Source organism: Allobosea sp. NPDC055594, assembly GCF_053618995.1.
This window is the reverse complement of sequence record NZ_JBSHIO010000009.1, coordinates 112,903-168,557: the sequence shown is the minus strand read 5'-3', so window position 1 is coordinate 168,557 and position 55,655 is coordinate 112,903. Positions and strand designations below refer to the sequence as shown.

At 66.5% G+C, this 55,655-nt stretch carries 55 protein-coding genes and 1 pseudogene (3 of these 56 cut by a window edge); 20 read left to right on the top strand and 36 right to left on the bottom strand.

The features are described 5' to 3' along the window. Positions 1-1,516: the 5' portion of an asparagine synthase (glutamine-hydrolyzing) gene (gene asnB, locus ACWGRX_RS18995; protein ID WP_452118810.1), read on the bottom strand. 422 nt of this gene lie to the left of the window's left edge; 1,516 of the gene's 1,938 nt are visible here — the first part of the coding sequence; the start codon lies at positions 1,514-1,516; its stop codon lies off the left edge, out of view. A gap of 334 nt (positions 1,517-1,850) precedes the next feature. Here asnB and ACWGRX_RS18990 point away from each other — a divergent pair, with 334 nt between their 5' ends. From ACWGRX_RS18990 to ACWGRX_RS18960, 7 genes and pseudogenes are all read left to right on the top strand, one after another. Further along, complete coding sequence (locus ACWGRX_RS18990) at positions 1,851-3,353, top strand: GumC family protein (protein WP_452118809.1); 1,503 nt, start codon at positions 1,851-1,853, stop codon at positions 3,351-3,353. 14 nt (positions 3,354-3,367) lie between these two features. Then, entirely contained in the window at positions 3,368-4,702 is a 1,335-nt protein-coding gene (locus tag ACWGRX_RS18985) for an O-antigen ligase family protein (protein ID WP_452118808.1), read from the top strand. 1 nt (position 4,703) lies between these two features. Next, entirely contained in the window at positions 4,704-5,465 is a 762-nt protein-coding gene (locus ACWGRX_RS18980) for a polysaccharide deacetylase family protein (protein WP_452118828.1), read from the top strand. A gap of 10 nt (positions 5,466-5,475) precedes the next feature. Further along, positions 5,476-6,717: a glycosyltransferase family 4 protein gene (locus tag ACWGRX_RS18975; protein WP_452118807.1), complete on the top strand. Its 1,242-nt coding sequence runs from the start codon at positions 5,476-5,478 to the stop codon at positions 6,715-6,717. 267 nt (positions 6,718-6,984) lie between these two features. Further along, positions 6,985-8,142, top strand: a complete 1,158-nt coding sequence (locus ACWGRX_RS18970; RefSeq protein WP_452118827.1) for a glycosyltransferase family 4 protein — start codon at positions 6,985-6,987, stop codon at positions 8,140-8,142. Positions 8,143-8,313: 171 nt separating this feature from the next. Continuing rightward, on the top strand, positions 8,314-8,682 hold the full coding sequence (locus ACWGRX_RS18965; protein WP_452118806.1) for a VanZ family protein: 369 nt from the start codon (positions 8,314-8,316) through the stop codon (positions 8,680-8,682). A gap of 107 nt (positions 8,683-8,789) precedes the next feature. Beyond that, a pseudogene (locus ACWGRX_RS18960) lies at positions 8,790-8,986 on the top strand (DUF6494 family protein). Between the two features lie 29 nt (positions 8,987-9,015). Here ACWGRX_RS18960 and groL read toward each other — a convergent pair. The 8 genes from groL to ACWGRX_RS18920 form a co-directional block, all read right to left on the bottom strand. Next, the gene (gene groL / locus ACWGRX_RS18955; protein WP_452118805.1) at positions 9,016-10,638 is read right to left on the bottom strand and encodes a chaperonin GroEL; all 1,623 of its coding nucleotides are present in this window, start codon (positions 10,636-10,638) and stop codon (positions 9,016-9,018) included. A 52-nt stretch (positions 10,639-10,690) separates the two neighbouring features. Further along, positions 10,691-11,047, bottom strand: a complete 357-nt coding sequence (locus tag ACWGRX_RS18950) for a cytochrome C oxidase subunit IV family protein (RefSeq protein ID WP_452118804.1) — start codon at positions 11,045-11,047, stop codon at positions 10,691-10,693. A gap of 11 nt (positions 11,048-11,058) precedes the next feature. Beyond that, complete coding sequence (locus tag ACWGRX_RS18945) at positions 11,059-11,781, bottom strand: heme-copper oxidase subunit III family protein (RefSeq protein WP_452118803.1); 723 nt, start codon at positions 11,779-11,781, stop codon at positions 11,059-11,061. Between the two features lie 111 nt (positions 11,782-11,892). Then, a complete protein-coding gene (locus tag ACWGRX_RS18940; RefSeq protein ID WP_452118802.1) occupies positions 11,893-12,615 on the bottom strand; it encodes a cytochrome c oxidase subunit 3 in 723 nt (240 codons plus the stop codon). 10 nt (positions 12,616-12,625) lie between these two features. Next, a complete protein-coding gene (locus tag ACWGRX_RS18935; RefSeq protein ID WP_452118801.1) occupies positions 12,626-14,386 on the bottom strand; it encodes a cbb3-type cytochrome c oxidase subunit I in 1,761 nt (586 codons plus the stop codon). A gap of 62 nt (positions 14,387-14,448) precedes the next feature. After that, positions 14,449-15,264: a cytochrome c oxidase subunit II gene (locus ACWGRX_RS18930; RefSeq protein ID WP_452118800.1), complete on the bottom strand. Its 816-nt coding sequence runs from the start codon at positions 15,262-15,264 to the stop codon at positions 14,449-14,451. A gap of 655 nt (positions 15,265-15,919) precedes the next feature. After that, the gene (locus tag ACWGRX_RS18925) at positions 15,920-16,786 is read right to left on the bottom strand and encodes an NAD(P)-dependent oxidoreductase (protein ID WP_452118799.1); all 867 of its coding nucleotides are present in this window, start codon (positions 16,784-16,786) and stop codon (positions 15,920-15,922) included. A 77-nt stretch (positions 16,787-16,863) separates the two neighbouring features. Continuing rightward, a complete protein-coding gene (locus tag ACWGRX_RS18920) occupies positions 16,864-17,766 on the bottom strand; it encodes a ketopantoate reductase family protein (protein ID WP_452118798.1) in 903 nt (300 codons plus the stop codon). 305 nt (positions 17,767-18,071) lie between these two features. On the opposite strand from ACWGRX_RS18920, the gene ACWGRX_RS18915 reads away from it, so the two are divergent. Further along, positions 18,072-19,181, top strand: a complete 1,110-nt coding sequence (locus ACWGRX_RS18915; RefSeq protein WP_452118797.1) for a PLP-dependent cysteine synthase family protein — start codon at positions 18,072-18,074, stop codon at positions 19,179-19,181. 49 nt (positions 19,182-19,230) lie between these two features. On the opposite strand, the gene ACWGRX_RS18910 is transcribed toward ACWGRX_RS18915, so the two are convergent. The 12 genes from ACWGRX_RS18910 to ACWGRX_RS18855 form a co-directional block, all read right to left on the bottom strand. Beyond that, on the bottom strand, positions 19,231-20,661 hold the full coding sequence (locus ACWGRX_RS18910) for a TRAP transporter large permease (RefSeq protein ID WP_291635116.1): 1,431 nt from the start codon (positions 20,659-20,661) through the stop codon (positions 19,231-19,233). Then, complete coding sequence (locus ACWGRX_RS18905) at positions 20,658-21,230, bottom strand: TRAP transporter small permease subunit (protein ID WP_452118826.1); 573 nt, start codon at positions 21,228-21,230, stop codon at positions 20,658-20,660. The genes ACWGRX_RS18910 and ACWGRX_RS18905 overlap by 4 nt, the downstream gene beginning before the upstream one ends. 137 nt (positions 21,231-21,367) lie before the next feature. After that, positions 21,368-22,114, bottom strand: coding sequence for a response regulator (locus tag ACWGRX_RS18900; RefSeq protein ID WP_452118796.1), 747 nt, complete (start codon positions 22,112-22,114; stop codon positions 21,368-21,370). Then, positions 22,107-23,636, bottom strand: a complete 1,530-nt coding sequence (locus ACWGRX_RS18895; protein WP_452118795.1) for a sensor histidine kinase — start codon at positions 23,634-23,636, stop codon at positions 22,107-22,109. The genes ACWGRX_RS18900 and ACWGRX_RS18895 overlap by 8 nt, the downstream gene beginning before the upstream one ends. A 122-nt stretch (positions 23,637-23,758) precedes the next feature. Further along, on the bottom strand, positions 23,759-24,487 hold the full coding sequence (locus tag ACWGRX_RS18890; RefSeq protein WP_452118825.1) for an amino acid ABC transporter ATP-binding protein: 729 nt from the start codon (positions 24,485-24,487) through the stop codon (positions 23,759-23,761). A 136-nt stretch (positions 24,488-24,623) separates the two neighbouring features. Then, on the bottom strand, positions 24,624-25,445 hold the full coding sequence (locus tag ACWGRX_RS18885) for a transporter substrate-binding domain-containing protein (RefSeq protein WP_452118794.1): 822 nt from the start codon (positions 25,443-25,445) through the stop codon (positions 24,624-24,626). Positions 25,446-25,495: 50 nt separating this feature from the next. Beyond that, complete coding sequence (locus tag ACWGRX_RS18880; RefSeq protein ID WP_291647693.1) at positions 25,496-26,146, bottom strand: amino acid ABC transporter permease; 651 nt, start codon at positions 26,144-26,146, stop codon at positions 25,496-25,498. Positions 26,147-26,156: 10 nt separating this feature from the next. Continuing rightward, a complete protein-coding gene (locus ACWGRX_RS18875; protein ID WP_452118793.1) occupies positions 26,157-26,825 on the bottom strand; it encodes an amino acid ABC transporter permease in 669 nt (222 codons plus the stop codon). Between the two features lie 117 nt (positions 26,826-26,942). After that, the gene (locus ACWGRX_RS18870; RefSeq protein WP_452118792.1) at positions 26,943-27,707 is read right to left on the bottom strand and encodes a 3-ketoacyl-ACP reductase; all 765 of its coding nucleotides are present in this window, start codon (positions 27,705-27,707) and stop codon (positions 26,943-26,945) included. Between the two features lies 1 nt (position 27,708). Next, positions 27,709-28,482, bottom strand: a complete 774-nt coding sequence (locus tag ACWGRX_RS18865) for an enoyl-CoA hydratase/isomerase family protein (RefSeq protein ID WP_452118791.1) — start codon at positions 28,480-28,482, stop codon at positions 27,709-27,711. Next, the gene (locus tag ACWGRX_RS18860) at positions 28,479-30,071 is read right to left on the bottom strand and encodes an acyl CoA:acetate/3-ketoacid CoA transferase (RefSeq protein WP_452118790.1); all 1,593 of its coding nucleotides are present in this window, start codon (positions 30,069-30,071) and stop codon (positions 28,479-28,481) included. Before ACWGRX_RS18860 ends, ACWGRX_RS18865 begins: the two co-directional genes overlap by 4 nt. 28 nt (positions 30,072-30,099) lie before the next feature. Further along, positions 30,100-31,200: a LacI family DNA-binding transcriptional regulator gene (locus ACWGRX_RS18855; RefSeq protein WP_452118789.1), complete on the bottom strand. Its 1,101-nt coding sequence runs from the start codon at positions 31,198-31,200 to the stop codon at positions 30,100-30,102. A 109-nt stretch (positions 31,201-31,309) separates the two neighbouring features. Here ACWGRX_RS18855 and ACWGRX_RS18850 point away from each other — a divergent pair, with 109 nt between their 5' ends. Both ACWGRX_RS18850 and ACWGRX_RS18845 read left to right on the top strand, forming a co-directional pair. After that, complete coding sequence (locus ACWGRX_RS18850; protein ID WP_452118788.1) at positions 31,310-32,473, top strand: dihydrodipicolinate synthase family protein; 1,164 nt, start codon at positions 31,310-31,312, stop codon at positions 32,471-32,473. A 17-nt stretch (positions 32,474-32,490) separates the two neighbouring features. Then, a complete protein-coding gene (locus ACWGRX_RS18845; RefSeq protein WP_452118787.1) occupies positions 32,491-33,654 on the top strand; it encodes an acyl-CoA dehydrogenase family protein in 1,164 nt (387 codons plus the stop codon). Between the two features lie 81 nt (positions 33,655-33,735). Here the strand turns inward: ACWGRX_RS18845 and ACWGRX_RS18840 are convergent, their stop codons facing one another. After that, complete coding sequence (locus ACWGRX_RS18840; RefSeq protein ID WP_452118786.1) at positions 33,736-34,521, bottom strand: hypothetical protein; 786 nt, start codon at positions 34,519-34,521, stop codon at positions 33,736-33,738. 234 nt (positions 34,522-34,755) lie between these two features. Here ACWGRX_RS18840 and ACWGRX_RS18835 point away from each other — a divergent pair, with 234 nt between their 5' ends. Beyond that, on the top strand, positions 34,756-35,943 hold the full coding sequence (locus ACWGRX_RS18835) for a helix-turn-helix transcriptional regulator (protein ID WP_452118785.1): 1,188 nt from the start codon (positions 34,756-34,758) through the stop codon (positions 35,941-35,943). A gap of 24 nt (positions 35,944-35,967) precedes the next feature. On the opposite strand, the gene mnhG is transcribed toward ACWGRX_RS18835, so the two are convergent. The 6 genes from mnhG to ACWGRX_RS18805 are packed head-to-tail and all read right to left on the bottom strand — an operon-like array spanning position 35,968 to position 41,974. Next, on the bottom strand, positions 35,968-36,324 hold the full coding sequence (gene mnhG, locus ACWGRX_RS18830) for a monovalent cation/H(+) antiporter subunit G (protein WP_291647677.1): 357 nt from the start codon (positions 36,322-36,324) through the stop codon (positions 35,968-35,970). Beyond that, the gene (locus ACWGRX_RS18825; protein ID WP_291635146.1) at positions 36,321-36,602 is read right to left on the bottom strand and encodes a K+/H+ antiporter subunit F; all 282 of its coding nucleotides are present in this window, start codon (positions 36,600-36,602) and stop codon (positions 36,321-36,323) included. The genes mnhG and ACWGRX_RS18825 overlap by 4 nt, the downstream gene beginning before the upstream one ends. After that, positions 36,599-37,084 (bottom strand): Na+/H+ antiporter subunit E, encoded by a 486-nt coding sequence (locus ACWGRX_RS18820; protein ID WP_452118784.1) that lies wholly within the window; start codon positions 37,082-37,084, stop codon positions 36,599-36,601. The genes ACWGRX_RS18825 and ACWGRX_RS18820 overlap by 4 nt, the downstream gene beginning before the upstream one ends. After that, complete coding sequence (locus tag ACWGRX_RS18815; protein ID WP_452118783.1) at positions 37,081-38,712, bottom strand: monovalent cation/H+ antiporter subunit D; 1,632 nt, start codon at positions 38,710-38,712, stop codon at positions 37,081-37,083. The genes ACWGRX_RS18820 and ACWGRX_RS18815 overlap by 4 nt, the downstream gene beginning before the upstream one ends. Then, the gene (locus ACWGRX_RS18810) at positions 38,709-39,053 is read right to left on the bottom strand and encodes a Na+/H+ antiporter subunit C (protein ID WP_066475707.1); all 345 of its coding nucleotides are present in this window, start codon (positions 39,051-39,053) and stop codon (positions 38,709-38,711) included. Before ACWGRX_RS18810 ends, ACWGRX_RS18815 begins: the two co-directional genes overlap by 4 nt. Beyond that, positions 39,053-41,974: a monovalent cation/H+ antiporter subunit A gene (locus ACWGRX_RS18805; protein WP_452118782.1), complete on the bottom strand. Its 2,922-nt coding sequence runs from the start codon at positions 41,972-41,974 to the stop codon at positions 39,053-39,055. Before ACWGRX_RS18805 ends, ACWGRX_RS18810 begins: the two co-directional genes overlap by 1 nt. A gap of 104 nt (positions 41,975-42,078) precedes the next feature. Here ACWGRX_RS18805 and ACWGRX_RS18800 point away from each other — a divergent pair, with 104 nt between their 5' ends. Continuing rightward, positions 42,079-42,324 carry a helix-turn-helix transcriptional regulator gene (locus tag ACWGRX_RS18800; RefSeq protein WP_291635157.1) on the top strand — a complete coding sequence of 82 codons (246 nt, stop codon included), beginning with the start codon at positions 42,079-42,081 and terminating at the stop codon, positions 42,322-42,324. Between the two features lie 114 nt (positions 42,325-42,438). Here ACWGRX_RS18800 and ACWGRX_RS18795 read toward each other — a convergent pair whose 3' ends face one another. The 7 genes from ACWGRX_RS18795 to ACWGRX_RS18765 form a co-directional block, all read right to left on the bottom strand. After that, complete coding sequence (locus ACWGRX_RS18795; protein ID WP_291635159.1) at positions 42,439-42,849, bottom strand: GreA/GreB family elongation factor; 411 nt, start codon at positions 42,847-42,849, stop codon at positions 42,439-42,441. Between the two features lie 107 nt (positions 42,850-42,956). Then, positions 42,957-43,085, bottom strand: a complete 129-nt coding sequence (locus ACWGRX_RS18790; RefSeq protein ID WP_291635160.1) for a hypothetical protein — start codon at positions 43,083-43,085, stop codon at positions 42,957-42,959. A 623-nt stretch (positions 43,086-43,708) separates the two neighbouring features. Further along, on the bottom strand, positions 43,709-45,001 hold the full coding sequence (locus ACWGRX_RS18785; RefSeq protein WP_452118781.1) for a saccharopine dehydrogenase family protein: 1,293 nt from the start codon (positions 44,999-45,001) through the stop codon (positions 43,709-43,711). A 53-nt stretch (positions 45,002-45,054) separates the two neighbouring features. Beyond that, positions 45,055-46,152, bottom strand: coding sequence for a carboxynorspermidine decarboxylase (locus ACWGRX_RS18780; protein WP_452118780.1), 1,098 nt, complete (start codon positions 46,150-46,152; stop codon positions 45,055-45,057). A 191-nt stretch (positions 46,153-46,343) separates the two neighbouring features. Then, on the bottom strand, positions 46,344-46,679 hold the full coding sequence (locus ACWGRX_RS18775) for a hypothetical protein (protein ID WP_452118779.1): 336 nt from the start codon (positions 46,677-46,679) through the stop codon (positions 46,344-46,346). A gap of 137 nt (positions 46,680-46,816) precedes the next feature. Continuing rightward, the gene (locus ACWGRX_RS18770; RefSeq protein ID WP_452118778.1) at positions 46,817-47,344 is read right to left on the bottom strand and encodes an NUDIX hydrolase; all 528 of its coding nucleotides are present in this window, start codon (positions 47,342-47,344) and stop codon (positions 46,817-46,819) included. Between the two features lie 110 nt (positions 47,345-47,454). Continuing rightward, on the bottom strand, positions 47,455-47,937 hold the full coding sequence (locus ACWGRX_RS18765) for a PTS sugar transporter subunit IIA (RefSeq protein ID WP_452118777.1): 483 nt from the start codon (positions 47,935-47,937) through the stop codon (positions 47,455-47,457). A 629-nt stretch (positions 47,938-48,566) separates the two neighbouring features. Between ACWGRX_RS18765 and ccoN the strand changes: the two genes are divergently transcribed. The 8 genes from ccoN to ccoS form a co-directional block, all read left to right on the top strand. After that, positions 48,567-50,213: a cytochrome-c oxidase, cbb3-type subunit I gene (ccoN, locus tag ACWGRX_RS18760; RefSeq protein WP_291647664.1), complete on the top strand. Its 1,647-nt coding sequence runs from the start codon at positions 48,567-48,569 to the stop codon at positions 50,211-50,213. A 4-nt stretch (positions 50,214-50,217) separates the two neighbouring features. Beyond that, the gene (ccoO, locus tag ACWGRX_RS18755) at positions 50,218-51,015 is read left to right on the top strand and encodes a cytochrome-c oxidase, cbb3-type subunit II (protein WP_452118776.1); all 798 of its coding nucleotides are present in this window, start codon (positions 50,218-50,220) and stop codon (positions 51,013-51,015) included. Beyond that, the gene (locus tag ACWGRX_RS18750) at positions 51,012-51,182 is read left to right on the top strand and encodes a cbb3-type cytochrome c oxidase subunit 3 (RefSeq protein ID WP_291635172.1); all 171 of its coding nucleotides are present in this window, start codon (positions 51,012-51,014) and stop codon (positions 51,180-51,182) included. The genes ccoO and ACWGRX_RS18750 overlap by 4 nt, the downstream gene beginning before the upstream one ends. Continuing rightward, positions 51,173-52,045, top strand: coding sequence for a cytochrome-c oxidase, cbb3-type subunit III (ccoP, locus tag ACWGRX_RS18745; RefSeq protein ID WP_452118775.1), 873 nt, complete (start codon positions 51,173-51,175; stop codon positions 52,043-52,045). Before ACWGRX_RS18750 ends, ccoP begins: the two co-directional genes overlap by 10 nt. Beyond that, positions 52,042-52,260, top strand: a complete 219-nt coding sequence (locus tag ACWGRX_RS18740; protein WP_291635176.1) for a hypothetical protein — start codon at positions 52,042-52,044, stop codon at positions 52,258-52,260. Before ccoP ends, ACWGRX_RS18740 begins: the two co-directional genes overlap by 4 nt. Positions 52,261-52,321: 61 nt before the next feature. Then, complete coding sequence (locus ACWGRX_RS18735; protein WP_291635178.1) at positions 52,322-53,119, top strand: DUF2189 domain-containing protein; 798 nt, start codon at positions 52,322-52,324, stop codon at positions 53,117-53,119. A 53-nt stretch (positions 53,120-53,172) separates the two neighbouring features. After that, positions 53,173-55,449 carry a heavy metal translocating P-type ATPase gene (locus ACWGRX_RS18730; protein WP_452118774.1) on the top strand — a complete coding sequence of 759 codons (2,277 nt, stop codon included), beginning with the start codon at positions 53,173-53,175 and terminating at the stop codon, positions 55,447-55,449. Continuing rightward, a protein-coding gene (ccoS, locus tag ACWGRX_RS18725) for a cbb3-type cytochrome oxidase assembly protein CcoS (RefSeq protein WP_452118773.1) crosses the window boundary here: on the top strand, positions 55,446-55,655 show its 5' portion. 45 nt of this gene lie beyond the right edge of the window; only the first 210 of its 255 coding nucleotides appear in the window; its start codon is at positions 55,446-55,448; the stop codon falls past the right edge of the window. Before ACWGRX_RS18730 ends, ccoS begins: the two co-directional genes overlap by 4 nt. Beyond that, positions 55,654-55,655: a 2-nt sliver of a hypothetical protein gene (locus ACWGRX_RS18720; protein WP_452118772.1), read on the bottom strand. Its footprint extends 463 nt past the window's final position; a 2-nt sliver of its 465-nt coding sequence is all that appears in the window; its start codon lies off the right edge, out of view — the gene reads right to left on this strand; only part of the stop codon is in view: it crosses the right edge, with 2 bases visible at positions 55,654-55,655. The genes ccoS and ACWGRX_RS18720 overlap by 47 nt on opposite strands.

The window sequence follows — 55,655 nt, the reverse complement described above, 5'->3', positions numbered from 1 at the left end:
TCGCCATCCGGTCGCCCTGGCTGGAGAGGATGTAGCCGGGCAGCAGGAAACGGGCTTCGAGATATTGGGCCTGATGCAGCGGGTGCCAGCGCGGGAACGCCTCCGGCAGACGCGAGGCCATCTCCTCGGCCGCGTCGTAATTCCCGAGGCTGGCGCGCAGATCGCCCGAGAAGAAGAGCTTCGTCGCCGCCGTGCCGTCGAGGCGCGGCCGGTGCGAATAGAGTGGATCGTCGAGGGAATGGCTGTTCGCGCCGAAGAAGGAGGCGAGATACTCCGCCGATTGCTGCCGCAGCCCGGGCAGGTAAGGGTAGAGCTTGCGGAACAGATGCGGCCTGATGCGCGAGCCGGGCTGGCGCGCGCAGAAGCGGCGAACCCGGTTCTCCTTGAAGATGTCGTAGCCGGCAAAGACCTCGTCCGCGCCCTCGCCGGTCAGCACCACCTTGAGGCCGGCCTCGCGCACCAGCCCCGAGAGCTTGAACAGCGGGGCGGGCGCCGTCCGGATGATCGGCCGCTCGGTGAAGCGGATCACCTCGGGGAAGACGGCGGCGATGTCGCCCTCGCGGCAGGCGACCGCGCTGTGCTGCGTGCCGAGTGCGCGCGCCATCTCCAGTTGGAATTCGCTCTCGTCATGCTCGGCGCTGTCGAAGGTGACGGAGAAGGTCCTGAGACCGCCCGGAACCATGCGGGCGGCAAGCGCGGAGGTGATCGAGGAATCGAGCCCGCCCGAGAGATAGGAGCCGACCGGCACGTCGGCACGCATGCGGACGCGCGTCGCCTCGGTCAGCAGGGCACGCAGTTCCTCGGCGGCTTCGCGTTCGTCCCTGTGCCGGGAAGGGGTGTCGTGGTCGGGATAGTCCAGGCTCCAATAGGGCCGGGTCGAGATGCCGCCGTCCTGGACGATCATCAGGTTCGCCGGTTCGAGCTCGCAGATGTCGCGGAAGGCCGTCCGGGGTGCGATCGGCGCCCAGAGCGTGAAGATCTGGTCGAGGGCAACCGGGTCGATCTGCGCGCTCACCCCCGGCACCTGGAGCAGCGCCTTGACCTCGGAGGCGAAATAGAAGCGGTCGCCCTGGCGCGTGTAGAACAGCGGCCGCACGCCCATGCGATCGCGGGCGAGGAACATGCGCCGCCGGCGCGCATCCCAGATCGCGAAGGCGAAATCGCCGTTGAGGAGCGAGAGGCAGTCCTCTCCCATCTCGTCATAGAGATGCAGGATCACTTCGGTGTCGCTCGCGGTCCGGAAGCGGCGGCCCCTGGCCTGCAGCTCCTCGCGCAGCTCGACATAGTTGAAGATCTCGCCGTTGAAGGCGATCGTCAGCGCGCCGCTCGCGTCCGACATCGGCTGCTGGCCGTCGCCGAGGCCGACGATCGAGAGCCGGGCATGGCCGAGGCCAACTTCCGGTCCGGTGAAGAAGCCCTGCTCGTCGGGACCGCGATGTGCGATCGCAGCCGTCATCCGTTCAAGGAGCGCTCTCCCATCCCGGACGGCGCCGAAATAGCCAACAAAGCCACACATGCGGAGACATATCCGAAAGTTCAGTCGGTTCTTCGCGAGTTATAGCCAGTCGCAGAGGCACAGACGTTAACGGCCCCGGATATCCGCGCGCATGGTAAACACCAGTCTAGCGGAAAGTAGTGCGGCGCAGCTGGCGCGCGAGCGGTGAAATCGAGCCCTGAACAATCGCGATTGCCGCTGCGTCGTGACCGCGCGCGCTGCCTTGCGACCTCGCTCCCGGTGTCTCCACAAGCGGATTAACGCAATATTCAGGGCGGAAGCCTAGCTGTTGGGTTTGTTTGGGGGGGCTTGTGCGTCTCTTCCGTCTTGAGTTGCGTACCGAGGGCGAAGCGGGATGTATGGGCCGAAGGAGTCGGAGCAGCGTCAGACGCCTCGACCCGTCGGCCGTGCTCATGCCGCGCGTGCCGACGCCGATTTCGTCGTCGCTTCCGATGGTACCGCCATTGCCGGCAAAAGCCCGCTCTCCCGTCTCGGCCTGCTCGCGGAGGTCGGTGTCGACGATATCCTCGGCTGGCTACGTGCCGGGATGGGCTGGATCATCGGCGCCGTCGTTCTGTGCATGGCCGCGGCGTTGTTCTACGCAGCGGTGACGCCGCCGCGTTACACCGTCTACACCGACATTCTGATCGATCCGTCCAATCTCAACGTGGTGCGGGACGACGTCTTCACCTCCAACCCGCAGCGCGATGCGCAGCTTCTCGAGGTCGAGAGCAAGCTGAGAATCCTGACCTCGCGCAATGTCCTGTCGCGGGTGATCGACAAGCTCGACCTCGCCAATGATCCCGAATTCGTCAAGCCAGGCCTGCTGACGCCGCTCTGGCAGCTGATCTCGCCGCAAAGCGTCGCGCGCGACAACCGGCTCGCCGTGATGCGGGCCCTTTCCGAGCGCGTCGACGCACGGCGCGAGGAGCGCTCCTTCGTCGTCGTGATGCGCTTCTGGGCCGAGGACCCCGAGAAGGCGGTGACCATCTCGAACGCCATCGTCGACGCTTTCGAGGCCGAACTCTTCCAGTCGTCCGCCGAAAGCGCCGGCCGGGTGGTCAAGAACCTCAACAACCGCCTCGACGAGCTGCGCCGGAACGTCACCGAGGCCGAGCAGAAGGTCGAGGATTTCCGCCGCGGCAAGGGGCTTCAGCTCAACAATGGCGAGCCGGTCAGTGCGCGATTGTCGAGCGAACTCAACACCCAGGTTCTGGAAGCCCAGCAGCGCTTCATCCAGTCGGAATCGCGCTATAGGCAGATGAGCGCCGCGGTTGCCGAGCGGCGGGCCGCCAGCGCGTCGGTTTTCGACACCCCGACCATGGTTAACCTGCGGGCGCAATACAATACGCTGCAGCAGCAGATCGGCTCGATCAGGGCGACCTTTGGAACACGGCATCCGCAGATGGTCACGGCCCAGTCGGAGCAGCAGGCGCTGGAGGCGGCCCTGACGCGCGAGGCGCGGCGCATCCTCGATGGGGCGAAGGCCGAACTCGAGCGCGATCGCTCGACGCTCGCAATGCTGCGCGGCAAGGCGGATGACGAGAAATCGAACGTCTTCAGCGACAATGAGGAGCAGGTGCGGCTGCGCGATCTGCAGCGGGACGCGCGCGCCAAGGCCGCCCTCTACGAAACCCATCTCGCCCGGGCACAGCAGATCAGCGAACGCCAGCAGATCGACACCAGCAATGTCCGCGTCATCTCGCGCCCGCTGCCGCCGAAGGCGCGCAGCTGGCCGCCGCGGACGCTGATCCTGCTCGGTGCGGCCGTCTTCCTCGGTCTTTGCCTCGGCATCGCCATCGCCCTGGCGCGCGGCGCCTGGCGCCTTCTGCGCGATCCGCGGCTCGCGGCCGCCTGAGGGCGCCGCCGGCGATGCGGGAGGCGATCGCACATGCTGGAGACAGGGCACAGGCGCTGCGGAGCCGCGCCGGAACCGTCCTGTTCCTGGCGGTCTTCCTGTTCTCCTGGATCACCCTCAGCCCGTTCGTCGATCTGTCGGGGGAGGCGGTCCTCGATCAGTCGGCCCGGGCCTCGAGCGCGCTGAACCAGCTCCTGTCGCTCGGGCTTTTCGCCTGCATGCTCGGCTTCGGCCTGCTGCACCCGATGCGCGGCATCATCCTTCAGCCGCGGGTGCTGCTGTCGCTGATCCTGGCCTGGCTCGGCTTCGTGTCGGTTGTCCTGTCCAGCTATCCGTTCCAGGGCATCAAGGGCATGGTGCTGGCCGTCATCTCCGTGGTGAACGCCAGCGTCTTCCTGCTGCTGCCGCGCTGCGAGCGGCATTTTGCCAAGCTGCTCGGCATCGGATGCCTGATCGTTCTGTCGCTGGCGTATTACGGCGTCCTCTTCAAGCCGACCCTTTCGATCCATCAGGCTTCCGAAGTGCTGGAACAGATCAATGCCGGCCTGTGGCGGGGTCATTTCCGGCACAAGAACGACGCCGCCGTGGCCATGGTGGTCATGGCGCTCTTCGGCCTCTTCGTCATGAATGTCTGGTCGCGCCTCGTCGGCGTGGTGATCGTCTGCCTGGCCTTCGTCTTTCTGGTCAATACCGGCGGGAAGACCTCCACGGCGATGCTGCCGGCCGTGCTGATCGTCGCCTGGATCTTCGAGAAGGTGCGCATCCTGCGGGTGCCGATGGTCATCGGCGGCATCGCGCTCTTCAATCTCTTTGCCGTCGGTTCTGCCATCATCCGGCCGCTGGGCGATTTCGTCTCGGGCCTGGGCATCGACGCGACCTTCACCAACCGGGCCGATGTCTGGCGCCTGGCCTTCTCGGCGATCGCCGAAAATCCGCTGGTCGGCTACGGCATGAAGGGCTTCTGGCAGACTTCGCAGCTCGTCAATGGCGGCGGTGCGGTCGAGACCTGGGCCGTGGCGGCGGCCCATGCCCATAATTCCTATCTCGAAGTGATCCTGATGATGGGGGTGCCCGGCCTCGTGCTGACCCTAGCCTGGCTGGTCGTGCTGCCGCTCTATCACATTTCGCGCGTCGACCCCGCGAACGAACACAGCCATCTGACGCGTCTCTTCGTCAGGCTCTGGCTCTACGTCGTCTTTCACGCCTGTCTGGAAAGCCTGTTCTTCGAGGGGCCCAATCCGCTCTGGTTCACCTTCCTGGTCGCGATATACGGGCTGTCCCTGCAAACCTCCGCGACGCTGGCCCACGAACCCCGTCCGCAACCCCAGGGAAACGTCGCGCATGCCTAGCGTGTTCGAAAAATTCGACGGCAAGGGCGGGCTGGTCGACCGGCTGGCGAACCGGCTGATCTGGCAGTTCTCCGGCCCGAGGCGCACCCTCGAAACCGAGACCCCGCTGGTTTCCTTCACCTTCGACGACGTGCCGGACAGCGCCTTGCACCAGGGCGCCGCGATCCTCGAAAACCATGGCGTGCGCGGCACCTTCTACATTGCCGGTGGGCTGGCGGGGCAGGTCGAGCCTGAACGGGTCCTGATCGGGCCGGAAGGTTGCCGGGAACTGGCCGAACGCGGCCACGAGATCGGCTGCCACACCTTCTCGCATCGCCGGGTTCGCGACATCCCGCGGCGGGAGCTGCCGGGCGAGCTCGACCGCAACGCAGCCTATCTCGCCGATGCGGGTGTGGCCTTGCCACCGGTCAATTTCGCTTTTCCCTACAATGCCGCCTGGCCACTGGCCCGTTCGGAATTCGCTCGCCGTTTCCGTAGCTGCCGCGCGGGCGGCGAGGCGATCAACCGCGGCCCCGTCGATCCGCTGATGCTGAAGGCGGTCGAAATCCGCCAGCCGGAGGAAGAGGCGCGTGCCCTGACCGGCTGGATCGACGAGGTGGTGCGGGCGCCCGGCTGGCTCGTCTTCTTCACCCATGACATCGCGGCGCGCCCGACACCCTATGGCTGCAGGCCGGAGACCTTCGATCATCTGGTGGCCCATGCGCTGGCGCGCGGCTGTTGCGTGCTGACCGTCGAGCGTGCGCTCGACCGGCTCGGCTGGTGAGGTGACGGGGATGTCGAGCCCGCATCCTGCCGAGAAGCGCCTGCTGGCGATCAACAACTACTTCTACCGCCGCGGCGGCGCCGAAGCTGTCTTCTTCGATCATATGGCGATGTTCTCGCAGCTCGGTTGGGACGTCGTGCCCTTCGCCATGCAGCATGAGAACAATGCGCCCTCGCCATGGTCCGGCTATTTCGTCTCCGAGATCGAGTACGGCCGGCAGACGGGCCCGCTGCGCAAGCTCGCCCAGGCCGCCAGCGTGATCTACTCCGTCGAGGCCCAGCGCAATCTCGGGCGGCTGATCGAGCAGGCGCGGCCTGCCATCGCCCATGCCCACAATGTCTACCATCATCTCTCGCCCGCCATCTTCTCCACCCTGAAGTCCGCGGGGATTCCGGTGGTGATGACGGCCCATGACCTGAAGCTCGCCTGCCCGTCCTACAAGATGCTGCGCGCCGGCAAGGTCTGCGAGGACTGCAAGGGCGGGCGGATCCACAACGTCCTGCGCCATCGCTGCGTCAAGGATTCGGTCGCACTCAGCGGGCTGGTCCTGGTCGAGACCATGGTGCACCGGGCGCTCGGCCTCTATCGCGACAAGCTCGACCGGGTGGTGGTGCCCAGCCGCTTCTATCTCGAAAAGCTGGTCGAGTGGGGCTGGCCGCGCGAGAAGCTGGTCTACATCCCCAACTTCGTCGATGTGCAGGGCTTCCGGACGGATTGGGACGAGGCCGATTATTTCGTCTTCGCCGGGCGGCTCGCGCCGGAAAAGGGCCTCGCGACGCTGATCGAGGCGACCGCGCTCGCCGGGCAGCGGCTCGTCCTGGCCGGATCCGGGCCGGAGGAGGCGGCATTGCGCGAGCTCGTCGCCCGGACCGATGCGGATGTGACCTTCGCCGGGCATCTTTCGGGGCATGAGCTGCATCGCCTGATCGGTCGGGCGAAGGCGCTCGTCCTGCCCTCCGAATGGTATGAGAACGCGCCGATCAGCGTGCTGGAGGCCTATGCGCTCGGGCGCCCTGTGCTCGGTGCCGCGATCGGCGGCATTCCGGAAATGGTCCGGGAGGGAGAGACCGGGATGCTGAGCGCTGCCGGCGATGTGCAGGGGCTCGCAAGCAAGCTGGCGGCGCTGGCGGCGCTCTCCGGCGCGGAGCGCAGGCGGATGGGGCTTGCGGGGCGTGACTGGATCGCGCGGGAATTTTCCGCCGCTGCCTATCAGGAGCGCACGCTCGCGCTTTACAGCGCGCTCTCCGGCTGAAGGGCAGGACACGCCGCCTTACGTAAAGGTTAACGAATAGAAAATGGCAATCGGACAATGGCTTCTCTTGCGGTCGAATGCTTGTTTTCCTTATGTCGGCTGGCAGCTTGAGACGTGCCGTTCTCCAGCCGTAGAGTTTTCCGGCCCTCGGGGAGACCTTACCGGGTTGAGAAGGGACATGTGCAAAGCCTGTCGGCTTGCAGCGTCGTCGACGGTTTGGCCCGGGAGCGGCGGAGGGGGGCGAGCATGACCAGTCTTCCGATCGAGATGCCGCCGGGCCAGTCGGCTTCCGCTCCGGCAAAGTCGGAGCCGCGGCGGCGGATCGTCTTTCTCGGCCTGCGGGGCATCCCCAATATCCAGGGCGGCGTCGAGAAACATGTCGAGATGCTCGCCAGCGAATTGAACTCCTGCGGCTGGGATGTCGAGGTCATCGGCCGCAGCCGCTATCTGCCGCAGGGCGGCTCTCGCTCATGGAACGGCATTCGCGTCCTGCCGCTATGGGCACCACGCAAGATGGCGCTCGAAGCGATCGTGCATACCTTCCTCGGTGTCTGGCTCACGGCGCTTCGCCGGCCCGACATCCTGCATATCCATGCGGTCGGACCGGCCCTGTTCGTGCCGCTTGCCCGTCTGCTCGGTCTTCGGGTCGTCGTCACCCATCACGGCTATGATTACGAGCGCCAGAAATGGGGCGGCTTCGCCCGGAGCGTGCTGAAGCTCGGCGAGTATTTCGGCATGCGCCTGTCGCACGGCCGGATCGCGGTCTCGAACGGGGTCGCGCGGACCATGGCGGAGCGCTATCACGCGCCGGTCGCCTTCGTTCCAAACGGCGTCAGCCTCGCCCCGCTAGCTGCGGAGACCGGCATCCTCGCCGAGTTCGCGCTGAAGCCGAAGCGCTATGTCCTCCTGGCGGCACGCTTCGTCCCGGAGAAGCGCCAATGCGATCTGATCCAGGCCTTCGCCAGACTCGATCGTCCCGGTTTCCAGCTGGTCCTGGCCGGCGATGCGGAGTTCGAGACGCCCTATTCGGCCGAGGTCCGGGCTCTCGCGAAGCGTACGCCCGGGGTGGTGCTGACCGGTTTCCAGACCGGCGCCAGGCTGGCGGAGCTTTTCGCCAATGCGGCGCTCTTCGTGCTGCCCTCGAGCCATGAAGGCATGCCGATCGCGCTGCTCGAAGCCATGGCCTCGGGCCTGCCGGTCCTGGCCAGCGACATCGCCGCGAACAAGGAGATTGATCTGCCGGCCGAGGATTACTTCCCGCTCGGCGACATCGACGCGCTGGCACGGGCTATCGCCACCAAGATGGCGAATCCGCTGAGCGAGGAGCGAATCCGCGCCCAGAGGCTGCATGTCGAGCAGACCTATAGCTGGCCGGGTGTCGCCCAGCAGACCCTGCAGGTCTATCGCGCGTCGCTGGCGCAATAGATCACCGCGCGTCCGTTCGGACGCGGTCACGGTGATCTATCTCAGTGTTATCGCATCGGAGTTGTCCGAAAAGTGGAGTTCACTTTTCGGTCCGATGCTATGGCCGGCTTGCGTCGGGGGGAAGGGCACGCGACAAGGCGGGCGCATCGCCGAGCCGGAGAGCCGCAGTTCATGAAGCCGAGATTCTTGCTGCGCCTCCTGCCCTGGCTTCTGCTGGGTTTCATCGTCTTCGCCACCTTGTCCTCGCTCGAGATGCGTCCGCGGATCAGCCACTCCGCTCATTTCGAGCGTTTCACCGCGTTCTGGCTGCTGGGATTCCTGTTCGCAGCCTTCCATCCGCGGCGGATCGGCACCGTCCTGCTCTTCGTCGCCGGCGTCGCAGTCGGGCTGGAGCTCGTCCAGCTGGTCTCGGCTGACCGGCATGCGCGGCTTGGCGACCTGCTGGTCAAGATTGCCGGCGGCGTCTGCGGCGTTCTTTTGTGCTGGCTCACTTTGCGCGTGCTGCCCGGTTTCCGCAGCTTGCTCGCGCGCATGACCTGAACTGTTGCGGCTTCTGGCGGCGAAGCGCCGCAGCGACGCGCGGCAGGCGGTTTGCGCTATCATGCCGGGACCTGCCCCGTTCCGGCGGCAAGCCCTGGAGATCGAGCATGGATGAAGATCGTCTCAACATGGCCATCCGCAAATTCCTCAAGGAGGTCGGCGTCACCTCGCAGCGTGAGATCGAGCGCATCGTGCGCGAAGGCAGCCTGCAAGGCGCAGCAGCGTGCGCCTGCGCATGACGTTGACCTCGGAGGATGCGCCGGCGCTTCAACACGTCGTCGAGACCGCGATCGAGCTGCGCTGATCGCGGCAAGAGGCCGGTCAGCCGAAGTTTCAGAACTCCATGCCACCCGGCATGGCCGAGGTCGCCTCCTTCTTCGGCAGGTCGGCGATCAGCGCTTCGGTGGTGATCAGCAGCGAAGCGATCGAGGCTGCGTCTTCGAGCGCGGTGCGCACCACCTTGGCCGGATCGATCACGCCATTGGCCATCAGGTTCTGGAACTCGCCGGCCGCGGCGTTGTAACCCCAGTTGTAGTCGGTCGCCTCGACCAGCTTGCCGACGATGATCGAGCCTTCCGCGCCGGCGTTCTCGATGATCTGGCGGGCGGGGGCTAGCAGGGCGCGGCGCACGATCTCGACGCCGGTGCGCTGGTCGCCATTGGCCGGCTTCAGCGCGGCGAGCGCCTTGCGGGCCCTGAGCAGCGGCACGCCGCCGCCCGGCAGGATGCCTTCCTCGACTGCGGCGCGGGTGGCGTGCATGGCATCGTCGACACGGTCCTTCTTCTCCTTGACCTCGGTCTCGGTCGCGCCGCCGACGCGGATCACCGCGACGCCGCCGGCGAGCTTGGCGAGACGCTCCTGCAGCTTCTCGCGGTCGTAATCCGAGGAGGTCTCCTCGGTCTGCGCTTTGAGCTGTGCGATCCGGGCCTCGATGTCCTTCCTGCGGCCGGCACCGCCGACGATCGTGGTGCTGTCCTTCTCGATCATCACCTTCTTGGCCCGGCCGAGCATGTCGAGCGTCACCGTCTCGAGCTTGATGCCGAGATCCTCCGAAACGGCGGTGCCGCCGGTCAGGATGGCGATATCCTCGAGCATCGCCTTGCGGCGATCGCCGAAGCCCGGGGCCTTGACTGCGGCGACCCGGAGCCCGGCGCGCAGCCGGTTGACGACCAGCGTCGCCAAGGCCTCGCCCTCGACATCCTCGGCGATGATCAGCAGCGGCTTTCCGGTCTGCATCACGGCTTCGAGCAGGGGCAGCATGGCCTGCAAGGCCGAGAGCTTCTTCTCATGGATCAGCACATAGGCGTCTTCGAGCTTGGCGCGCAGCTTCTCCGCATCGGTGATGAAATAGGGCGAGATGTAGCCGCGGTCGAACTGCATGCCCTCGACGATGTCGAGCTCGGTCAGCGCGGTCTTCGCCTCCTCGACCGTGATGACGCCTTCATTGCCGACCTTCTTCATCGCCGTGGCGATCATCTTGCCGATCTCCTCGTCGCCATTGGCCGAGATCGTGCCGATCTGGGCTATCTCGCTATTGGCCGTGACCTTCCTGGCATTCCGCCTGAGATCGGCGACCACAGCCTCGACCGCCATGTCGATGCCGCGCTTCAGGTCCATCGGGTTCATCCCGGCAGCGACCGCCTTGGCGCCCTCCCTGACGATGGCATGGGCGAGCACGGTTGCGGTCGTCGTGCCGTCGCCGGCCGCGTCATGCTGTTTCGCTGCGACCTCGCGGACCATCTGGGCGCCCATGTTCTCGAATTTGTCGGAAAGCTCGATCTCGCGGGCGACCGCGACACCGTCCTTGGTGATCCGCGGCGGGCCGAACGATTTCTCGATCACGACATTGCGGCCCTTCGGCCCGAGCGTCACCTTGACCGCATCGGCGAGGATCTCGATGCCGCGCAGCATGCCCTCGCGCGCCTCCGAGGCGAATTTCAGTTCCTTGGCGACCATGGGCACAGACTCCTCTGACGACGGCAGGAAGGCGAAAGTCGCGACGGCCTGCTCAGGAACCGGAGAAGAAGGTCAGCCGTGACAGCAGGGTATGGTCCGCCTCGAGGATCATGATGCCGACGAAGACCAGCAGCACGAGTGGCGGCAGCAGGATCGCATAGCTCAACGCCAGCCGCTCCCAGGCCATGTGCATGAAGACGGCGATGATCAGCCCGGCCTTGAGCGCCATGAAGAGCAGGATCAGCGACCAGCGCAGCAGGCCGACGAGCTGGAAATAGTCGACCAGATAGGAGCAGGCGCTGAGAATGAACAGCCAGACCCAGACCACGAGGTAGAGCCTGATCGGATGGTGCTGCGCCTCGCCCTGGGGTGGCGCCTGCACCGAGGCGGGGCTCGTCGGTTGCGACATGGAAGCCTCCCTCACCAGAGATAGAACAGCGCGAAGATGAAGACCCAGACGAGATCGACGAAGTGCCAGTAGAGCCCGGTGATCTCGACGATCTCGTAGCGGCCGCGCCGGCTGGTGAAGAAGCCGCGCCGCCCGTCGTCGAAATCGCCGCGCCAGACCTTGCGTGCGATGATGACGAGGAAGATCACGCCGATCGTGACATGCGTGCCGTGGAAGCCGGTGATCATGAAGAAGCTGGAGCCAAATTGCGCGGCGCCCCAGGGATTCTCCCAGGGCCGCACCCCTTCCGAGATCAGCTTCGACCATTCGAAGGCCTGCATGCCGACGAAGCTGGCGCCGAGCAGCGCGGTCAGGAGCAGCAGCATCGCCGTCTTGCGACGATCGCGCCGGTAGCCGAAATTGACCGCCATCGCCATCGTCCCGCTGCTGCTGATCAGCAAGAAGGTCATGATCGCGATCAGGATCAGCGGCAGATGGTGGCCGGCGATCTCGAGCGCGAAGACCTCGCTCGGATTGGGCCAGGGCACGGTGGTCGAGATGCGGACCGTCATGTAGGCGATCAGGAAGCTGCCGAAGACGAAAGTGTCGCTGAGCAGGAAGACCCACATCATGGCCTTCCCCCAGGAGACGTCCTTGAAGGCCTGACGATCGGACGACCAGTCCGAGACGATGCCCGGCCAGCCCGCGGCAGGCCTGGCTTCGGTATGCGCAGTGGACGGCAAGACCTCGTTCATCGCTCGCCTCGCTCGCAGCCGGGAGCCGGATGATCTTCGAACCTGCACCCGGATCTCGTCGAAATGGCGGATCGTGCCGCCGGGTAGTTCACTCCGTGTCCGCACGCATGCCTAGGCCAGCAGCGCCCGGCAGATCTCGATCAGATCGTCGGTCCAGCGCAACAGCAGGGCGAAGAGCACGAGCCAGACCAGAAGCAGGAAATGCCAGTAGGTGGCGCAGAGCTCGACGCTGAGCCGCATGCCTGCCAGCGCCTCGGGCGCCCCAGCCATCGGCGCGGCAAAGGCCCGCACGGCCGTCCGGCCGAGCGCGACCAGCCCGCCGAGCAGATGCAGCCCGTGGATCGTGGTGACCAGGATGAAGAAAGCGCCCGCCGGGTTGGCCACGGCGAAATAGCCGGTGGCGCCGAGTTCCCGACAGGCCAGCAATTGACCGGCGAGAAAGGCCAGCGCCGACACGCCGGTGGCGAGCAGGCCGGACCTGACGCCGTCGAGCTCGCCACGGCGCGCGGCGGTGACGGTCGTCTGCAGCGCGACGCTGCTCAGGACCAGCAGGCCGGTGCTGAACCACAGCACGGCGGGCATCGGCAGCGGCCGCCAATCGGCCATGCCGCTGCGCATGAAATAGGCGCTGACCAGCAGGGCGAACAGCGAGCCGGCGACGGCCAGGAAGGCCGCGAGCCCGAGCTTCGCCGTCGGGCGGGGCGCCGGGCCCGTCCAGTCGGCCTCGCCGGCGATGCCGACCTCCAGCCAGGGCTTGGCGCCGAGCCCCTGGCGCAGCAGCCACCAGCCGGAAATGCCTGCCATGACCGTCATGAAGAGGAGGATCACCACCATGGCCCGCCCCCTATCCCACTCTCGGCGCCGGCGGCTGGTTTTGCGGCAGGAAGTCCTGCGCGGCGCCGGGCACGCTGTAGTCATAGGCCCAGCGATAGACCACCGGCAGCTCCTTGCCCCAGTTGCCATGGGCGGGCGGGGTCTGCGGCGTCTGCCATTCGAGCGTGGTCGCCCGCCAGGGGTTGCCGCCGGAAGGCCGGCCCCGCTTCAGGCTCCAGATCAGGTTGAACAGGAAGACGAGTTGCACCGCGCCGACGATCAGCGCCACAACGGTGATGAAGATGTTCAGCGTCACCGTCGAAGGCGGCACGAACGCCATCGCGCCCATTTCGGGATAGCGCCGGGGCACGCCCATCAGCCCGATATAGTGCATCGGGAAGAAGATCGCGTAGGCGCCGAGGAAGGTGATCCAGAAATGCAGCTTGCCGAGGGTCTCGTCGAGCAGGCGTCCGGTCACCTTCGGATACCAGTGATAGATCGCGCCGAAGACGACGAGGATCGGTGCGACGCCCATCACCATGTGGAAATGCGCGACGACGAACATCGTGTCGGAGAGCGGCACGTCGACCACGACATTGCCGAGGAACAGGCCGGTCAGCCCGCCATTGACGAAGGTCACGATGAAGCCGAGCGCGAACAGCATCGGCAAGGTCAGGTGGATGTCGCCGCGCCACAGCGTCAGGATCCAGTTGTAGACCTTGATCGCGGTCGGGATGGCGATGATCAGCGTCGTCGTGGCGAAGAAGAAGCCGAAGGAGGGATGCATGCCGCTGACATACATGTGGTGCGCCCAGACCACGAAGCTCAGCGCCCCGATCGCTACCAGCGCCCAGACCATCATCCGATAGCCGAAGATGTTCTTGCGGGCATGGGTGCTGATCAGATCGGAGACGATGCCGAAGGCCGGCAGCGCGACGATGTAGACCTCGGGATGGCCGAAGAACCAGAACAGGTGCTGGAACAGGATCGGGCTGCCGCCCTTGTAGGCCAGCTGTTCGCCCATCGCGATGATCGAGGGCATGAAGAAGCTGGTGCCGATGACCCGGTCGAGCAGCATCATCACGGCGCCGACGAACAGGGCCGGGAAGGCCAGGAGCGCCATCACTGTGGCGGTGAAGATACCCCAGATCGTCAGCGGCATGCGCATCAGCGTCATGCCACGGGTCCGCCCCTGGAGCACGGTCACGACATAGTTCAACCCGCCCATGGTGAAGCCGATGATGAACAGCATCAGCGAGACCAGCATGATGATGATGCCCCATTGCTGGCCGGCGGTGTTGGTGAGGATCGCCTGGGGCGGGTAGAGCGTCCAGCCGGCGCCGGTCGGTCCGCCTGGCGCGAAGAAGCCGCCGACGAGGACAAGCACGGCGAGGAAATAGATCCAGAAGCTCAGCATGTTGACATAGGGAAAGACCATGTCGCGTGCGCCGAGCATCAGCGGGATGAGATAGTTGCCGAAGCCGCCCAGGAAGAGCGCGGTCAAGAGGTAGATCACCATGATCATGCCGTGCATGGTGATGAGCTGATAATAGTAGTTGGCGTCGATGAAGGAGAGCAGGCCGGGAAAGGCCAGCTGCATCCGCATCAGCCAGGACAGCACGAGCGCGACCAGCCCGATCGCCAGCGCCGTCGCCGAATACTGGATCGCGATGACCTTCGCGTCCTGGGAGAAGACATATTTCGTGATCCAGCTCTTCGGATGATAGAGCTCGACATCGTCGTGCCCGACTGTCGGCACCGGCCCTGCCACGCCATGCGTCACGTCCGCCATCGCGAGACCTTTCCGCTTCCGCCGGTCCGGGCTGCCCGGTTCGGGCTGGCCCGGAGCCGCTCCTAATTCTTCGCCTGCGTCCTCGACGGCGCCTGCAACTGGGCGAAGGTCTTCTGCTGTTGCAGCCAGGCCTGGTAGTTCTCGTCGGGCTCGACGGTGACGCCGCCGCGCATGAAGGCGTGGCCGGTGCTGCAGAGTTCGGCGCAGAGCGCTTCGAAGGTTCCGGGACGGGTCGGGGTCAGCCAGTAATAGGTGACGACGCCCGGGATCATGTCCATCTTGGCGCGGAACTCCGGCACGTAGAAGTTATGCAGCACGTCGAGCGAGCGTAGCAGCAGCTTGACCGGCTTGCCGATCGGGAGATGCAGCGGGTCGCCCTGGATGATGACGTCGTCCTGCCCATGCGGGTCGTTCGGGGCGATCCCCAGCGGGTTCTCCGGGGTGACATGGGCGATGTCGGTGGCGCCGAGCTTTCCGTCCGCGCCCGGCAGCCGGTAGCTCCATTGCCATTGCTGGCCGACGATCTCGACCGTCGCAGCATCGGCCGGCACCGTGACGAAGCGATGCCAGACCACGAGGCCGGGCGCGAGCATGGCTGCGACGCCAATGCCGGTGCCGATCGCGAGCCAGCCTTCAAGCCGCTTGTTCTCGGGCTCATAGGCGGCGCGGTTGCCCTCGCGATGGCGGAAGCGGATCACGCAATAGGCCATGAACAGCACGACGGCGGCGAAGACCGCACCGGTGATCCAGAAGGTGATGATCAGGGTCTGGTCGATATAGCCCCAGTTGGAGGCGATCGGCGTCCACCACCACGGGCTCACGAAGTGGAAGACCACCGAGCCGATCACCACCAGGATCAGTGCGATTGCGATAGCCATCTCTGTCATCCTTGCCGAGGGCTTGATGAGCAGACCAGTGATGGTCGCGGCGCCTGGGCCGCGTCGCGACCTTAGCCAAGCAAGATGCCGCTCGCGCATATTCGCGCCTCTCCGAAGCGCGAATATGCTCTGTCTCCTTGTTTTATCGGATTTGCCTCGCGCGAACCGGTATCCGCCTCGCGCGCGAACGCTCCAGGCGGGAAAGCGTCGAAACAGTACCGGCAGTACAAAAAACCGTCGGGGGGAATGCGGGGGAGGCGCGGGGAGGGCACAAGCTCTGCAAGCCGCGCCGGCCATGCCCGCCACGGTGCGTCGGCAGATTCCGCGCGTTGCTTTCCTCCAGCCATGGCCGAACCTCGGCTTCGCCCGGCGGTCGAACTGGCGCTGAATACTCGCGCCGCAAGGCAATCGGTCCTTGCTGCCTTAGTGATCCAATGTTCTCGTCCCGCGCGCGATCATTGTCAATTGACGCCGGGTCGTATCCGGGTGCGTGGACGCCGGCCTCGTACAGAAATCGAGCTCTCGATTGCTTGGGTCGGCAGTTCGATTGATCTTGGGCGAGGTTTCCGCTGCGCGGGTCAGCCGCCCGGCCCGGAAACTGCGCCGTCCTGCGAGCAGGCGGCGCGGCCTCCGAATGGCCGGATGGCGAAAGGGCTCAGAGCATCTTTGCGAGTTCGGGCAGCATGGCCTGCCTGCCGCCGCGTTCGACGCCCTGCGCCAGGGTTTCGCGCACCGCCGTCGCGATGCCCTGCGCGGCGCCGGTATCCTGCGCCATCTGCGTATAGTAGCTGAGATCCTTCAGCGCATTGGCGATCGAGAACTGCAGGCCGCTCGGATCGTCGGCGAGCAGGAAGGGCTTGAGCCTTTCCAGCGCCGCGCCGCTGCCGCCGCCGCTCGCCAGCACCTCGACGAAGACGTCGAGCGAGACCTCCGAGCGGCGGGCGCAGGCCGAAGCCTCGGCGAGCAGGGTGACGAAGCCGAGCGAGACGTAATTATGCAGCAGCTTCATGCGATGGCCGGCGCCGAGCGGGCCGGCATGGGTGATGTTCTCGGCGAAGCAGGCGAGAACCGGGCGGACCTCGTCCAGCGTCGCCGCCGGGCCGCCGACCAGCAGATTGAGCTTGCCCTCATGGGCGTGCTTGGCGGTCCGGGTCATCGGCGCGTCGATGAAGCGCCCGCCTGCCTTCTCGACGAGCGCGGCCATCTTCTTGGTCGATTCCGGCACCGAGGTCGAGCAGTCGACGACGATGGCGCCGGAGCGCAGCCCTTCGAGCAGGCCGGAGGGGCCGCACAGCACGGCTTCGACCTCGGCCGAGCCGGTGACGCAGAGAATGACCACATCCGATGCGCGCGCCACCTCGGCCGCTGTCGTGCGGGTCGCGGCTCCGCCGGCGAGAAGCTCGTCCAGCGGCTGGTTGCCGGGATGCTCCATCACCGTCAGCCCATGGCCCTTGAGGAGAATGTTCCGGGCGATGCCGTGGCCCATCAGGCCGACGCCGATGACCCCAATCTTGCTAGGCATGGTCACGCTTCTTTCCTGCTTCAGGTTCGTGGGCGCCCATCGTCGGCGTCCGGATCGGTTGCCGGCCTCGTCGCGGTTCAGGAGGCTCGGTTGTTGAATTCCTCGCGCAGGCGGATGCAGGCGAGCAGCATGCGATTGGCGGGAACGCTGATCCCGAATGTCTCGGCCGTCCTGACGACATAGCCGTTGAGATGCTCGATCTCGGTCTTCTTGCCGCGTTGGAGATCCTGCGCGGTGGAGGAGAACTGGCTCGGCATCGCGGCGGCCAGTCCCGTGACGGCGTCGCCGAGATTATCGGGCAGCCGGACGCCGGCGGCACTGGCGACGGCGCGGCATTCGGCGACGACATCGGCCATGGCTTCGGGGACGCCGGCGACGCCGACCATCGCGCCATAGGGCAGCTCTCCGATCGCGCAGAGCGCATTATAGGCGCAATTGATCGTCAGCTTGGTCCAGAGCACGTCCCGGACATTCGCCGAGACATCGGTCGGGATCCCGGCCTGCGCGAAGCTTTGTGCCAGCGCCTCGCTGTCCGGGCCGGCGCCGATCACCAGTTCACCGCGGCCATTGTGCCGAACCTGCCCGGCCGCGAGCGTCTCGACCGCGACATAGACTGCCGCGGGGATGACGGCGCGGCCGAAGACCGCTTCGAGGCGCTCGGCATTGTCGACGCCGTTCTGCAGGCTGAGGATCCGCGCATTGTTGGCAAGGTGAGGGGCGATGGCCGTGGCGGCGGCGACCGTGTCGTCCGACTTGACCGAGATCAGCACGAGTTCGGCGCCTGCGACGCCCGAGGGCTCGATGGTGGCTTGTACCGGTGCCCGATGGCGGGTGCCGGCCTTCAGCAGCACGATGCCGTCCGCCTGCATCGCCTCGACATGCGCGGGGCGCCCGATCATCGTGACCGTATGGCCGGCCAGCGCGAACATCGCGCCGTAATAGCAGCCGACCGCTCCGGCACCCATGACCGCAATCTTCATCGGTTTCTCCACCTCCGGATGCCTGCAAGGCACGGGTTGCGGCAGCGATGGCGCCGCGCACCGGCCAGGGCGATATCGTGCTCGGCGCGCGCCGGGCCCGGAGCGTCGCATCACCCGCCTTCCTACTACGACATTGCTTTGGGCCGCGACCCTCTCGCGCGCTCATCGCATGCGCGGCAGGCATGGCAGCCCGCGCGTGCCGGCTCCGCTGCCGCCGGCTTGCGCTCCGGTGGTGCGGTTCGCTGGTGTGGCGGGCACGGGTGAAATCGGCATAATGGGAGGATTCTCCTTGCTGGTCCTCGTGCATGATCGTTCGTCCCGCCATTCCCAGATCCTGTTCCCGCGACTGGGTCGACCAGGCCGTCGCGGCGCTGGATGCCGATCAGCACCGCTCGGCCGACACGCATCTCTTCAAGCTCGAATGCCCGAAGCTCGCCGGCATCGACATCTATCTGAAGGATGAGTCGACCCATCCGACGGGCAGCCTGAAGCATCGGCTGGCACGCTCGCTCTTCCTCTACGCCCTCTGCAACGGCCACATCCGGGAAGGCACGCCGGTCGTCGAAGCGTCTTCGGGTTCGACGGCGGTGTCGGAGGCCTATTTCGCCCGCATGATCGGCGTGCCCTTCTATGCGGTGATGCCGCGTTCGACCTCGCGCGAGAAGGTCGCTGCCATCGAGCATTATGGCGGGACCTGCCATTTCATCGAGGATGGCAGCCTGCTCTATGCCGAGGCCGAGGCGCTCGCCCGCCGGCTCGGCGGCCATTACATGGACCAGTTCACCTATGCCGAGCGGGCGACGGACTGGCGCGGCAACAACAACATCGCCGAAGCGATCTTCCGCCAGATGGAGCGCGAGCCGCATCCGGTCCCGAGCTGGATGGTGATGAGCGCGGGCACGGGCGGCACCTCGGCGACGCTGGGGCGCTATCTGCGCTACAAGCGCCATGCCACCCGGCTCTGCGTCGCCGATGTCGAGCACTCCGCCTTTTTCGACGGCTACCGTCTGGCGGATGCGCAGTGCCGCTGTGAGCGCGCCTCGCGCATCGAAGGGGTCGGCCGTCCGCGCGTCGAACCTTCCTTCGTGACGGGGGTCGTCGATCGGATGGTCCGCATTCCCGATGCGGCCTCGATTGCGGCGATGAACGTGCTGTCGCGTCGGCTCGGTCGCCGCGTCGGAGGCTCGACCGGAACCAATTTCCTCGCCCTTTGCTGGCTGGCCGGCGAGATGAAGGCGGTCGGTCGGCAGGGATCGCTGGTCACGCTGATCTGCGATGCCGGCGAACGCTACAGCAAGACCTATTACGATCCGGCCTGGCTTGCGGAGAAGGGGCTGGACCCCGCGCCCTATGAAAGCCTGGTCGAAGCCGTGCTGGCCGGCAGCAGCTTCGACCTCCAGCTCGACGAAGCCTGACGGCGGCGCGCCCCTTACGCAGAGGTGCGGGCTTGCCGCCGAGGCAGCGTCAGGGCTTGGGCGGCGCCAGTCCCTCCAGGTCGAACGTGCCGACTGAGGGCAGGGCGTCGAACTGTTTCTGCAACGCCGCGGGATCGAGCGTGACCGGCTTTTCGAGCCAGTAGGTAACCATCTCAGGGAAGATGATCATCAGCCCGACGAGGATCAGCTGCAGCACGATCCACGGGATCGAGCCGAGATAGATGTCGCGGCTCTTCACCTGCGGCGGCGCGATGCCGCGCAGATAGAACAGCGCGAAGCCGAAGGGCGGGTGCATGAACGCCGTCTGGATGTTGGCGCAGATCAGGAGGCCGAACCAGATCAGGTTGATGTCGAGCTTGGTCGCCGCCGGGGCCAGCAGCGGGATGATGATGAAGGCGATCTCGAAGAAGTCGAGGAAGAAGGCGATGAAGAAGATGAACACCATGGTGAAGGTCAGGAACCCGACCTGACCGCCGGGCAGCCCGGTCAGCATGTGCTCGATCCACAGGCCGCCGCCGACGCCCTGGAACACCAGGCTGAAGACGCGGGCGCCGATCAGGATGAAGGTCACCATCGCGGTGATCCGCATCGTCGAGGACATCGCCTGATAAGTGAGCTTCCTGGTCAGCGTCCCGTACATCGCCGCGAGCATCAGCGAGCCGACGGCGCCCATCGCGCCTGCCTCGGTCGGGGTCGCCAGCCCGAGGAAGATGGTGCCGAGCACCAGGAAGATCAGCGCGCCGGAGGGGACGATGCCGCGGATGCACTTCACGGCCAGCGGCCAGCCGGACAGGGTGCGTGCCTCCGGCGGCAGCGCCGGCACCTGCTCGGGCTTGAGGATGCTGAGGATCATCACCCAGACGCAGAACAGCGCGACCTGGACGATGCTGGGGCCGATCGCGCCGGCATACATGTCGCCGACCGACTTGCCCATCACGTCGGCGAGGACGATCAGCACGAGCGAGGGCGGGATCAGCTGCGTGATCGTGCCGGAGGCTGCGATCACGCCGGTGGCGTGCCGCATATTGTAGCCGTAGCGCATCATCACCGGCAGCGAGATCACGCCCATCGCGATGACCGAGGCCGCGACCGTGCCGGTGATCGCGCCGAGGATCGCACCGACGAAGATCACCGCATAGGACAGCCCGCCACGGACGCTGCCGAAGAGCTGGCCGATCGAGTCGAGCAGGTCCTCGGCGAGGCCGCAGCGCTCGAGCACTGCGCCCATGAAGGTGAAGAACGGGATCGAGAGCAGCAGGTCGTTCGAGATGATCGAGTAGAGCTGGAACGTCAGGTTGCCCATGTAGGTGTGGCTGATCACACCCATCTCGATGGCGACGAAGCCGAAGAACAGGCCGACCGCAGCGAGCGAGAACGCCGCCGGGTAGCCGATCAGCAGGAACAGTACGAGGCCCGCGAACATCATCGGGCCGAGATTGTCGCGGATGGCGTCGATCATTGCAGCGGCTTCTCGTAAGCGTATTCGTGTTGATGGAAGCCGCGCAGCGCCGCCGCACGTTTGATCATCTCGGAGAAGCCCTGGAGCAGGATCAGGGCGAAGCCGACCGGCAGGAGCAGGATGACCGGCCAGCGGATCAGGCCGCCGGCATTGCTGGAGCTCTCGTTCAGCGTCCAGGCCTGGACGAACCACGGCCAGGTGAACCAGATCATCACCAGGCACATCGGCGTCAGGAAGATCGCGCCGCCGAGCAGGTCGATCCAGTGGCGGGCACGGTCGGAAATCGTGCCATAGATCAGGTCGACGCGGACATGCTCGTTGACCTTCAGCGTATAGGCGGCGCCGAGTAGCACCATGCCGGCGAACATGTACCATTGCAGCTCGAGCCAGGCGTTCGAGCTGTAGGAGACGAGGTAGCGCACCGTCGCGTTGATCGCGCTGACCAGGCAGGCGAGCAGGACGAGCCAGCTCGCGATCACGCCGAGCCATTCGCCGAGCTTGTCGATGGCGCGGGAAAGCGGCAGCAGCTGCCGGCAGAACAGCCAGGCTATCGCGACGAGTAAAGCCATGCCGCCGATCGAGGCGAGCGCCAGCCAGACCTTGAACATGAACGCTCCCTGCCGCGGCCCTGCGCGGCTCTTTCGCCGCGCAGACTTCGTCGGGAGCTAGCAGCTATGCGCTTAGCCGTTCCATGGCGCTTATGAGGCTAGGGCATAGCCATCGCATAGCCGGCTGCGTCGAATTGCTCCTGCGTGCGCAGCCGGTAGCCGACAGCCAGCTCGGTCACGACATAGATCGGGCGGGCAGGGTCGGGCTCGATCCGGTTGCGGAGCTTCTTCATCAGGATGCGCAGATACTGCACGTCCTCGTCGGGATCGTGCGGCCAGAGCTCACGCATCAATTGGCGGTGGGTCAGGACCAGTCCGTGATGAGCGGCGAGCGCCCGTAGCAGCGCGAACTGCTTGGGTGAGAGGGTCAGGACGACGCCGTCGCGGCTGACGATCCGCTGGGCAAGATCGAGCGTCAGCCCGCCGACGCGCAGGATGGGCGCCGGCGCGGTTCGCGTCGCCACCCGGCGCAGCACGACGCCGGCACGGGCGAGCAGTTCGGCCATGCCGAACGGCTTGACGATGTAGTCGTCCGCGCCGGCTTCGAGCAATGCGACCTTCTCGGCCTCCGAACTGCGCACCGAAAGCACGATCACCGCCACCTTCGACCATGAACGCAGCTCGGCGAGCACGCTCGCGCCGTCGGCATCGGGCAGGCCGAGATCGAGCACCACCAGATCAGGCGCCCGCATGACGGCGAGCTCGATGGCCTCGCGCGCCGTCGGGGCTTCGACGACCCTGAAGCCCCGCATCTCCAGCCCGGTGCGCAGGAAGCGGCGGATCTCCGGCTCGTCGTCGACGACCAGCGCAAGCAGCGGCGGGGTCGAGCGCGTGGCTTCACTCATCATCGTCTCCGGTCGGCTGGTCGGCGGCGAGCGGCAGCGCGATTTGCATTGTCGTGCCCCGGTTCGGGCCTTCGCTCAAGGCCTCGATCGTTCCGCCATTGGCTTCGACGAAGACCTTGGCGATCGCGAGGCCGAGTCCGCTGCCGCCGGCGATGTCGGCATGGCGCTCGCCGCGATAGAAGCGCTCGAAGATCTGCTCCCTCTCGCCAGCGTCGAGACCCGGCCCCTGGTCGCGAATCGAGATGACGAGCTTTTCAGCCTCGACCGAGGCTGAGATTGCGATGGCGGCCACCGCCGGTCCGAACTTGGCGGCGTTGTCGAGGACGTTGATCAGCGCCTGCTCGACCAGGGCCGGGTCGATGCGCAGGAAGGGCAGATCAGCCGCGAAATGCCGTTCGATCCTGCGGCCCCGCAGGTTCGCGGCGGCGCCCTCCATGGCGGCGTTGATGAGATCGGCGGCGTCGACCGTGTCGAGCCGCGGCTGCAGGGCGCCGGAGCGGATGCGGGTGACGTCGAGCAGGTTCTGGATGCGCAGGTCGAGACGCCGGGCCTCGCCGCCGATCGCGCCCGCGAGGCCGGTGAGCTCGGGCGTGCTGGCGATGGCGGGAGCCGCCGCCAGCACGCTCGCCGCCCCCATGATGCTGGCGACCGGGGTTCGCAGGTCATGCGAGACCGATTCCATCAGGATGTCACGGAGCTCGTCCGTCCGTTGCCGCAGATTGCGCTCCTCGACCGCCTTGGACAAGCCGAGCCGCTCCAGCGAACGCGAGCCTTCGGCGAGGATCGAGCTCGTCTGAGCCACCAGCTCTTCGGCCGGATTTTCGCCGAGATCGCCGAGTGCAGCCGCCAGCACCGCATCCGTTCGGTCCTGCGCGCCGAACCGGCAGAGCAGCCAGTGTCCGTGCGCGCCGAGATCGACGCGTGCGACCGGGGTCGCTGCACCTTTCGCTACGCCGCGGCCAAAGTTGCCGGCTGCGGCGGTCAACGCCTCCGGCACCGCGCTGCCGGTCGGTGCGCGGACAGCCTCGATGTGTCCGCGCGGCGACATCCGAAACACCGTCACCTGCCGGGCCAGGACCTGCTTCATATGGTCGGCGACGATCCCATAGATCGTGTCGGCATCGCCGGCGGCCGCCATGGCGCCGCCGAGCTGGTAGAGCTGCCGGATCTCGCGCTCCCGGTTTCGGGCCCTCAGCATCTCCTGGCGGATCCGCCCGGCGAGCTGCCCGATCACCAGGGCGACGACCAGCGAGGTCACGAGGTCGATGAGCTGCGGAAGACGGACGACCTTCACGCTGAACAGCGGCGGGTAGAACAGCGTCGTCAGCAATGCACCCAGGAGGGCGGCCATGATCGCCGGTCCAGTTCCGTAGTGGACGGCGGCGATGAGGACCGGCAGCATGTAGATCGCCGAGACGCTGTCCAGCGTCGCGAACGAAACGACCGTGGCGGCGAGGACCGTCGCAACTGCGACCAGCAGCAGCACATTGGCGTAGCCGAGAAGCGACTGCTTCAGACGCATTGCGGGCGGGCTCCGTAGCTCAACCCGCCCAGCATAGCGAAGGCGCGGAGACCCGCGTCGATGTTCTGCATCGCCGACCTGGAGCGGCGCTCCGGCTCGCTCAGCTTCCGCGGGGGCAGGCCTCAGTGGCCGGCGGTATGCAGGATCTGGCCGAGGAACTTGCGGGTGCGTTCGTTCTCCGGCGCCCGGAAGAACTGTTCGGGCGGCGCGACCTCGACGATCTCGCCGGCATCCATGAAGATCACCCGGTCGGCGACCTTGCGGGCAAAGCCCATCTCATGGGTCACGACCAGCATGGTCATGCCGCTTTCGGCGAGTTCGACCATGACGTCGAGCACTTCGCTGACCATCTCCGGATCGAGCGCCGAGGTCGGCTCGTCGAACAGCATGATCTTCGGGTTCATGCAGAGCGAGCGGGCGATCGCGACGCGCTGCTGCTGGCCGCCCGAGAGCTGGATCGGGAACTTCATCGCCTGCTCGGGGATATGCACCCGCTCGAGCATGACGCGCGCCGCCGCCTCGGCCTCCGCTCTCGGAATGCCGCGCACCTTCATCGGCGCCAGCGTGCAGTTCTCCAGCGCGGTCAGATGCGGGAACAGGTTGAAGCTCTGGAACACCATGCCGATTTCGCGGCGGACATCCTCGATGCCGCGCAACCCGGCATGCACCGTGGTGCCGTCGATGACGATCGCGCCGGACTGGTGCTCCTCGAGCTGGTTGAGGCAGCGGATCAGGGTCGACTTGCCCGAGCCCGAGGGCCCGCAGATCACGATGCGCTCGCCGCGGGTGACCGAGAGGTCGATGTTCCTGAGCACATGGAAGTCGCCATAGAACTTGTCGACCTTGCGCATCTGGATGATCGGGGCTTCGTCCGACCTTGCCGCGGTCTTGGTCGCGGTCGCTTCGCTCGCCATCACTTTTTCTCGTCGCTTGCGTCTTGTGGCGCTGCGCCCGGCGCTTGACCGGGCGCAGCGTCGTCGTCCCGGATCAGAACTGCGGCATCGGCGGCAGCTTGGTCAGCTCGACGCCGAACCAGCGCTTGTTGATCGCCGAGAGCTCGCCGTTCTTCTCGATCTCGGCGATGAACTTGTTGGCGAACTCTGCCAGTGCCGTGTCGGCCTTGCGGAAGGCCATGCCGTTGGCCTGCTCGCGCATCGTCAGCTTGGGCTCGATGTTGAGCTGCGGATAGTCCTTGTTGAGCTGGGCGAGGATGGTGTTGCTCGCGCCCATGGCCTGGACCTGGCCGGAGATCAGCGCCTGCAGGGCGGTGGCGTCGTCGTCGAAGCGCTTGATCTGCGTGCCCTGCGGGGCGGCGGCGGTGATCGCGGTGTCCTGCGTCGAGGCGCGGGCGACGCTGATGGTCACCGGCTTCAGGTCGTCGGTCGTCTTGATGTTCAGGCTCTTGGGCGCCAGCACATAGATCGTCAGCGAGCTGTAGGGGTTCGAGAACAGCACCTGCTTCGAGCGCTCGGCGGTGATGCCGAAGGTCGCGATCAGCACGTCGACCTTGTTGGTCAGGAGATAGGGGATGCGGTTCGGGCCGGTGACCGGCACGAGCTCGAGCTTGACCCCGAGCGACTTCGCCATCAGCGCCGCGACGTCGGCATCGTAGCCGGCCGGCTGCTGGTTGGCGTCGGTGCCGCCGAAGGGCGGGTAGTCGGTCAGGAGGCCGACCATGAGCTTGCCGCGGGCCTTGATCTCCTCGGGCGTGGCGGCCTTGGCCGGGGCAGCGCCGAGGGTCGCGGCGGCGAAGCCGGCGAGGACCAGTGCGCCGAGGCTGCGGCGGGCGATGGACTTGAACAGGGACATCAGGCGTTTCTCCTCAGATTGCCTTTTTGGGGGTGGCTCGGGCCGTCGCGCTAGCGCGCGGCGACCAGGAGCTTGCGCTCCATCCGCTTGCTGTAGGCCGAGAGCGGCCAGCAGATCAGGAAGTAGACCAGCGCGACCAGCGCGAAGATCGTGAACGGCCGGAAGGTGGCGTTGTTGATCACCTGGGCGGCGCGAGTCAGCTCGACGAAGCCGATGATCGAGGCCAGCGAGGTGCCCTTGATCAGCTGCACCAGGAAGCCGATCGTCGGCGGGATCGCGATGCGGATCGCCTGCGGCACGATGATCAGCGCCATTTTCGGGGTGTAGCGCAGGCCGAGTGAGGTCGCCGCCTCCCATTGGCCGCGCGGCACGACCTCGATGGCGCCGCGCCAGATCTCGCCGAGGAAGGCGCTGGCATGCAGCGACAGGCCGAGCGCGGCCGCAGTCCAGGGATCGACCGACCAGCCGAAAAGCCCCGGCACGAAGAAGGCGAGGAAGAGCTGCATCAGGAGCGGCGTGCCCTGGAACAGCTTGATGTAGCCGTTCGAGATCAGCCTGAGACCTTTGATCTCGCTGGTGCGGGCGAGCGCCACCAAGGCGCCGCCGAGCGCGCCGCCGAGGAAGGCGACGAGCGAGAGCAGCAGGGTCCAGCGCACGGCGGCGAGGATGAAGATGATTTCGTTGGGTCCAAGTTCACGCATCGTCTCAGACCTAGCGGGTTGGCTTGCGCAGGAAGCTGCGCTCGATCGCGGCGAAGGCCGTCCAGAAGAACATCGACAGGCCGAGATACATGCAGGTGACGATGAAATAGACCTCGAAGCTGCGGAAGGTCCGCGACTGGATGTCGCCGGCGATGGCGGTGAGCTCTGTCGCCGCGATCACCGAGCAGACGCTCGAATTCAGCATCAGCAGGATGAACTGGCTGGTCAACGAGGGGTAGATCGCCTGGATCGCCGGCTTCAGGATGATGTAGCGGAAGATCTGCAGCGGCCGCATGCCGAGCGATTTTCCGGCCTCGACCTGGCCCTTCTGGATGCTTTCGATGCCGGCGCGGATGATCTCGATGCCATAGGCGCCGACATTGACCACCAGCGCGATCAGCGCCGCGGTATTGGACGAGAATTTGAGGCCGAGCGAGGGCAGGCCGAAATAGATCATGAAGATCTGGATCAGGAACGGCGTGTTGCGGATCAGCTCGATATAGCCGTCGATGATCCAGACCAGCCATTTCGGGCCGGATGTCTTGCCGAGCGCGCCGGCAACGGCGACGATCATGCCGATCGCCATGGCTGCGGCCGAGAGCACCAGCGAATTGATCAGCCCGTGGAGCAGCTCGGGCCAGGCTTCGAAGACCGAAGCGAAATCGAACTCATAGCTCATGCAGTGCGTCCCATCCGGGGGACTATGCCGGTCTTTGCTGTCATCATGCCCCCTTCTCCTTGTCCATTGACGGCGACCGCCACGTCTCCGGCGCCGGGTTGTCGGCGCCGAACCTAACTACAGGCGCGGAATCATCAACCCGCCATCGGCGTTGATCACCGTTCCCGTCGCATAGGCGAAGCCGCCGCCGGCCAGGCCGGCCACGCAGCGCGCGACATCTTCTCCCTCGCCCCAGCGCCCGGCCGGGATCAACCCCTCGGCGATGCGGGCGTCGTATTTTGCCGCGACCTTCGCCGTCATCTCGGTGCGGATCACGCCCGGCCGGACCTCGAAGACCGCGATGCCCTCGGGCGCCAGCCTGACGGCCAGCGCCTTGGCCCACATCGAGAGGCCGATCTTCGAGACGCAGTACTGCGCCCGATCGATCGAGACCAGTTCCGTGCTGGCGGAGGTGATGAAGACGATCGCAGGGTGCCGAACGTCACTCTGGCCGATCATCGCCTTGGCGACTTCCTGGCTCAGGAAGGCGGCGCCGCGCAGATTGACCCCCATGACGAGATCATAGGATTCAGGCGTGATCTCCAGCATGTCGCCGCGCACCGGCGCGCCGATGCCGGCATTCGAGACGAAGAGGTCGAGCCGGCCGAATTCTCGCAGCACGGCCGCGACGAGCCCGGCATGGTTTTCGATCGCGGTGACATCGTGCCGGACGAACAAGACGCGCGCGCCGGCTTCGGCGAAGGCCGCCTTGGACGAGGCGACCGCCTCGTCCTCGGCGATATCGGTGAAGGCGATGTCGTGGCCTGCCTGTGCGAGGGCGAGGCCGATGGCGCGGCCGATGCCGCGCCGTCCGCCGGTGATCAGGGCGACGGGGCGTGCCATCTCACGACCCCCGATAGCTCGGAGGACGCTTGTCCTTGAAGGCGCCGACGCCTTCCTTGACATCGTCCGTATAGGAGACGAGCGAAGTCGCCAGCGTCTCCATGATCGCGGCGCGATCCTCGTCCTCGGCGGCGTTGATCAACTGCTTGACCACCATGTTCGCCACCGGTCCGCGCGTCAGCACGCGCTCGGCCATGGCCTTGGCGGCTGCCAGCGCGCCGCCTTTCTCGACGACCTGATCGACGATCCCGAGCGACAGCGCCGTCTCGGCGGTGACGATCTCGCCGGTGAGGGCGAGGCGGCGTGCGACGCGCCCGCCGAGACGCTTGACCAGGCGTTGCGTGCCCGACCAGCCCGGGATCATGCCGAGTCCGCTTTCCGGCAGGCCGATCTTGGCCTGGACCTCGCAGATCCGGATGTCGGCGGTGACGGCGAGTTCGAGCCCGCCGCCGAGCGCATGACCGTTCATCGCCGCGATCACCGGCGGCTTCATCCGCGCCAGCTTGTCGAAGACGCGATGACCGGAGCGCACCCAGCCCTGGCCCATCTCAAGCGGCGATAGCCCGCCCCAGGCGACGATGTCGCCGCCGGCGCAGAAGGCCTTGCCTTCGCCGGTCAGGATCACCGCGCGCACCGAGCGGTCTGCATCGATCGTCTCGGCATGGCGGCCGAGCAGCGCAACCATCACGTCGTCGAGCGCATTGAGCTTTTCGGGGCGTGCGAGCGTGATGATCGCGAGCCCGTCCGCGATCTCGAGGGTGACGGGATCGCTCATGCGGCCCTCCGGGGAATGGCGAGGCCGAGCAGGGCCTCCTGGAACAGCGCCGCATCCATCAATTTCGGCGGCTGCGGCACCAGCAGCGCGAATTCCGCCTGGGCGAGGATGTCGCGCTCGAGGTCGACGCCGGGCGCGATCTCGCTGACGATGATGCCCTCGGCGGTCAGCTTCATCACGCAGCGCTCGGTGATGTAGGTGATGTCCTGGCCCTGGGCGATGGCGCGGGGGCCCGAGAACGAGATGTGCTCGACGGCCTCGACCAGTTTCCGGACCTTGCCTTCCTTCTCGATGACCAGCTTGCCGTCGGCAATGCCGAGCTTGGCGCCGGCGCTGAAATAGCCGGAGAAGACGATGCGCCGGGCCCGGGCGGTGATGTCGATGAAGCCGCCGGCGCCGGCGGTGACGTGCGGACGGACCCCGAGCTTCGAGACGTTGACCGAGCCCTGGCGGTCGATCTGCAGGAAAGAGAGCAGCGACATGTCGAAGCCGGCGCCCTGGAAATAGGTGAACTGGTACGGCGAGGGCACGATCGCCTCGGCATTGGAGGCGCAGCCGAACTGGAATTCGAGCAGCGGCACGCCGCCGACTGCGCCCTGCTCGATCACCCAGGTGACGGCGCCGTGCTGGCCTTCCTCGATCAGGATGCGGGGCACATTGGCCGAGATGCCGAAGCCGATATTGACGGCGTCGCCATGGCGCAGCTCCTGCGCGACGCGCCGCGCGATCACCTTGGCGACGTCGAAGGCCGGGGTTTCGAAGCTCGACAGCGGCCGGGCGATCTCGCCGGATATCGCGGGGTCGTAGATCGTTTGCGTCGTCTGCATCTGCTCGGGCGCGACGACGATGGCGTCGACCAGGATGCCGGGCACGAAGACCTGCTGCGGCTTCAGCGAGCCGGCGGCGACGACGCGCTTCACCTGCGCGATGACGATGCCGCCATTGTTGCGGACGGAGAGCGCCTGGTCGAGCGGGCCGAGATAGCCGCCCTCGTGCTCATAAGAGAGGTTTCCGCGCTCATCCGCCGTGGTGGCGCGGATGATCGCAACCTTCGGCACGATGCTGCGGAAATAGAGCCAGTCCTCGCCGTCGAAATCGACGCGGCTGACGATCGGCTCGGCCGCGGCGCGCGCGTTCATGGCGCAGCCCTGGTTCCTCGGATCGACGAAGGTCTCCATGCCGATCTTGGTCAGCACGCCCGGGCGCTTGGCGGCAGCCTCGCGGTGCATGTCGAACAGGATGCCACTCGGGACGTTGTAGGCCGGGATCTCGTTGCCGGTGACCATCTTCCAGATCGCCGGCGGCTCGGCACTCGACGGGCCGGACGGGTAGGAGCCGGCGAGGATGCGGGCGAGCAGGCCGGGCCTGGCGAGATGGTCGATGCCCTTGATGCCCGACATGTCGCCGGCGGCGATCGGGTGCAGCGTCGTCAGCTGCCTCGGATGGCCGCTCGCCTCGAAGCGTCGGCCGATCGCGGCAAGAACCGCATCCGGGCAGCCGAGGCCCGATGAGGAGGAGACGGTGACGATAGCCTCGTCCGGGATCAGGGCGGCGGCTTCGTCGGCGGTGAGGATGCGGGGGAACGCCATCTTGCTTTGGTCCGGTTGTGAAAATGGGTCAGCCGGCGGCCGTCAGCGCATGCTGATAGGCGCCGCAGGATTCGCGGATGACGAGCTCGGCCGGGCCGACATGACTGGTCGCCGGCGCCGCGCGATTGGTGATGCGTTCGAGCAGCATGGCCGCGGCCTGTTCGCCGAGCCCGACCGCGTCGACCGCGATCGTGGTCAGGGCCGGCGAGACATGCCGGGCTTCGCTGGTGTCGTCGAAGCCGACGATGGCGATGTCGCGCCCGACGACGAGACCGCGCCTTGCAGCGGCCAGCATGGCGCCGATGGCGACGACATCATTGTAGCAGACCACGGCGGTGGGCCGGTTCGGCAGCGCTAGCGCCGAGCTCATCGCGCTGAAGCCGCCATCGCGGGTCGGCATGCATTCGAGGTTCAGCCCGGGATCGATCGCGACGCCGGCCTTCGCCATCGCCTCGCTGAAGCCCTGATGGCGATCCTGCCGGACCACCATCGAACTCATGCCGCCGAGATAGGCGATGCGCCTATGCCCGAGATTGAGGAGATGGCGGGTGATCCTGGCCGAGCCCGCGACATTGTCCGGCACCACGGAACTCGCCGCGACGCCCGGCAGCCGGCGGATGGCGACCAGCAGGGCCGTGTCCGGGCCGCTCGCCTGCGCCAGTTCTTCGGCGGTGGTGTCGAGCGCGGGGCAGAGGATGATGCCGCGGGCGCCATGCTCGCGCATCATCTTCATGACCTGGCTCTGGCGCACCACGCTTTCGGCGGTGTTCGCCATGAAGGCGACATAGCCGGCCATCTGCAGCACGGTTTCGACGCCGATCGCGAATTCGGCGAAGAATGGGTTGGAGAGGTCGTTGAGAACGAGGCCGACGATCTTGGACTGCGTGTTGCGCAGATTGGCGGCGCCGCGATTATAGACGTAGCCGAGCTCGTCCATCACCTGGAGGATGCGCTCGCGCGTCTCGGGCTTGACGCTGCCGCGGCCGGTCAGGACGAGCGAGACCGTCGATTTCGAGACGCCGGCGGCGTCCGCGATCTCGATGATCGTCACCTTGTCCCTGGGCTGCGCCCCTTGCGGCATCGCTTCGTCCCATTTGCCCGAAGGCGTTATGAATTTGGAACGTTCCATATCATTGCCGAACAGACGTGGCAATATCTCTCTTCAAATCGCCGGAACAATGAATTATAGCGGTTGGAGTAGATAAATTAAATGGAACGTTCCATTTCGGGAGGATGCGATGGCTGAGATCACCTTGCCCCGGGCCGATGGTGGGACTGAGCGCTACATGCAGGCGCCGGCCTCGCGCTTCCCTCGGACCCATGCGCCGTCGCGGACGCGCACCGTCTTCGCCGCCGCCCATGTCGTCGCCGATCCGCGCAGGCTGGACGAGCCCTGGCGCGTCCCGGCGCTCGACTGGGATGCGACCCTGGCCTTCCGGCGCCATCTCTGGGGCCTAGGCTTCAAGATCGCCGAGGCGATGGACACCTCGCAGCGCGGGCAGGGACTCGACTGGAGCAATGCCGCCGAGCTGATCGCGCGCGTCCTCGCCGAGGCGAAGACCGTGCCGGGCGCCGATCTCGCCTGCGGTGCCGGCACCGACCAGCTCGACGCCAATGCCGCGACCACGCTCGACGACGTCATCCGCGCCTATGAGGAGCAGGTCGCCCATGTCGAGAAGCATGGCGGCAAGATCATACTGATGGCGAGCCGCGCGCTCTGCCGCGTCGCGAAGGGGCCGGACGATTATCTTGCCGTCTATGGCCGGCTGATCGGCCAGTGCCGCGGCAAGGTCATCCTGCACTGGCTCGGCGAGATGTTCGACCCGGCCCTCGCCGGCTATTGGGGCAGCCGCGATTTCGAGCCGGCGATGCAGACCGTGCTGACGCTGATCCGCGAGCATGCCGCCAAGATCGACGGCATCAAGATCTCGCTGCTCGACGCCGGCAAGGAGATCACCATGCGCCGGAAACTGCCGGAAGGCGTCGTGATGTATACCGGCGATGACTTCAACTATGCCGAGCTGATCGGCGGCGACGCGCAGGGTTTTTCCCATGGCCTGCTCGGCATCTTCGATCCGATCGCGCCGGCGGCGGCGGCCGCCTTCGCCTGCCTCGATGCTGGCGACCGGCAGGGCTTCCACGCCATCCTCGACCCCACCGTCGCGCTTTCGCGCCGGCTCTTCGAGGCGCCGACCCAGTACTACAAGAGCGGTGTCGTCTTCCTTGCCTGGCTGAACGGCTTCCAGGACCATTTCCGCATGGTCGGCGGCGCTGAAGCGGCCCGCGGCATCCTGCACTATGCCGATCTCTTCCGCCTCGCCGACCAGGCCGGGCTCTTCGCCGATCCCGAGCGCGCGGCAACGCGGATGGGTCATCTCTGCGCCCTGAACGGCATCGCCTGAGGACGGGAGGAAACGCCATGCACGCGCCGCTCCAGGACACGGCACTCTATCAGCAGATCCGTGAGACCGCCCGCCGCTTCGCCGACGAGGTGGTGCGGCCGGCCGCCGCCGAGCTCGACCGCGACTCGGCCTTCCCGGCCGAGATCTATCGCCAGATGGGCGAGCTCGGCCTGTTCGGCTTTACCGTCGATCCCGAGCATGGCGGCGCCGGGCTCGACACCTTCGCTTATGCGCTGGTGATGGAGGAGTTGTCGCGCGGCTATGCCTCGGTCGCCGACCAGTGCGGTCTCGTCGAGCTGATCGGCACGCTGCTGACGCGCTATGGCACGGCCGAGCAGCGTGCCCGCCATCTGCCGGACATCCTGCTGGGCAAGACCCGCGTCGCCTATTGCCTGACCGAGGCCGAGGCGGGCTCGGACCTCTCCAATGTCCGCACGACCGCGCGCGCGACTGCCGATGGCTATGTCATCGACGGAGGCAAGCTCTGGATTCACAATGCGCCGGTCGCCGATCTCGGCTTCGTGCTGGCCTCGACCGATCCCGCCGCTGGCCATCGCGGCATGAGCATCTTCATTGTCGACCTCAACGCGCCCGGTGTCTCGCGCGGGCCTAAGGAACACAAGATGGGCCAGCGCGCCAGCCAGGTCGGCGCGCTGAACTTCGATGGCGTGACAGTGCCGCGTGAGGCGATGCTCGGTCCGCAGGGGCGCGGCTTCCACATCATGATGAGCGTGCTCGAAAAGGGCCGTGTCGGCATCGGCGCGCTCGCCGTCGGAATCGCCCAGGCCGGGCTCGAGGCTGCGCTGGCCTATGCCCGCGAGCGGCGCCAGTTCGGCAAGCCGATCCTTGAGAACCAGGGCCTGCAATGGATGCTCGCCGACATGGCCAAGGATATCGCCGCCGCGCGGGCGCTGGTCGAGCGGGCGGCGCTGCTGATCGACCATGGCGCGCCCGCGACCTCGGCTGCCTCGATCGCCAAATGCTTCGCCAGCGACATGGCTGTCGCCCAGACCGCGAACGCCGTCCAGATCTTCGGAGGGTCCGGCTATATCCAGGGCTTCGAGGTCGAGCGGCTTTACCGCGACGCCAAGATTACCCAGATCTACGAAGGCACCAACCAGATCCAGCGCACCATCATCGCGCGGGAACTGATCAAGCACGGCGCCGGGGGCGGCGCCTGATCGCTCCCTACCTGAAGATGGTCGAGGCCTCGTCGGCGGGGGGCATCGGAACCGCGAAAGGCCGGAGGCTCGGCACGGGCCTCACAGATCGTCGCGGAGGTCGAGGATCGAGACCTTTGCGGTCGCGGACGGGCCATTGGCCTCGAACGCGTCGAGTTCGGCCAGCAACGGTGAGCTGACCGCCCGGAGCGTTGCGCGGTCCCGCATCGCGAGTGTCAGGCAGCGGAGCTCGCCCACGCCAGGCTCGGTCCACGCAGCGCCGGAGGCTCTGAAGCCAAGGCGTGTGAAGAACACGATGTCTGCCGGGCGGGAGGCGAGGAGCGCCGTGTCGGCGCCCGCTTCGAGCCCGACCCGGTAGGCATGCCGGGCGAGGGCCTGGGCGAGCGGAAGGGCGCTAGCTTGGTGCCGGATCGCCAGGCGCGAAAGTACCAGAGAATGGGGATGTTCCCCCTCCGGCAGCGCGCTGCGTCGAAGCATCGCTGCGAGTCGGGGATCGGTGACGGCGTCCGCGCCCTGGGTAAGCCGGGCTGCAGCGAGACAGCGGCGTTCCGGACCGGCCCAGAGATTGAGGCTCGCCGTGTCGATCGGTTCCAGGAGCCAGCCGTCGCCATGGCTCGCATGGACAAAGCTCTCGCCGCCGCGCTCGACGAAAAGCCGGTAGCGAAGGCGGCCGATGGCGTGAAGCTCCCTGGAGTTGGTCGCCGCACGTATGGCCGGGTTGGAGCTTCGTCCGAGAGCCGCATTACCCCATAGCTGGCTAAGTGTGACCATCCTGACGGCGTCGCCCTGGGTGTCCCGGCAGGTACACGGCTCGATATCAGTCCCGTCGCAGAAGCGACAGCGGCCCCAGGCTTCGGCAAGGCGCATCACGCATCGGCCCTTCACCGCCCATCCCCCCGGTTCGAGCAGGCTAGCCTTGATCGGCTGGTTTCAAGTCTGCGGTAGTTCGGGATCTTTGCCGTCACCCAATTGGGGTAGGACGGGTTCCGCGCGGATCACTAAGTTGCGGCTGATCGCACGCCGCGAGCTGGACAGCCCATTGCCCTTCGGTTTCCGCTGGAGGATGATCGGCATAATCAAAAAGGGATCGGGGGATCCGGAATGGCGCTGCGCGGCCTGAGTGGTGCCGAGTTCGTTCGCGCGGTTTCGCAGGTCGGCGAAGTGATCGACGCGGCGGCTCTGTCTCCCGAGCGCTGGCAGGATGTCTGCGCTGCCTTCCAGGCCCTGCGCCCCGATGTGCGTGTTATCTTCCAGGGCCATGATCGGCTGGCGCCCTATGCCATGCCTCTGGCCGGAGCCGGCTGGGAGGACATCGATTTCGAGCCGTATTTTCTGCATTTCGCTTCCCGCAATCCGTGGCTGGGAATCTGGAAGGAGATGGCGACCTCGCAAGTCGCGTTGGCCGATGCGCTTCTGCCGCGTCGGGTCCTTGAAACCACCGAGTTCTACAATGACTGGCTGAAGCCGATGGGCCGGGCCGACATGGCCCTGGGGCTCAAGATCGCGCATGAGCGCGACCGCGTTGCATTCTTCTGCGTCCACTATGATGGCCGCTCTCATGAGCGGACGAACGAAGTGCTGGCACCGGTGATGCAGGCTTTGGCCGCCCGTATGCGTAGAGCACTCGATTGCAACCGCGCAGTTCTGCGCGGTCAGCACGCAACTCCCAGCGATGGTCTCATGCAGCACCTGCTCGATCCCGCCTTCATCGTGAACGCCGACTGCAAGCTCGTCGCGGCAAATGCCGCTGCCGAGGCCTTGATCGACAGCGGCATGCTGATCAATGTGCGGGCCCGCGATATCGTTTCCTTCGGCCTGCCCGAGATCGATGCTAGGTTCTCTCGCTCGGTCCAGGCCACCTGTGCGAGATATCCTGGCGGCGCTGGAGGCCATGCCGAGTTCGCGGTCGAATGGGCCGGAACCCGGCTTTCCGTCTCGGTCCTGCCGCTCGCTTCGAATCTGCACTCCCTAGCGTGGCGCGGTCCGCTGCCTTATTTCAGCCCCGCGGTGACGGCCCTGGTGATCCTCAGAGCGCTTCCTCCAGATCGGTCGGATGTCGTCGTTCGCTTTCGGGAGCGTTATCGTCTGACGGAGCAGGAAGCCCGCATCACCAGCGCTCTGCGGCTTGGCGGATCGCTGGTCGACATCGCGAAGGAGCTCGGGGTCACCTACGAAACCGCCCGCGCCCATATCAAGAGTGCCTTCGGCAAGACCGGGACGCATAATCAGCGCGAGCTTCTCGCCCTGCTGCTCGCGGAAGGCGCCAGGCCACCCGAATCGACGATGTAAAAGCCAGCTTCGAGACGAGGCGCCCTATGCCTCCGGGCGATTGTCTGCGTCGAGCGGGTCGCGGCCTTCCTGCCGGTCCCGGTAAAGCGTCGCCTGCACCAGCAGCAGCAGCGTCACCGGCGTGGTGATCGTGATGAAGAGGCCGATCAGGATCTCGTGCACCACGGGGCGCGTCTGGCCGACCGAGAAGTACAGCATCGAGGCGAGGAGGATGCAGCCCATTCCCAGCGTCGAGCCGAGCGTTGGCGCGTGCACGCGCTCATAGAAGCTCTTGAACCGCAGCAGGCCGAGCGCCCCCGTCAAGGCGAGCAGCGAGCCGGCGAGGATCAGTGCCGCGACCGGAAGCGCCGCCCAGGCAGGGAGGGCGTGGAGCGACATCATTCGATCACCTCCCCGCGCATCAGGAACTTCGCCATCGCAACAGTCGAGACGAAGCCGAGCAGGCCGATCGCCAGCGCCGCCTCGAAATACAGCGTCGTGCCGGAGCCGATGCCGAAGACGAGCAGGAGCAGCATTGCATTGAGATAGAGCGCGTCCATGCCGAGCACACGATCCTGGGCGCGCGGGCCGCGCAGGATGCGGTAGGCGGCGGCGACCATGGCCAGAGCCAGCAGGATCTGGCCGGTGACGAGGGCGAAGGCGAGGATCGCGGCGCTCATTCGAAGATCTCCACCAGCAGTCCGACATAGCGCCGTTCGATCAGTGCGGACCAGTCGTCCCCTTCGCTCAGGTCGAGCACATGGATTACCAGCATGCCGGTAGCCGGATCATAGCTGACCCAACTCGTGCCCGGTGTCGCAGTGATGATGCAGGCCAGGGCCGCCAGCCCGTAGCGCGAGCGCAGCCGCAGCGGGATGCGGACGAAGCCGGGCCTGCGATCGGCATGATCGAACAGGATGACGCGCGCCACCGCGAAATTGGAGCGGACCATGTCGGCGATGAACACGCCGAGCAGGCGCGGAATCGCGGCCGGCCGGCGCAGCTTCAGCGGCGCGACATCGAGCCGCCGCAGCATGAGCGGGCCGAGCAGGCCGAGCACGCCGCCGAGCAGCAGGTGACCGGGCGACAGGCTCTGGTTCAGCAGCAGCCAGAGTGCCAGCAGGCCCACGGAGACGAGCGGGGAGGGCAGCCAGCGGCTCATGGCTTGCCCCCCGCCGGCATCGCTGTCGGTGTCAGAACCCCCTGGATATAGGCCTCGGAACCGTGCAGCCCCACCGCCGTGGCTTGCATGAAACGCATCGCCGGGCCGGCCTGCAGGGTCAGGGTGAGGCAGAGTAGCAGCAGGGCTGCGACGGGCGCCACTTCGATCACCCGCACGCGCGGCACCTCGCGTTCGATCACCGCCCAGAAGGAACGGATGCCGGCGCGCACCATGGCGATCAGCGTCACGAAGCCGGAGAGCAGCAGCAGCACGAGCAAGGCCCAGGCGGCCGGGGCGATCCCGGTCGCCGTCGCCGGGTCGTTCCCGCCGAGCGCACCGGCCAGGATCGCGAATTTGGCGACGAAGCCGGATAGCGGCGGCAGGCCGGAGAGCAAGAGCGCCGAGACGATGAAGGCCGCGCCGAGCACGGCGAGGATCGCCGGCACGGCGACGCCGGCATCACCGTCTTCGCCGGGCTCCTCCTCGTCCTCGATGCCATAGGCTTCGAGCGTCACCGCGAGAATGTCGTCGGTCGGCGCGCGGCCGCGTTCGATCAGCTCGATCAGCAGGAAGAAGGCGCCGATCGCGAGTGTCGACGACACCAGATAATAGAGCGCCGGTCCGATGATCGAGACGTCGTTTGTCCCGAGCACGGCAAGCATGGTTCCCGACGAAACCACGACCGAGAAGCTCGCGAGCTTGGCGAGATCCTGCGAGGCGAGCATGCCGACCATGGCGAAGAGAATGGTGGCGGCTCCTGCAGCGAGCAGCCAGACATCGCCGAACTGAGAGGAGCCGGCGGCGGCCTCGGGGCCGGCGAGCAGAAAGCCCATCCGGAGGATCGCGTAGATGCCGACCTTGGTCATCACCGAGAACAGCGCGGCGACCGGCGCGCTCGCCGCCGCATAGGTGCCGGGCAGCCAGAAGCCGAGCGGCCAGGCCGCGGCCTTCACCAGGAAGGCGACGCCGAGAATGCTGGTGCCGGTTTCCAGTAGCGCGCGCTCGCGCGCCGGCAGGCTGCCGATCCGGGCGGCGAGATCGGCCATGTTGAGCGTGCCGGCGGCGCCGTAGACCATGCTGACGCCGATCAGGAAGACCAGCGCCGCGACGAGGTTGATGGCGATGTAATGCAGGCCGGCGCGCACGCGGGCATGGCCGGAGCCATGCAAGGCGAGACCATAGGAGGCGGCGAGCAGCACCTCGAAGAAGACGAAGAGGTTGAACAGGTCGCCGGTGAGGAAGGCGCCGTTCAGCCCCATCAGCAGGAACTGGAAGAGTGGGTGGAAATAGCTGCCGGAGCGATGCCAGCGGGCCAGCGAGAAGATCAGCGCCGCACAGGCGAGGATCGCGGTCAGCAACAGCATCATGCTCGACAGCCGGTCGGCGACCAGGACGATGCCGAACTGCGCCGGCCAGTCGCCGAGCCGGTAGACCCTGACGGCGGCGGCCGGATCGGGGCCGCCGCTGGTCGTGACCAGGCTGATCGCGATCGCGAGCAGGGCGAAGGTCGAGACGAGGTTGAGCACGGCCGCGACCGTTCGGCTGCGACCGTCGAAGAGCAGCATCGTCGCGCCGGTGATCAGCGGCAGGATGATCGGCGCGATGACGAGATGGTCGTGCCAGCTCACGAGCCGCCCTCCCGGCCGTCGACATGGTCGCTGCGGGTCAGCCCGCGCGAGGCCAGCAGGACGACGAGGAAGAGGGCGGTCATGGCGAAGCTGATGACGATCGCCGTCAAGACCAGCGCCTGCGGCAGCGGGTCGGCATAGCGCGAGATGTCGCCGCCGGCGGCGGGGTCGAGCACGGGCGGAGCACCGACGCGCAGCCGGCCCATGCCGAAGATGAAGAGATTGACGGCATAGGAGAGCAGCGACAGGCCGATGATGACCTGGAAGGTGCGCGGTCGCAGCAAGAGCCAGATGCCCGATCCCGCAAGGATGCCGATGGCGAGGGAGACGATCAGTTCCATCAGCTTTTCCCGCCGCTTGCTGCGTTGGCGCGGGCGGCGCCAGCGCGATAGACGCGCAGCGACTGGTGCGCCAGCGCGATCAACACCAGCACGGTTGCGCCCAGCACCAGCGCGAACACGCCGAAATCGAAGAAGAGGGCGCTCGCCAGCGGCAGCTTGCCGAGCAGCGGCAGCTCGGCATAGGCGAAGGCCGAGGTCAGGAATGGCCGCCCGAAGGCGAAGGCGCCGGCGCCGGTCAAGGCAGCGACCAGCAGGCCGACGCCGATCCAGCGCACCGGCAGGATGCGCAGCCGGGCTTCGACCCAGCGAGCACCGCCGGCCATGTATTGCAGGATGAAGGCGATTGCGAAGGTCAGCCCCGCGACGAAGCCGCCGCCCGGCAGGTCATGTCCGCGCATGAACAGGAACACCGCCATCATCGCGATCACCGGGAACAGCAGGCGCATGATCAGGCCCGGCACCAGCAGGTAATGTGCCGTGATCGGATCCTTGCCGCTGCCCTGGATGTCGGCGTCGTACAGGTTCTGGAACTGCTTCTGCTCTGGCAGCCCGATGCTGTCGCGGGCCGGGCGGAAGCGGCGCAGCAATGCGTAGACCGTGATCGCCACCACGCCGAGCACGGCGATCTCGCCGAGCGTGTCGAAGCCGCGGAAATCGACGAGCAGCACGTTGACGACGTTGCGCCCGCCGCCCTCGGTATAGGCGCGCTCAAGGAAATTCCCGGAGATGCTGCCGGCGAGCGGCCAGGTCATCACCAGATAGGAGAGCCCGGCCAGTCCGGCGCCGCCGGAGATCGCGATGGCGAGGTCGCGGAAGCGGCGCAGCCTGGCGGATAAGGCGCTTTCGGAGGCGATCCCCTCGATGCGCTTCGGCAGCCAGCGCAGGCCGAGCAGGAGCAGGACGGTGGTGACGATCTCGACCAGGAGCTGGGTCAAGGCGAGATCGGGAGCCGAGAACCAGGCGAAGGTCAGGCAGACCGCTAGCCCGGTGCCGCCGGTCAGGATCACCGCGGCGAGCCGGTGATATTTGGCCTGATAGGCGGCTCCGAGCGCGCAGGCGGCACCGACCACCCAGACCAGCATGAATTCGAGATCGGCTCCCTGCAGGCTGCCGGGCACCAGCGAGATCGGCCTCGTATAGAAGGACCAGAGCGCCAGCATGATGGTGACGCCGATCAGCAGGCGCATCTGCGGCTGCAGCCGGGCGGTGCTGACGATCTGCTCCAGGCCCTTGGCCCAGCGCCAGGACAGGAAGACGATCGCCCGCTCGAACAGACGCTTGCCTTTCAGCTCGCGCAGCAGCGGTGCGCCTTCGATGTTGCCGGAAAGATAGCGCAGCATCGAGAGATAGATGACGATGCCGCCCGCCGTCGCCACCAAGCTCATCAGCAGGGCGGGGGTGAAGCCGTGCCAGACGGCCAGGCTGTAGCTCGGCGTCTGTCCCCTCAGCACCGACTCGACCGCGACAGCGAGCACGCCGCCCACGGTCTGCGCCGGCACGATGCCGACCAGAAGGCAGGTCAGCACCAGCAGGCCGACCGGCAGCAGCATCCAGATCACCGGGTCGTGCGGCTTGTGTGGCAGGTCGGTCGCGGGCGGACCGAAGAAGACCTGATGGATCAGCCGCAGCGAATAGCCGACGCTGAACATGCCGGCGACGGTCGCGATATAGGGCAGCAGATGGTCGAGCGCCGTGTCGACATGGTATTCGATGGTCTCGGCGAAGAACATTTCCTTCGAGAGAAACCCGTTGAGCAGCGGCACGCCGGCCATCGAGGCCGCAGCGACCATGGCCAGCGTCGCCGTGATCGGCATGGCGCGGTAGAGCCCGCCGAGCCGGCGGACGTCGCGTGTTCCCGCCTCGTGGTCGATGATCCCGGCCGCCATGAACAGCGAGGCCTTGAAGGTCGCATGGTTCATGATGTGGAAGATTGCCGCGACCGCCGCCAGCGGGCTGCCGAGCCCGAGCAGCAGGGTGATCAGGCCGAGATGGCTGATCGTCGAATAGGCGAGAAGCCCTTTCAGATCCTGCTGGAACAGCGCCAGGAAGGCGCCGATCACCAGCGTCGCGACGCCGATCGGCGCCAGCACCCAGAACCAGTATTCGTGTCCCGCCATCGCCGGCCATAGCCGCGCCAGCAGGAAGACCCCGGCCTTCACCATGGTGGCGGAATGCAGATAGGCCGAGACCGGCGTCGGCGCGGCCATGGCCCGCGGCAGCCAGAAATGGAAGGGGAACTGCGCGCTCTTGGTCAGGGCCCCGAGCGCGATCAGGATCAGCGCCGCCAGATAAAGCGGATGCGTGACGATCTTCGGGCCCGAGGCGAGCACGACATCGAGATCGTAGCTGCCGACGATATGGCCGAGCAGCAGCATGCCGGCGAGCAGGCATAGCCCGCCGGCGGCGGTCACGGTCAGGGCGATGCGGGCGCCGTCGCGGGCGCTCTGGCTATGGTGCCAATAGGCGATCAGCAGGAAGGAGAAGAGGCTGGTCAGTTCCCAGAACAGGACGATCTGGATCAGGTTGCCGCTCAGCACGACGCCGAGCATCGCGCCCATGAAGGCGAGCAGGAACGAGAAGAAGCGCGGCACCGGATCGTCCGGCGACATGTAATAGCGCGCATAGAGCACGACGAGCAGGCCGATCCCGGCGATCAGGATGACGAAGAGCCAAGCCAGCCCGTCGAGTCGCAGGACGAAGTTGAGGCCGTATTCCGGCAGCCATTCGAACTGTGCCCGCAGGGCGGCGGGCTCGGCCACTTTCGGCCACAGGATCCCGGCGATGGTCAGGATGCCGACAGTGATCAGCCCGGCGAGCCAGGCTTCGGCATTGCGGGCATTGGCGGGCAGGAGCGCCGCGAGCAGGCTGCCCAGGAAAGGCAGGGCGACGATCAGGCTCAGGAGTAAGGCGTCGTCCGCCATGATGGATGAGGGATCCTTCCAGTTGGACTGCCGCAGAACTCCAGCCTTGCCCGATTCCGTCCATTATGGTTGACTCAGCCAGCCGAAGGCAATGGGCGAACGTCATGAATTTACGTCCTGAACTATGCCGCGCCGCGCGTGGGCTGCTGAATTGGACGCAGGATCAGCTCGCTGCCACCGCCGGCGTTTCGCGCAGCACCGTCCGCGATTTCGAGCGCGAGCGTCACGAGCTTCAGCGCGCCTCGGAAGCCCTGGTCCTCGCGGCTTTCGAGCAGGCCGGCGTCCGCTTTCTTCCGGACGGTCGCGAAGGGCCGGGAGTGCGGCTGTGCCGGACCTCGGGGCGCGGTTGAGGTTGAGGTCGGGGTCGCTGGGCAGGTAGCGCCGAAGGTCGGGCTGCACGGGTTGCCGCGGTCATCGGTCGCAGCGCCGGGGTGGCATGGCTGCAGGCCTCAGGCGAGAAGGCTTCAGGCCAGGGGCGCCGTCCCCGAAATGCCGCCATCAACGCGCAGGAGGCGCAGCCAGCGCGGCTTGCCGCGCGGATCGAGCCAGCCGATGCGCTGGCCCGCCGAGAGCCCGAGCAGGGCAGTGCCGACCTGGCTCAGCACCGAAACCAGGCCGACTGCGGCGCTGCTGCGCCCGGCGACGAGCACGATGTCGCGCACCGCACCGCTGCGTTCCTCGAGATATTGCCCGCCGATGTTCAGCCGCAGGCAGTCCTGCGGTGCCAGCGCGGCTTCGACCACCTGGGCCCGGTGCAGTTCGTCGGCGAGCCTGGTCGCGGCGGTGTAACGGCCGCTCGCCATGGCCTTTTCGATGAGGCCCGAGAGGATTGCGAGGTCCTCATGCGTGATGATGATCTGTGGAAGCGGGGTCACCTTTGCCTTTCATCGGGCCTGCGGGTCCATTTTGGGAACAAATGATGCGGGCGGGCCGTGGTGAGGGCCCGCCCGTGCGTCATGGCTGCATTCGGCTCGGAACGCCGTCAGCGCCCGAGCTTCTTGACGGGCAGCGGCTGCTTGCTGAGTTCGGCGATCGATGACGCCGTCTGGGCAGCGGGCTTCTGCTGCTTCGGCTTCTTGGCTTCGCGGTTGCCTTTGCGCTTGTTGCTCATGGTCCTGGTTTCCTGATGGCGCGCAGCCGCGGGCGGCGCGCATCTCGGCGCGGCCGCAAGAAGGGCGGGCTGCAGAATGAAAGGGCTTGGCCCGGTAGGGCGGCAGCGACCGAGCGCCCGGCATGTGCCGGTCGCCTGTCATGCCTGCGGGCGATGCTGGATCTCCCTGGCTCGTCGCTCGGGGCCGAAGGCCGCCGCGCCGAACCAGGGCTAGGGGCGTGCGAGGCGCGAAGCTGTGCAGAAGACCCCGGCTGGGGGATGATTTCCGATCATGGCAAAGCCAGCATCGGCCGAAAGTATTAGGAAGTCAAATATCGCCAGATGCGGCCCAAAGAATCGAATTCAATGGAAATAATATTTTCCGAGAAATCTGATTTTGGTGCCTTTTTTAGTCGATAAGAAAATAAATTACCCTGTAAAATTCAGGTATTGCTTACGAGGTTTGCTGCAGAGGCGCGCGGTCGTCGTGCGCTCCGACGGGCCGTATCGCTGTCCGGACGCTGTGGCCTGCCGCAACGAGGATTGGCCGGACGGGATTGCCCCTGTCCGGCCAGTCTTCTTCGGGCCGATGCTCTCACATGGCGCCGGATCGCCCTTCCGCGTCCGCCGGGACGCTCGGTGTCTTAGTCGGCCAGAGCCGGTTCGGCCGCGCGCTTGGCGACGTCCGGCGTGGCCGCGAAGCTCAGCGCACGGTCGCCGGCCTCGTCGCGGATCCGCGTCGGCAGGCCCATCCGGTCGAGCAGGCCGAGGAACGGCCGCGGTGGCAGCTCCTCGACGTTGAGCATGCCGCGCACATCCCACTCGCCGCTGGCGATCAGCATTGCGGCGGCGACCGCCGGCACGCCGGCAGTGTAGGAGATGCCCTGGCTGCCGACCTCGGCATAGGCCTCCTCGTGGTCGGCGACGTTGTAGATGAAGACCTCGCGCGCCTTGCCGTCCTTCTTGCCCTTCACCAGGTCGCCGATACAGGTCTTGCCGGTGTAGTTCGGCGCCAGCGAGGACGGGTCGGGCAGCACGGCCTTGACCACCTTGAGCGGCACGATCTCCTGGCCCTCGGCGGTGCGGATCGGCTGCTCGGAGAGCAGGCCGAGATTGTTCAGAACGGTGAAGACCGTGATGTAGCGCTCGCCGAAGCCCATCCAGAAGCGGATGTCCGGCACGTCGAGATTGCGCGACAGCGAATGGATCTCGTCATGGCCGGTCAGGTAGGTCGGGCGCGTGCCGACGACGGGCAGGTCCCAGTCCTTGCGGACCTCGAACATCTTGTTCGAGGTCCATTGGCGGTTCTGCCAGGACCAGACCGTGCCGGTGAACTCGCGGAAATTGATCTCCGGATCGAAGTTCGTCGCGAAATAGCGGCCATGGTCGCCGCCATTGACGTCGATGATGTCGATCGAGTCGATCTTGTCGAAATACTCGTCCTTGGCGAGCCGCGCATAGGCGTTGACCACGCCGGGGTCGAAGCCGGCGCCGAGAATGGCGGTGATGCCGGCCTTGGCGCATTCCTCACGGCGCTTCCACTCGTAATTGCCGTACCAGGGCGGCGTCTCGCAGATCTTCAGCGGATCCTCGTGGATCGCGGTGTCGATATAGGCGACGCCGGTCTGGATGCAGGCCGAAAGCACCGACATGTTCAGGAAGGCCGAGCCGACATTGATCACGATCCCGGCCCGGGTCTTGGCGATCAGCGCCTTGGTCGCCTCGATGTCGAGTGCGTCGAGCTGATGGGCCGCGATCTCGCCCTTGGTCTTGAGCGTGCCCTTCTGCTTGACCGAAGCGACGATCGCCTCGCATTTCGCCAGGGTGCGCGAGGCGATATGGATGTCGCCGAGCACGTCGTTGTTCTGGGCGCATTTATGGGCCACCACCTGGCCTACGCCGCCGCCGCCGATGATCAGGACATTCTTCTTCTGCATTTCGGGCCTGAGCCTCCTTTGTTCGTGTTGTCTGTGGCGTTGCGTGGCGGGCCTCAGGAGAGGCTCGCCTTGAAGTCGTCGAAGGTGAAGTCGCGAACCTTGCGGATGCTGCCGTCGAGCTCACGCACCGCGATCGCCGGCATCTGGACGCCGTTGAACCAGTTCTTCTTCACCATGGTGTAGCCGGCGGCATCCTGGATCGAGATCCGGTCGCCGGGCTTGAGCGCCTGCTCGAAATGGAACTCGCCGAAAATGTCGCCGGCGAGGCAGGATTTGCCGCAGATCATGCTGCGATGCGGGCCGGCATCGGGCGCGATCTTGGCGGTCTGCCGGTAGATCAGCAGATCGAGCATATGCGCCTCGATCGAGCTGTCGACGATCGCGAGATGCTTGCCGTTGAAGAGCGTGTCGAGCACCGTGACCTCGAGTGTGGTGCTCTTGGTGACCGCCGCCTCGCCGGGCTCGAGATAGACCTGCACGCCATAGCGCTGCGAGAAGCTCTTCAGCCGGTCGCAGAAGGCGTCGAGCGCATAGCCCTCGGCGGTGAAGTGGATGCCGCCGCCCAGGCTCACCCAGTTGACCTGCTTGAGCAATCCGCCGAATTTCTCCTCGATCTGGGTCAGGATCGCGTCGAAGCGGGCGAAATCGGCATTCTCGCAGTTATTGTGGATCATGAAGCCGTCGAGCCGGCCGATGATCGCCGCGACCTTTTCGACGTCCCATTCGCCGAGACGGCTGAACGGCCGGGCCGGGTCCGCGAGGTCGAAGCCCGAGGCGCTGATCTGCGGATTGAGCCGCAGGCCACGGCTCGTCGCGGCGGTCTTGTCGGCGAAGCGCTCGAACTGGCTGATCGAGTTGAAGATGATCTTGTCCGAGTTGGCGAGTACCTCGTCGATCTCGTGGTCGGCATAGGCGACGCTGTAGGCATGGGTCTCGCCGCCGAAGGTCTCGCGGCCGAGCCTGACCTCGTTGAGCGAGGAGGAGGTGGTGCCGTCCATGTATTCGCGCATCAGGTCGAACACTGACCAGGTCGCGAAGCACTTCAATGCCAGCAGCACCTTGGCGCCCGACTGCGTGCGGACGCGCTCGATCGTCCGCAGATTGCGCAGCAAGCCTGCCTTGTCGATCAGGTAGTAAGGGGTCTGGATCATCGATGCGTCGTGCCTGTCGAAAGCGGTGCGGCCGCCGGGCCGCCGTGATACGCGCCGTCGTTGCAGCGCCCGGCACGGCGCGGAGCGCCGGGGGAGATGCGATTGCGCAAAGGGTATGCGGTTCGTGGCCGCCTGCGGAAAAGGCGGCCGGGCGATAGCGGCATCGACTCTGCGAACGCCGCTTCCGCGCGCTAGATCAGTGCTTTCGCGCTGTTGTTCCGGCTCTTCTTCTCGGCGTGGCGCCTTGCGGCGGCGTGCGCCGCGAGGCCGGCGCGACTACCGATACAGGTCGCCTCGGTCAGCGCCGTCAAGGCGCTTGCCGCAAAGGTTTCTTCCTTTTGGGAGGCGTTCAGTAAAACTGAGCCCATCCTCAATTGGAAGGGGGCGTCGTGAGACATTCCATCCTCTCCAACCAGCAGATGTAGCCTGCATCGGGCAAGGCGCCATCTTATAGCGCCGTGCACGGAAAAATCAACCGCGGCGCGCTTCTGGCCGTTTTCAGGCTGACTCGCCGGGTATGCGGTCACGCCGAATGGTCCGGTATGACTGCATTCTGCCTTGTCATTTCGTGTCGGGCGAATGTTCCTCGATAGACTTGAGAAAAGCTTGCCGGTTACTGCTTTTCGGCCTTAGGGGGCGCTCCGGTCCCGGGAGCCCGCTTGGTTCAGTCTGCCGGTTTCGTGCCGCCGAGGCCGATGCGCGCCTGGGCCGCCAGGATGAGGGCCTTCAGCTCGGTTTCGTCGACCAGCCCGGCTGCGTCCTCGACGGAGAACCAGGAGCGCCGGCGCTGGCGCTTCTCCGGCCAGCGCTGGAGTTCCGCCAGGACGTCGAGGGGGAACACCTCGACCCGGCACAGCACGGATGTGCCGCGCCGCCGGCGCTTGCGGTAATGATAGGAGCCGAGGGCGGCGGCATCGGCCTGCCCGATCAGCCCGGCTTCCTCATAAGCTTCGCGCGCCGCTGCTTCGCGGGCCGTCTTGCCGCGCATCGGCCAGCCCTTTGGGAGGACCCAGCGGCCGGTATCGCGCGAGGTGATCAGCATGACATCGAGGCTTCCCGTCTGCGAGAGGCGATGGGGGAGCGCAGCATACTGGATGCGGATAGGTTCTCCGGGCTCTCGGCCGTCATTGGCGGCATTGGTCGCCTCGTCAGCGATCTTCCGTCCGAAAACGGTGCGATCGGCAATCCGCACGTCCTTGTCCTCCTGGGTTCGAAAAAATCCGCTGGCCGGTTGAATAGGGAAGCCGCGCCGGCTGTGTCTCCGGCGGCGGGAGGCGTCAGGTGCTTGCGCCGGTCCTGCTGTCAGGCGCGCGCCTTGTCGGGACCGGCGGTCTGCTCCGCCGTCAGGCGCAGGAGCTCGCTCGCTTCCTCGGGAGTGGCGACGTCGCGCAAGCCCTGAAGCAGGCGCGGCTCGCGCAGCATCTTGCAGAACTTGGAAAGCGTGCTCAGAAAGTCGTCCATCGCCTCGGCCGGCCAGATCACGGCGAGCACGAGGTCGACAGGGTCGCCATCCGCCGCGCCGAAATCGACCGGCTGCTCCAGGCGCATCAGGGCGATCCTCGGTGCGGCCAGCGTGTTCGAGCGCGCATGCGGCAGCGCGACGCCACGGCCCAGGCCGGTCGAGCCGAGCTGCTCACGCGCCAGAAGCGCCTGGAGCACCGCCTTGCGGCAAGCATCCTCGCCCGGGCAGAGCAGCTCCGATGCCGCCTCAATGGCGGCTTGCTTGTTCACGGCGGACAGGTCGAGCGCGATGTCTTCTGTCCGGAGGAATGTTGCGATGTTCACTGCCGTTTCCATGGGGGCGACCCTCGCCCGTGAAGGGCGGACTATACGCATTTTCGCCGAAAAAGGCGCCGCGTGCTCGGATTGCTGACAAAAATGCCTGGCCGTCGGGCGAGGCCGTGATATTCGCCTCAGGGCTGGGCGCTTGCAGGACGATGTCTCGTCCCGTGGATACCGTATAGCCGAAAATTGATCATGGCGCGCTAGGATTAGTATGGTTGACTGGGAAGTCAAGCGCGGTACCGCCTTTCGTCGAGTTCGCGGATTTTCCTGAGACCCGGGCGCTCGCTGTCGGGAAGACATGAGCTTGTCGGCTAGTGGCCAGATTGGGTCATCTGAGCTGGTGGGGGATGCTTCCATCGGCAATGGAGTGTCTTCACGCAGCATTACGGATAAAGGGCGCGGTAGCGCCGGCTGCGCCGCGCTTCCGCTCGGCGGATGCGGCCTCGTGGCCCGGCCTGCGACGCCCTGTCGTGTTGGGAGAAACAATCATCTTTGATATATATTAAATGCCCTTGACGATTCCGGCCTGCCTGTGCGGCATTGTTGTCGGACCGGCGCGGATCGGGTTCGTGGACTCGATGTCGCAGATTGTATCGACATGCGTGTAGCGAGCCGAAGGACGATCGCCGATGATCTCCCAGTTGACGATTCCGGAAAGACGGCTGGCGCTCACCATCCTGGTCGCGCTGGCGCTGGGCGGCCTTCTTCTCACCATTGCCGGTCAGGGCGACCCGATCGGTGTGCACGGCCTGATGTTCCTGATCGCCGGGGCCGGGGGCGCCTTCCTGGTCATAGCTGGCTATCTAGCGCCTGAGCCGGGCCCCGAGCGGCTACAGCATTATTATGACGAGCCGACCAAGTTCGGGATCATCATGGCGATGATCTGGGCCGTGATCGGCCTGTTCGTCGGCGACTGGGTCGCCTGGCTCCTGGTCTATCCCGAGCTGACCTTCGATGCCGGCTGGGCGAGCTTCGGCCGCATCCGGCCGATCCACACCACCGGCGTGATCTTCGGCTTCGGCGGCAATGCGCTGATCGCGACGTCCTTCTACGTCGTTCAGCGCACCTCGCGGGCGCGGCTGCCTGACCAGCTCAGCCCCTGGTTCGTGCTGCTGGGCTACAATCTCTTCTGCCTGATCGCCGTCAGCGGCTACATGATGGGCATCACCCAGTCGAAGGAATATGCCGAGCCGGAATGGTATGCTGATATCTGGCTGGTGATCGTCTGGGTCACCTATTTCATCCTCTATGTCAGGACGCTCGCCCGCCGCAAGGAGCCGCATATCTACGTCTCCAACTGGTATTACATGGCGTTCATCCTGGTCGTGGCGATCCTCCATATCGTCAACAACCTCGCCATGCCGATCTCGCTCGGCCAGGCGAAGAGCTATTCCGCCTTCTCCGGCGTCCAGGATGCGATGACGCAATGGTGGTACGGCCACAACGCCGTCGCCTTCTTCCTGACGGCCGGCTTCCTCGGCATGATGTATTACTATCTGCCGAAGCGCGCCGACCGGCCGATCTACTCCTACCGGATGTCGATCATCAGTTTCTGGGGCATCACCTTCTTCTATATGTGGGCCGGCTCGCACCACCTGCACTACACAGCGCTGCCGCAATGGGTTCAGAGTCTGGGCGTGACCTTCTCGGTGATGTTGCTCGTCCCGTCCTGGGCCTCGGCGGGTAACGCGCTGCTGACCCTGAACGGCGCCTGGGACCGGGTGCGCGACGACGCGACCTTGCGCTTCATGATGGTCGCCGCCGTGTTCTACGGCCTCTCGACCTTCGAAGGCTCGTTCATGGCGATCCGCCAGGTCAACGCGCTCTCGCACTACACCGACTGGACGGTCGGCCATGTCCATGCCGGCGCGCTCGGCTGGGTCGCGATGATCACCTTCGGCGCGATCTACGCCACCGTGCCCTGGCTCTGGAAGCGCAAGGCGATGTATTCGGCCGGGCTGGTCGAGGTGCATTTCTGGCTCGCCCTCGCCGGCACCGTCATCTACGTCTTCTCGATGTGGAATTCCGGCATCATCCAGGGGTTGATGTGGCGGACCTATAATGAAAGCGGCACGCTGGCCTATTCCTTCCTCGACTCGCTCGTGGCGATGCGGCCCTACTACATCGCCCGCGCGATCGGCGGCCTGCTCTTCCTGATCGGCGCGCTCGTCGGCTGCTACAATATCTGGATGACGATCCGGGCGGCCCATCTGCATGATCCGGCCGCGGACAGTTCGGTGCCGGTTCCGGCCCCGGCCCTTCAGCCCGGGGAGTGAGGCGATGTTTGGTCTGCACTATCGTCTCGAACGCAAGACGCTCGGCTTCGTGCTGGCGGTGATCGGCGTCGCCAGCATTGGCGGCCTCGTCGAGATCGCGCCGCTCTTCACCATCAACCAGACGGTCGAGGACGCGCCCGATATGCGCGTCTACACGCCGCTGGAGGTGGCCGGCCGCAACATCTACATCCGCGAGGGCTGCTATGCCTGCCATTCGCAGATGATCCGGACCCTGCGCGACGAGGTCGAGCGCTACGGGCCCTATTCGCTCGCCGTCGAGTCCAAATACGACCATCCGATGCTCTGGGGATCGAAGCGCACCGGACCGGACCTCGCCCGCAATGGCGGCAAGTATTCGGACGCCTGGCATGTCGCGCATCTCAACAATCCGCGCGATGTGGTCCCCGTCTCGATCATGCCGGCCTATTCATGGTTCCTGCGCACGCCGCTGCGGACCGACGATCTCGGCAAGCACCTGCGTTCGCTGCGCGCCGTCGGCGTGCCCTATACCGACGAGATGATCGCCAACGCCCCGGCCGACGCCTACGGCCAGGCCGCGCCGGACTCGCCTTTCGCCGAGGGCGTGACCAAGCGCTATGGCGAGGCGACCACGGTGCGTGCCTTCGATGGCAAGCCCAATGAACTCACCGAGATGGACGCGATGGTCGCCTATCTCCAGATTCTCGGTCGCCTGACCGACGCAGCCCACAAGCCGGCCGTCGCGATGGAAGCCGAACCGGCAGCGGCCAAGTCGGCAGCGGCCAAGTCGGCGGAAGCCAAGCCCTCAGGAGGCAAGCCATGAGCCTCGCCCATGAAACGACCGTCTGGTTCTCGAAATCCTACGGGTTGTTCTACCTGATCGGTCTCTCGATCGCCGTCCTAGTCTACACCTATTGGCCGTCGAACAAGCAGCATTTCGACAAGGCCGCCGATTCCATCCTGCGCGACGAGGACCGGCCATGGCGGTAGAGGAACGCGATCCTCACAGCGGCTTCATGACCACCGGTCATGAATGGAGCGGCATCAAGGAGCTGAACACGCCGGTCCCCCGGGCCGTGTACTTCTTCCTGATTGCGACCTTCGTCTTTTCGCTTGGCTATTGGCTCTTGATGCCGACCTGGCCGACCGGCGCAAGCTTCACCAAGGGCCTGCTCGGCGCCGATGATCGCAAGAGCATCGCGCGCTCGCTGGAACAGGCCGAGCAGGCGCGCGCCTGGAGCAAGAAGATCGAGAGCGCCGACTTCGCCGCGATCCAGGCCGATCCGGCCCTGATGACGATCGTGCGCCAGAGCGGGCGCGCCCTGTTCGGCGATAATTGCGCGGTCTGCCATGGCGTCGACGCCAAGGGCAGCAAGGGGTTCCCCGATCTTACGGCCGCCTCGACCCTCTGGGGTGGCACGCCCGAGGCGCTGATGGAGACGATCCGGGTCGGGATCAATTCCGGCCATGGCGAGAGCCGCAGCGCCCAGATGCTCGCCTTCGGCCGCGACGGCATGATCCCGCGCGCCGATGTCGAGAACGTCACGGCCTTCGTCCAGTCGCTATCGGCGGCGCCGGGCAGCATCGACAAGGCCAGGGTCGAGGCCGGCAAGGCGATCTATGCCGCCAACTGTGCCGCCTGCCATGGCGATGAGGGCAAGGGCAATGCCGAGCTCGGCGCACCGGACCTGACCGACAAGGCCTGGATCTATGGCGGCGACACGCAGTCGATCTTCAACTCGGTCTGGCATGGCCGGCAGGGCCAGATGCCGGCCTGGGAGAACCGGCTGTCGCCGGTCGATCGCAAGATCCTGGCGCTCTACCTCGCCGACCTCAGGAAACCGGGGCCATGAGCGAGATCGCGACCAGCCAGCGGGTCCGGCGCGGCAGGCTCGCCATCGGCCTGGCGATCGGCGGTGGCCTGCTGCTGCTCGCCGGCGCCAACTGGCATCTCGTCCATGTCGCGATCTCGTCCCAGCCCGATTGCGTGCCCCATCTCCGGCAGGGCGAAGGCGAGGGCCGGCCGGGCGCCTACAGCGCCGCCCGCTCGGCCTGTCAGTCGAGGTGAGCGCAGTGACGCCTGGAGCATTTTCGAGCGAAGTCGGCATCAGCCCGCAGCGAGGCGAACCATGATCATCCCGGCAGTCGTCCCTCCGCTCCCGCGCGAGAACAAATGGAGCCGCGGCCTGCCGGCCTCTGCCGCCCTGGATTGGCTGCGGGCCGGCTGGCAGGATATCGTCGACAACCCGGTGCCGAGCTTGAGCTACGGGCTCCTGGTCTTCCTGGTCTCGCTCGCCGTCGTCGCCTGCTTCTTTTCCTTCGGCTGGGACTACATCCTGTTCCCGGCCCTGGCCGGGTTCATGGTCGTCGGCCCGCTCTTCGCCATCGGGCTCTATGAGAAGAGCCGCCGCCATGCGAAGGGCGAGCGCATCGGTCTCGGCCGCATGCTCTTCGTCAAGCCGGCCTCGGGTGGGCAGGTGCTGTTCACCGGTGTCCTGCTCTGCCTGCTGATGCTGCTCTGGATGCGGGCGGCGGTGCTGATCTACGCGCTGTTCTTCGGCCTGCGTCCGTTCCCCGGGCTCGACCATATCGCCGCGATGCTGTTCACGACACCGATCGGGCTCGCCATGCTGCTGGTCGGAGGCGCCGTGGGTGGCCTGTTCGCCGCCTTTTCCTTCGCGATCAGCGTCTTTTCCGTCCCGATGCAGCTCGACAAACGGGTCGACGCGCTGACGGCTATGGGCAAGAGCACCGCGCTGGTCTGGAACAATCTGCCGGTAATGCTGGCCTGGGGTGCGCTGGTGCTCGGTCTGTTCCTGCTCAGCCTGGCAACGGGCCTGCTCGGCCTGATCGTCGTGTTCCCGCTTCTGGGGCATGGCACCTGGTACGCCTATCGCGCCATCGCCGCCGAGGCTGACGCGAGCTGACGGGATGGGGCGCGCCGCCTTTCGGCGGCCGGCCTGCCGTTTCGGAGTCGATGATGAGTTGCTGTGCGCCCGGCGCCGACAGCCCGACGGTGGATCACCGGCTGACCGCCGACGAGATCATGCTGGCCAGCCGCGAGGTCGGCGGCGGGGCGCGCCAGACCGATCTTTCCGTCCCCGGCATCCATTGCGGCGGCTGCATCGCCACGATCGAAAAGGCGCTTTCGGCGCTGCCGGGCATTGAGCGGGCCAGGGTCAACCTCTCGACCAAGCGGGTCGTGATCCGCTGGCGCGGCGACGTGCCGCCGGCCCTCGCCGAGACGCTGGTCGCCGTGGGCTATGACGCGCATCTCGCTGATTTCGCCGAGTCCGGCACAGATGCGGCGCTCTCCGAGCTGATCCGATCGCTCGCGGTCGCCGGCTTCGCCGCTAGCAACATCATGCTGCTCTCGGTCTCCGTCTGGTCCGGCGCCGAGCCGGCGACGCGCGACCTGTTCCACTGGATCTCGGCGCTGATCGCCCTGCCGGCGCTGGCCTATTCCGGCCGCGTCTTCTTCCGCTCCGCCTGGGGCGCCCTGCGCAAGGGCCGCACCAATATGGACGTGCCGATCTCGATCGGCGTCTCGCTCGCCTTCGCGCTCAGCCTCTATGAGACGGTGCATGGTGGCCCGCACGCCTATTTCGATGCCGCGATCTCGCTGCTCTTCTTCCTGCTGATCGGCCGCACGCTGGACCATGTCATGCGCGAGCGGGCCCGCACCGCGGTCAAGGGCCTGGCGCGGCTCGCGGCCCGCGGCGCCCTCGTTATCGGCGCGGACGGCAGCGGGACCTATCTGCCGGTCGCCGAGATCGAGCCGGGCATGACGATCCTGCTCGCCGCCGGCGAGCGGGTGCCGGTCGATGCCCGCGTGCTCGAAGGTGCTTCGGAACTCGACTGCTCGCTGGTTTCGGGCGAGAGCCTGCCGCAGCCCGCAAGAGTTGGACAGGCGCTGCAGGCCGGCACGCTCAATCTGACGCGCCCACTCACGATCACTGCGACCGCGGCGGCGCGTGATTCCTTCTTGGCCGAGATGATGCGGATGATGGAGGCGGCCGAGGAGGGGCGCTCGCTTTATCGGCGCATCGCCGATCGGGCGGCGCGGCTCTATGCGCCGGTGATCCATCTCACCGCCTTCCTGACCTTCCTCGGCTGGATGGCGGCGACCGGAGACGCCCATCGCGCAATCACTGTCGCCATCGCCGTGCTGATCGTCACCTGCCCCTGCGCGCTCGGCCTGGCCGTGCCGATGGTCCAGATCATGGCGGCGCGGCGGCTGTTCGAGAAGGGCATCATGGTCCGCGATGGTGCGGCTATGGAGCGCCTCGCCGAGATCGACCACGTCGCCTTCGACAAGACGGGCACGCTGACCGAGGGCAATCCGCGCCTGCTTGATGCGCAGGCCCATGACTCTAACGCCCTGACATTGGCGGCAGCGCTCGCTGCCCATTCTCGCCATCCCTATTCGCGCGCCCTGATCGCTGCAGCGGCCGGGCTCGGGCGCCCTGCTGACGGCACCGTCTTCTCCGAGGTTGCCGAGCAGCCCGGGGCTGGGCTCGAGGCGCAGGCCGGCGGCTCGCTCTATCGCCTCGGGCGGCCGGAATGGGCGCTCGGCTCCGCCGCCGCGCCGGAGGCTGTGGGGAGCGAAGCCCGCGTCGTGCTGAGCCGGGATGGAAAGGCACTGGCGAGCTTCGACTTCGACGACCGGCTCAGGGCCGATGCGCGCGAGGCGATAGCGGCGCTCTCGACCGCCGGGCTCGCGATCGAGATCCTCTCCGGCGATCGCGAGGAGCCGGTGCGCCGGCTCGCTGCCGCCCTTGGCCTGCCGCATGGTGCAAGAATCTCGCCCGGCGGCAAGCTGGCCCATATCGAGGCCGCCGCAGCCAGCGGGCACAAGGTGCTGATGGTCGGCGACGGGCTCAACGATGCGCCGGCGCTGGCCCGCGCCCATGCTTCGATGGCGCCGGCGACGGCGGCCGATATCGGCCGCAACGCCGCCGATTTCGTCTTCCTGCGCGAGAGCCTGCTCGCCGTGCCGCAGGCGCTCGCCGTGGCGCGCGAGGCGGGCAGGCTCGTGCGGCAGAACCTCTTTCTCGCGGTCGCCTATAATGCGATCGCGATTCCGATCGCGGTGCTCGGCTATGTCACGCCGCTGGTCGCGGCGGTGACGATGTCGCTGTCCTCGCTGCTGGTGATAGGCAACGCACTGCGCCTGGGACGGCACGCCGCCAGCGGGCTCGCCAAAACGCCGCTGGCGCGGAAGCCGGCGGGAGCGCCCGCCATGGCCTTGCGATGATGGATTTCTTCTACCTGATCCCGATCGCCATCGGGCTCGGTGTCGTCGGGCTCGGTGCCTTCATGTGGTCGCTGCGCAGCGGTCAATACGAGGATCTGGACGGTGCGGCGGCACGGATCCTGCTCGAGGACGAGGCACTTCCACCGGCGGAAACGATCTCCGGCGAGGGCAGCGCTGCGGATGGCGCTGCGCCGGAGGCGGATTCT

Coding starts and splice junctions, on each gene's coding strand:
- ACWGRX_RS18990 (WP_452118809.1), top strand. CDS start 1,851: ATGTATGGGCCGAAGGAGTCGGAGCAGCGTCAGACGCCTCGACCCGTC.
- ACWGRX_RS18985 (WP_452118808.1), top strand. CDS start 3,368: ATGCGGGAGGCGATCGCACATGCTGGAGACAGGGCACAGGCGCTGCGG.
- ACWGRX_RS18975 (WP_452118807.1), top strand. CDS start 5,476: ATGTCGAGCCCGCATCCTGCCGAGAAGCGCCTGCTGGCGATCAACAAC.
- ACWGRX_RS18970 (WP_452118827.1), top strand. CDS start 6,985: ATGCCGCCGGGCCAGTCGGCTTCCGCTCCGGCAAAGTCGGAGCCGCGG.
- ACWGRX_RS18965 (WP_452118806.1), top strand. CDS start 8,314: ATGAAGCCGAGATTCTTGCTGCGCCTCCTGCCCTGGCTTCTGCTGGGT.
- groL (WP_452118805.1), bottom strand. CDS start 10,638: ATGGTCGCCAAGGAACTGAAATTCGCCTCGGAGGCGCGCGAGGGCATG.
- ACWGRX_RS18950 (WP_452118804.1), bottom strand. CDS start 11,047: ATGTCGCAACCGACGAGCCCCGCCTCGGTGCAGGCGCCACCCCAGGGC.
- ACWGRX_RS18945 (WP_452118803.1), bottom strand. CDS start 11,781: ATGAACGAGGTCTTGCCGTCCACTGCGCATACCGAAGCCAGGCCTGCC.
- ACWGRX_RS18940 (WP_452118802.1), bottom strand. CDS start 12,615: ATGGTGGTGATCCTCCTCTTCATGACGGTCATGGCAGGCATTTCCGGC.
- ACWGRX_RS18935 (WP_452118801.1), bottom strand. CDS start 14,386: ATGGCGGACGTGACGCATGGCGTGGCAGGGCCGGTGCCGACAGTCGGG.
- ACWGRX_RS18930 (WP_452118800.1), bottom strand. CDS start 15,264: ATGGCTATCGCAATCGCACTGATCCTGGTGGTGATCGGCTCGGTGGTC.
- ACWGRX_RS18925 (WP_452118799.1), bottom strand. CDS start 16,786: ATGCCTAGCAAGATTGGGGTCATCGGCGTCGGCCTGATGGGCCACGGC.
- ACWGRX_RS18920 (WP_452118798.1), bottom strand. CDS start 17,766: ATGAAGATTGCGGTCATGGGTGCCGGAGCGGTCGGCTGCTATTACGGC.
- ACWGRX_RS18915 (WP_452118797.1), top strand. CDS start 18,072: ATGATCGTTCGTCCCGCCATTCCCAGATCCTGTTCCCGCGACTGGGTC.
- ACWGRX_RS18910 (WP_291635116.1), bottom strand. CDS start 20,661: ATGATCGACGCCATCCGCGACAATCTCGGCCCGATGATGTTCGCGGGC.
- ACWGRX_RS18905 (WP_452118826.1), bottom strand. CDS start 21,230: ATGGCTTTACTCGTCGCGATAGCCTGGCTGTTCTGCCGGCAGCTGCTG.
- ACWGRX_RS18900 (WP_452118796.1), bottom strand. CDS start 22,114: ATGAGTGAAGCCACGCGCTCGACCCCGCCGCTGCTTGCGCTGGTCGTC.
- ACWGRX_RS18895 (WP_452118795.1), bottom strand. CDS start 23,636: ATGCGTCTGAAGCAGTCGCTTCTCGGCTACGCCAATGTGCTGCTGCTG.
- ACWGRX_RS18890 (WP_452118825.1), bottom strand. CDS start 24,487: ATGCGCAAGGTCGACAAGTTCTATGGCGACTTCCATGTGCTCAGGAAC.
- ACWGRX_RS18885 (WP_452118794.1), bottom strand. CDS start 25,445: ATGTCCCTGTTCAAGTCCATCGCCCGCCGCAGCCTCGGCGCACTGGTC.
- ACWGRX_RS18880 (WP_291647693.1), bottom strand. CDS start 26,146: ATGCGTGAACTTGGACCCAACGAAATCATCTTCATCCTCGCCGCCGTG.
- ACWGRX_RS18875 (WP_452118793.1), bottom strand. CDS start 26,825: ATGAGCTATGAGTTCGATTTCGCTTCGGTCTTCGAAGCCTGGCCCGAG.
- ACWGRX_RS18870 (WP_452118792.1), bottom strand. CDS start 27,707: ATGGCACGCCCCGTCGCCCTGATCACCGGCGGACGGCGCGGCATCGGC.
- ACWGRX_RS18865 (WP_452118791.1), bottom strand. CDS start 28,482: ATGAGCGATCCCGTCACCCTCGAGATCGCGGACGGGCTCGCGATCATC.
- ACWGRX_RS18860 (WP_452118790.1), bottom strand. CDS start 30,071: ATGGCGTTCCCCCGCATCCTCACCGCCGACGAAGCCGCCGCCCTGATC.
- ACWGRX_RS18855 (WP_452118789.1), bottom strand. CDS start 31,200: ATGGAACGTTCCAAATTCATAACGCCTTCGGGCAAATGGGACGAAGCG.
- ACWGRX_RS18850 (WP_452118788.1), top strand. CDS start 31,310: ATGGCTGAGATCACCTTGCCCCGGGCCGATGGTGGGACTGAGCGCTAC.
- ACWGRX_RS18845 (WP_452118787.1), top strand. CDS start 32,491: ATGCACGCGCCGCTCCAGGACACGGCACTCTATCAGCAGATCCGTGAG.
- ACWGRX_RS18840 (WP_452118786.1), bottom strand. CDS start 34,521: ATGCGCCTTGCCGAAGCCTGGGGCCGCTGTCGCTTCTGCGACGGGACT.
- ACWGRX_RS18835 (WP_452118785.1), top strand. CDS start 34,756: ATGGCGCTGCGCGGCCTGAGTGGTGCCGAGTTCGTTCGCGCGGTTTCG.
- mnhG (WP_291647677.1), bottom strand. CDS start 36,324: ATGATGTCGCTCCACGCCCTCCCTGCCTGGGCGGCGCTTCCGGTCGCG.
- ACWGRX_RS18825 (WP_291635146.1), bottom strand. CDS start 36,602: ATGAGCGCCGCGATCCTCGCCTTCGCCCTCGTCACCGGCCAGATCCTG.
- ACWGRX_RS18820 (WP_452118784.1), bottom strand. CDS start 37,084: ATGAGCCGCTGGCTGCCCTCCCCGCTCGTCTCCGTGGGCCTGCTGGCA.
- ACWGRX_RS18810 (WP_066475707.1), bottom strand. CDS start 39,053: ATGGAACTGATCGTCTCCCTCGCCATCGGCATCCTTGCGGGATCGGGC.
- ACWGRX_RS18805 (WP_452118782.1), bottom strand. CDS start 41,974: ATGGCGGACGACGCCTTACTCCTGAGCCTGATCGTCGCCCTGCCTTTC.
- ACWGRX_RS18800 (WP_291635157.1), top strand. CDS start 42,079: ATGAATTTACGTCCTGAACTATGCCGCGCCGCGCGTGGGCTGCTGAAT.
- ACWGRX_RS18790 (WP_291635160.1), bottom strand. CDS start 43,085: ATGAGCAACAAGCGCAAAGGCAACCGCGAAGCCAAGAAGCCGAAGCAG.
- ACWGRX_RS18785 (WP_452118781.1), bottom strand. CDS start 45,001: ATGCAGAAGAAGAATGTCCTGATCATCGGCGGCGGCGGCGTAGGCCAG.
- ACWGRX_RS18780 (WP_452118780.1), bottom strand. CDS start 46,152: ATGATCCAGACCCCTTACTACCTGATCGACAAGGCAGGCTTGCTGCGC.
- ccoN (WP_291647664.1), top strand. CDS start 48,567: ATGATCTCCCAGTTGACGATTCCGGAAAGACGGCTGGCGCTCACCATC.
- ccoO (WP_452118776.1), top strand. CDS start 50,218: ATGTTTGGTCTGCACTATCGTCTCGAACGCAAGACGCTCGGCTTCGTG.
- ACWGRX_RS18750 (WP_291635172.1), top strand. CDS start 51,012: ATGAGCCTCGCCCATGAAACGACCGTCTGGTTCTCGAAATCCTACGGG.
- ccoP (WP_452118775.1), top strand. CDS start 51,173: ATGGCGGTAGAGGAACGCGATCCTCACAGCGGCTTCATGACCACCGGT.
- ACWGRX_RS18740 (WP_291635176.1), top strand. CDS start 52,042: ATGAGCGAGATCGCGACCAGCCAGCGGGTCCGGCGCGGCAGGCTCGCC.
- ACWGRX_RS18735 (WP_291635178.1), top strand. CDS start 52,322: ATGATCATCCCGGCAGTCGTCCCTCCGCTCCCGCGCGAGAACAAATGG.
- ACWGRX_RS18730 (WP_452118774.1), top strand. CDS start 53,173: ATGAGTTGCTGTGCGCCCGGCGCCGACAGCCCGACGGTGGATCACCGG.